Raw genomic sequence first — 55,217 nt, forward strand, 5'->3', positions numbered from 1 at the left:
GGTGGCCTGATGTCGCTGGCCCTGGTCGCCCGCGAGTACCTGTTGCTGATGTGGCCGCTGGCGCTGGCCGCCGGCGCCTGGCAGGGTCGTCGGGAGCACCGCTCGAACGTCGCCGAACTCTTCGGCACCACCGCCCGCCCGCCCGTCCAGCGGATGCTGCCGGTCCTCGGCGCGATGGCCCTCACCCTCGGCAGCGCCTACCTGCTGGTCACCGTGGCGGGCGTCGCCCGGATCGCCACCAGCGCCGGCTACCTGCCTCTGCTCGGTTTCACCGTCGTCACCGGCGTCGGCGCGCTGTCCCTGGTCGCCGCGGCCTGGCTCGGTCTGGGGATCGGGCGTCTGCTCCCCGTTCCGGCGACCGCACCCGCGTTGGGCGTGGCCGGCGTCCTGTTCGTCTCCTTCAGCATGTTCCTCCGCCCGGAGTGGCTGGCCGCGGCGCTGTCCCCGATCCACGGCACGAGCCAGTTCCACGCCTATCAGACGATCGACAACCGGGTCAGTGGTGCGCTGACGATCTGGCTCGCCCTGCTCGCCGTCGCCGGCCTGGTGCTGTTCGTCGCCGATAGCTGGCGGACCCGTACGGCGGCGTTGGTGCCGGTGCTGCTCGGGCTCGTCGGGGCGGTGGCGGTGGTGCCCCGGGACCCGGCCGTGCTCGACGCACCGGTCGACCCGGTCGCCCGGGAGATGGTCTGCACCGAGGACGCTCCGACGGTGTGCGTGAGCCGGGTCAACGCCAGGGTCCTCGACGATCTGGCCCCGTTGGCCCGTGACGGTCTGGTGGCGTTGGCGAAACTCCCGGACGCCCCGACCGCCGTGCACGAGGACACCTCCACGTACGGGCGCGACGGGGAGACGCCGTCCCGCGCCGACGTCGTCGAGGTGCCGGTCCGGATCGACAAGTACGGTGGGCTCGCGCACCCGGACGTCGTGGCCGTCGAGGTCGTCCGAGGTCTGGGCGTACCTGTCGACATCGAGTGCCGGCAACACCACGAGGCGGTCGACCGAGCGGCGGCGTACTGGCTGCTGGGCCGCGAGCCGCGATCCGACGTCGGGCTGATTCCGGGCATGATCCAGGAGGATTTCGAACTCAACGCCGAGGCGCTCGCCCTGTGGAACGGGCTGCGCGAGGTCTCCGCCGAGGAGGCGCTGGCCCGGGTGACGGCGGTCCGTGACGCCAAACGCGCCTGCGAGGACACCAGCGAACTGCTGTCCCGGAGTTCCCGGTGACCTGGACGCTGCTCTACCTGCGCTCCCGGCGCGTACCCCTGGCCCTGGCCGTCGCCGTCGGCGGGGCGGCGGTGATCTGGACGCTGTGGCGGACCATCGCCGACGAGCGCGACGTCGCCCCGACGATGGTGGTGCTGACCGTCCTGCTGATGGTCGCGGTGCTCTCGGCCACCCTGACCGCCCCGGACGAGAACCTGGACCGGACCGCCGCGCGGCGATGGCCGCCACGGCGTGCGGCGCACCTGTTGGCCGGCCTCCTGGTGGTTCTGCTGGCCCTGCTCGCCACGCGGTACACCGGGGCCCGCTTCGGGCCGGCCACGCTGGTGTTCCGCGACGCCGCCGGCCTGCTCGGGCTGACGGCGCTGTGTGCCACGGTGGTGGGCGCCGGTCGATCGTGGTTTCTGCCGCTGGGCTGGACCACCGTCGCGGTCATGTATCCCCAGCAGGGCACCGGGGGAGCGGTCCTGACCTGGCAGGCCCAACCGACCGACAGCACTGCGGCAACGGTGACGGCGGCGGTGTTCGCCCTCGGCGGGCTGATCGCCTACTCGCTGGCCGGCCCGGCCCGCAGGGAAGCCACCGAGTCGATCCCCTGAGGCGTCCCCCGGCTTGCGCGAAGGATTGATACTCTTCGAGGAAATCGAGCTCGTGCTGCTCGTCATGGAGGTCATCATGCGCCTGCGCCGCACGGTCGTGTCCCTCATCCTGCTGGCCGCCGCCGGGGTGGTCGCCGCCCTCGGTGTCGACCAGGCCCAGGAGATCTCGCACCTGGCGGGATTCACCTGGTCCAACTGACCCGACGACACCTGCTCGCGATCATGGAGTGCGAACGATCGCGAGCAGGTGCGGGATGACGCCGGAGCAGCATCTGCGGGTCAGCGGCGCGCAGTTGTACGAGTCCATCGGGTCCGCGTACCCGGCGACGCGCCGCACCGAGCCACGCATCGCCGCGCGGGTCTGGGAAGCGCTCGGTGACGCCCGCGCGGTGCTGAACGTCGGGGCGGGCACCGGCTCGTACGAGTACATCCTGTCCACCGAGGTACCTGCGGCGACCGCCGTGCTGGGCGTCTCGCTCCAGACCTCGTGACCGGGCGGCGGCGTGGCGGACGGGAGCGCCCGCCACGCCGGCGCACGCGAAGGACGGGAGATGAGAGTGGCAATCCGGATCGCCGTCATCGTCGGCGCTCTCGGCAACCTGTTGGCGGTCCTGGTGCTGCCGTGGGCGGGCTACGGCAGCATCGACATTCCGCTGCACCGATTCCCGGGCTGGTTCGTCCACCTCGCCGCCGTCATCGTCCTGTACGGCGCGGCGCTGGGGGCACTGCTTCGGCCCCCCGCACGCCGACCCCTCGCGGTCAGCGCGGCGGCTGGACTTGTCGCGGCCGGCTCTGCCGTCGCCATCGCCATCCGCTACGACGACGCGAGCAGCTTCTTCGACGGGACGGTTCCTGCGGTCATGCCCGCGCTCGGGTCGGGTGGTCCGGTCGCCGTCCTGGCCGTACTCGTCAGTGTCACCGCGCTCGCAGTCCTGGCGGCACGGACGAGGGGCACGCCGACTCGAACCATCGGTCGGCCCGGTGTCCCGACACCGTCGCACGACAGCTAGCCCGACGACACCGACCCGCCGACGTACTCGGTTGCCGTCACTCCGATCCCGCACAGCCGTTCGCCCGAGGCGAGGCGCTCGCGGCGGCCACCGACCCAGTAGCCCTTGCACCTCACGTGACGTCATGCCGCATCGTCGACGAGGTGACCGAGTACCTGACCGTGGGACGCGTGGCGAGTATGGCCGGCGTGAGCGTGCGGACGCTGCACCACTACGACGAGATCGGCCTGCTGCGACCGGTCGCCCGGACCGGCGCCGGCCATCGGGCCTACTCCGCGAGCGACGTGGAACGACTGCGGGAGGTGCTCGCCTACCGGCGGCTGGGCTTCGGCCTGCGGGAGATCGCCGCGCTGGTCGACGATCCGACCAGCGACGCGGTGGCCCATCTGCACCGACTGCGTGGCCTGCTGCTGGCACAACGGGACCGGGCCATCGCCACGGTCACCGCCATTGACAGGGAACTGGAGGCCCGGGCGATGGGCATCAGCATGACGCCGGAGCAGCATCTGCGGGTCAGCGGCGCGCAGTTGTACGAGTCCATCGGGTCCGCGTACCCGGCGACGCGCCGCACCGAGCCACGCATCGCCGCGCGGGTCTGGGAAGCGCTCGGTGACGCCCGTACGGTGCTGAACGTCGGGGCGGGCACCGGCTCGTACGAGCCCGCCGATCGTGAGGTCACCGCAGTGGAACCCGCGGCGACCATGAGGGCGCAACGTCCCGTGGACGCGGCACCGTGCGTGGCTGCCAGCGCGGAGAACCTGCCCTTCGAGGACGGGGCGTTCGACGCCGCGCTGGCCTTCAGCACCGTCCACCACTGGCACGACCCGATCGCCGGGCTACGCGAGATGCGGCGGGTGGCCCGTCGTGTCGTGGTGTTCACGCACGACGCCAGTGACACCGGCTGGCGTCAGCGGTTCTGGCTCAGCCGGGACTACCTCCCCGAGGTCGCCGGCCTGGTGGTCGGCCGCCCCTCGGTGGACGAGCTGGCCCGCGCGATCGGGGCCCGCATGGAGCCGGTGCTCGTCCCGTGGGACTGTGCCGACGGCTTCTTCGAGGCGTACTGGCGCCGGCCCGAGGCGTACCTGGAGGAGCAGGTCCGCCGCGCGGTGTCGGTGTGGGCCCGGGTCGGGCCGGCGGCCGAGCAGCGGGCCGTGCGCGCCCTCCGACAGGACCTCTCCTCCGGCCGGTGGGCCGACCGCAACCGGGAGCTCACCGACCTTGACGCGGCCGAACTGGGCCTGCGACTCCTCGTGGCCTGAAGCTCAGCATCGAACCTGGGATCAGCTCAGGCGAGAGTGGTCTAAAGCGTAACCTATGGGTTACGCTTTAGTCGTGGACGAGGTGGCGGCGGCGATCGCCGATCCGGTGCGTCGGGAGATCCTGCTGATGCTGCGCGACGAGTCGCTCTCGGCCGGGCAGATCGCCGACCGGTTCGTGATCAGCCGGCCGGCCGTCAGTCGGCACCTGCGTGTGCTGCGGGAAGCCGGCCTGGTGCGCGACACGGCCGACGGGCGGCGGCGGGTCTACACCCTGACCACCGCGCCCCTGGACGAACTGGTCGGGTGGTTGGGACGGCTGATGCGCCCGTCCCGGTGGCAGCAGCACCTCGACGCGTTGGAGACCGAGGTCTACCGCACCCGCCGCGAACGGCGCCCCGCCACCGAGCGGGGCACCATCACCACCGAACGGCATCCATCGACGAAGGAGACGGCGTGACACCGACACCGACCGGCCGACTGTTCGGCGACGACCTCGTGCTGACCCGCACGTTCCGCGCACCCGTCGCCGACGTCTGGGCGAGCCTCACCGAGTCACCACGGACGGCGCGCTGGTTCGGCCCGTGGCAGGGCGACGCGGCACCGGGGCGGACGATCAAGGTCCAGATGGCGTACGAGGAGGACGAGCCCTGGATGGACGTGACCATCGAGGCGTGCGAACCGCCGAGCCGGCTCACGGTCTCCGCGGTGGACGAGTACGGCAGTTGGCACCTGGACATGACGCTCGTCGAGAGCGCGGGCGTGACCGAGCTGCGGTTCACCCACCACCTGACCGGCACGGAGCACGCCGGCGAGGTCGGGCCGGGGTGGGAGTACTACCTCGACGCCCTGGTCGCCGCGCACACCGGTCAGCCGAGGCCGAACTTCGACGACTACTACCCGGCGATGAAGGAGCACTTCGAGGCGCAGTGACAGGCGTATCCAGCGCCCGCTGCCTCGCTCTGCCAGGACACGTTTTCCCGAGATGTCGCGACATCAGTGGATTCGCCGACCCGCGACGGGAGCGAGTGGGTCGACAATCCTCTATGGATTGGCGATCGCGTCCGGCTGGGGAGGGGTGCGGGATGAGCGGACCGGCTGGGGAGGCGCAGGCGGCTCTGGCCCGGTTCGTCGACGACCTCAGGCGCCTGCGGCAACACTGCGGGTCCCCGTCGCTGAACACCCTGGTGGCCGTGTCGACGGCGCTGGGATCAGCGCTGGCCCGCTCCACGCTCAGCGACAAGCTCAACGCGAAGTCGTTGCCCGAGTGGCCGTTCGTCGTCTCCTACGTGACCGCCTGCCTGGCCCACGCCGCGCAGACCGGCCGCCCGGTGCCGACGGAGATGGCGGAGCTGAGCCGCTGGGACGCGGCGCACTGGCGACTGTTGCGCGCCGTCGACGCCGGCCGTGCGGAGGACCGGCTCCGGGCCGCCGCCCACGCGCAGCTCGCCCGGCGTGCTGAGGACACCGCCCCGCACGTGACGCCGCCGGTGACACCCCGGCAGCTTCCGGCGGCCGTACCCGTGTTCGTGGGGCGGCGTACGGTGCTCGCCGGGCTGGCGATGTTGCTGGCACGTCAGCACGGCGCGCCGGGCACCGTTCCGGTCGCGCTGATCAGCGGTACGGCCGGCGTCGGCAAGACCGCGCTGGCACTGCACTGGGCACATCGGGTCGCCGACCGCTTTCCCGACGGGCAGCTCTACGTCGACCTGCGCGGGTTCGACCCGGACGGGCCGGTACCGGAACCGGCGGAGGTGCTGCGGGAGTTCCTGGAGGCGTGCGGCGTGTCCGCGCCGCGGATCCCGGCGGGACTGTCCGGCCGCTCCGGACTGTTCCGCAGCCTGCTGGCCGACCGGCAGGTGCTCGTGCTGCTCGACAACGCCCGGGACGCCGCGCAGGTGCGTCCACTGCTGCCCAACTCGCCCGGGTGCCTGGTGCTGGTGACCAGCCGCAACCAACTGCCGGGACTGGTGGGCATCGAGGCCGCCCAACCGTTCGTCCTCGCACCGCTGACGCCGCCGGAGGCGTACGAGCTGCTCGTCGCGCGGCTCGGTCCGCAGCGTGTGTCCGGCGAGCCGCAGGCGGCGGCGCGGATCGTCGGCGCGGCGTCCGGACTGCCGCTCGCGTTGGCCATCGTGGCGGGACGGGCCGCCACCCGGACCGGGCTCAGCCTCGGTCGCCTCGCCGACGAGCTGACCGAGCCGGGGCGCCTCGACGGATTCACCGGCGGCGACCGGACGCTCGACATCCGGGCGGTCTTCTCCTGGTCGTACCGGAGTCTCGACGCGACCACGGCGTGGGCGTTCCGCCTGCTGGGGCTGCACCCCGGGCCGGAGGCCACCGTCGCGGCGCTGGCCAGTCTCACCGGCGTGCCCGCCGCGCAGGCGGGACGGGCACTGACGGCCCTCGTCGAGGCGAACCTGGTCGCCGAAGCACGGCCCGGCCGGTACGTCCTGCACGACCTGTTGCGCGCCTACGCGGCCGAGCAGGCGGCCACACACGACCCCGATCCGGTACGCCGGGAGGCCCTCGGCCGTCTCCTCGACCACTACCTGCACACCGCGTACGCCGCCGCGCTGCTCCTGTACGACCATCGTGACCCGATCGACCTCGTCCCGGCACGCGTCGGGGCGGTGGTCGATCCGCCCGCCGACCGTGCCGGGGCGTGGCACTGGCTCGTCCGGGAACATCGGGTGCTGCTCACGCTCGTCGCTCTCGCCGCACAGGCCCGCTTCGACACGCACGCCTGGCAGCTCGCCTGGACCCTGAACACCTATCTCGACCGCATCGGCGCCTGGCCGGAGCAACTGGTCGTGCAGGAGGTGGCGTTGGCCGCCGCAGCACGGGTGGACGACCGGGACGGCCAGGCCCGCGCCCACCGTAACCGGGCCGTGGCCTGCCTACGGCGGGAGGACCACGAGCAGGCCCGGTCCCACCTGGACACCTCGTTGGCGCTCTACGCCGGTCTCGGTGACGCCGTCGGCAGCGCCCGGGTGCATCTGAACCTCGGCATCCTTGCTGAACGTCAGGGACGGTTGCGGGACGCCCTCGACCAGGCCCGGCGGGCGCTGGAACTGTTCATCGGGGCGGGAAACGTCGGCGGCCGGGCCAACGCGCTGAACAACATCGGCTGGTACCACAGCCAGCTCGGCGAATACCCGCAGGCGTTGGCGCACTGCCAGCAGGCGTTGGCGCTGCAACAGCGGGTCGGCAACCGGTACTGGCAGGCGCACACCTGGGACAGCCTCGGCTTCGTGCACTACCGGCTGGACCGGCAGCCGCAGGCGATCCGGTGCTATCACCAGGCGCTAGTGCTGTGGCGGGAGTCGGCGGAACGCTACTTCGAGGCGACCACGTTGACCCACCTGGGCGACAGTCACCGCGCGGCCGGCGAGCCGGACTTGGCCCGTACCGCCTGGTGTGGGGCGCTGGAGATCCTGGAGCAACTCGACCACGCGGACGCCGCGCAGGTCCGGGCGCGGTTGACCGCCGCGCCGGCCCGGTCGGCCTGACCGGGCCGGGGCGGACTCGGGAACGGCCGCCCCGGCCGGAGTGGGCAGGAGTCACCGCCACTGCGCGAGGTTGGCCACGGCCTGCTGGGTGAGCCGGGTGGCGACGCTGTAGGCCACGCCGGGGCCGACCCCGTCCGGGCCGCTGGTCAGGATCCCCAGCGCGGTGCGGGCGAGCGGGCACGGGCAGGGCGGCTTCGGCCAGGGGAAGTCCAGTCGCGGCGGCAGCGGGCACCAGTCCTCCGGGTCGGGGGTGTAGGCGACGGGGCTGCCGTCCTGCCCGCCGCCGAAGCTGTGCGACGTGTAGAGCTGCGTCGAGGTCTCGTAGCGGATGCGGTCGACGCTGGTCCACTGTCCGGGCCGGTCCGCCGGATACCCGTGCGTCGTGGTGCACGAGCCGGTCAGCGGCTGGGTGGTGTAACCGAGGTCGTACCAGCCGGTGACGTTGCCGATGCCGCAGTTGAGCTGCACCGCCCCGTAGTTGTAGGCCGGGTCGCTGCCGCCGGGGTGGGTGAACGAGCCGGTCCAGCCCTGTGGTGCGAAGAGCTGGGTCGCCGCGCAGGAGCCGAAGGGTGCGGTCGTCCCGTTGTGCCCCGGGTACGCGACGACGTTCGTCCGCCAACTGCCCCGGGAGCCTCCGGTGTGCACGCAGTGCCCGGCGGTCGCCACCGTTCGGGGGCTGATCATGAAGCCGCTGCACCGGCCGCCGGGGAACGTCAGCAGCACGGTGGCGCTGGCGGGATACGTCGTGGTCGACGTGACCGGCACCCGGATGTCCGGTCCGGAGCTCGTCGCGGCCGCCGCCGGTGCCGCCGCGAGGGCGGTGGACGCGAGCGCCACGGCGGCCAGGGCGACGAGCGCCCCACTTCTTCTCAGCATCGGTTCTCCTTCGTCGGGGGTGGTGTACGCCCACGGTGGCCCGACCGTCTGCTGTCCGGCCGGTTCCCGGACACCGGTGGCGGTCGGACGGTGGGGACCCGGCTGCGCGGCGGCGGCCGGTGCGGCAGACTCAACCGGATCGCGCCCCGCCGGTCTGACCGTGGCGGTGCGGCGGCACGGACGATCGCGGGGCGGGCGGAGGTGTGACGTGCGGATCGCGGTGTTCGTGACCTGCCTGGCGGACACGATGTTCCCCGAGGCGGCGAAGGCGACGGTGCGGTTGCTGGAGCGGCTCGGGCATGAGGTCGTCTTCCCCGAGGGGCAGACCTGCTGCGGGCAGATGCACGTCAACACCGGCTACCAGGGGCAGGCGTTGCCGTTGGTGCGCCGGTACGCGCGGGTGTTCGATCCGTACGACGTGATCGTGGCGCCGTCGGGGTCGTGTGTCGGGTCGGTACGCCACCAGCACGCGGTGGTGGCCCGGCGGGCCGGTGACGAGCGGCTGGCCTCGCGTGCCGAGTCAGTGGCCGGGCGCACGTACGAGCTGTCGGAGTTGCTGGTGGACGTGCTCGGGGTGACCGACGTCGGTGCGTACTATCCGCACCGGGTGACCTACCACCCGACGTGTCACTCGCTGCGGGTGCTGCGGGTGGGGGACCGGCCACTGCGGTTGCTGCGCGAGGTGCGGGGTCTGGACCTGGTCGAGTTGCCGGCGGCCGAGCAGTGCTGCGGGTTCGGCGGGACGTTCGCGGTGAAGAACGCGGACACGTCGACGGCCATGCTGGCGGACAAGATGCGGCACGTGCTCGCCACCGGCGCGGACGTCTGCACGGCGGGGGACGCGTCGTGCCTGATGCACATCGGCGGTGGGTTGTCCCGGCTGCGGACCGGGGTGCGCACCGTGCACCTGGCGGAGATCCTGGCCTCGACCGAGCCGGGCGGCGATACTCCTGACCAACGCGGCGAACTGGTGGTGAGGTCGTGAGCCGGACCATTCTCGGCATGCCGGCGACGGCACCGCAGGGTGTGGGGCAGTTGCGGGGTGCGGAACCCTTCCCGGACGGCGCGCGGAGGGCCCTGGCCGACCCGCAACTGCGCCGCAACCTCCGACACGCCACGGCGACGATCCGCGCGAAGTCCGCTGCGGTGATCGCCGAGGTGCCGGACTGGGAACAGTTGCGGGCGGCCGGTTCGGCGATCAAGGCCGACGTGTTGGCGCGGCTGCCGGAGTTGCTGGAGCAGGTGGAGGCACGGGTCACGGCGGCCGGGGGAGTGGTGCACTGGGCCGCCGACGCGACCGAGGCGAACAGCATCGTCACCGAGCTGGTCGCGGCCACCGGCAGCGACCGGGTGATCAAGGTCAAGTCGATGGCGACCCAGGAGATCGGCCTCAACGAGGCCCTGGAGTCCGCCGGGATCACCCCGGTGGAGACCGACCTGGCCGAGCTGATCGTGCAACTCGGCGACGACCGACCCAGCCACATCCTGGTGCCGGCGATCCACCGCAACCGGGCCGAGATCCGGGAGATCTTCCTGCGTGCCATGCCCGGGGTGGACCCGGCCCTGACCGACGAACCGGTGGTCCTGGCGGCGGCGGCCCGACGCTACCTGCGGCAGACGTTCCTCACCACGCCGGTGGCGGTGTCCGGGGCGAACTTCGCGGTGGCCGAGACCGGGACTCTGGCCGTGGTCGAGTCCGAGGGCAACGGGCGGATGTGTCTGACCCTGCCGGAGACGCTGATCACCGTGATGGGTGTGGAGAAGGTGGTGCCGACCTGGCGCGACCTGGAGGTGTTCCTGCAACTGTTGCCCCGGGCCTCGACCGGCGAGCGGATGAACCCCTACACCTCGATGTGGACGGGCGTGACCCCGGGCGACGGCCCGCAGGCGTTCCACCTGGTGCTGCTCGACAACGGGCGCAGCGCCGTCCTCGCCGACGAGGTGGGCCGGCAGGCGTTGCACTGCATCCGCTGCTCGGCCTGCCTGAACGTCTGCCCGGTGTACGAACGCACCGGCGGGCACGCCTACGGCTCGGTGTACCCGGGTCCGATCGGGGCGGTGCTCTCCCCGCAACTGACCGGGATCGCCGACAACGCCTCCCTGCCGTACGCCTCGACGCTCTGCGGCGCCTGCTACGACGCCTGTCCTGTGAAGATCAACATCCCGGATCTGCTGGTGCACCTCCGCGACCAGGCACCCCACCCGCGCGCCGAGGCGACCGCGATGGCCGCCGCCGCGTACACCATGGACCATCCCGCCCTGTACGCGGCCGCCCAGCGCGCCGCCCGGTCGAGCCGGGTGCTCGGTCGGCGCGGGCGGGGCCTGCCGCCGCCGCTGGACGGCTGGACCGCCAGCCGTGACCTGCCCGAGCCGCCCGCCGAGTCCTTCCGCGAATGGTGGTCGAAGCGGTGAGCGGCCGGGAGGTCGTCCTCGGTCGGCTGCGCGCCGCGATCGGCGAGAGCGGAGCCGGCATCCCGGTGCCGCGCGACTACCGGCGGGAGGGTGCAGTCGATCTGGACCTGCTGGTGGACCGGCTGACCGACTACCGGGCCCGGGTGCACCGGGTGCCCGAGACGACGGTCGCCGACACGATCGCCGACCTCCTGCCGGCCTCCGCGACGGTCGTCGTCCCACCGGGGCTGCCGTCGGCCTGGCTGCCCGCGACGGTGACCGTGCTGCCCGACGACGGGCTCGACAACGCCCGGATCGCCGCCGCGGACGGTGTCGTCACCGCCGCTGCCGTCGCCGTCGCCGAGACCGGCACCGTCGTCCTCGACGGCTCACCCGACCAGGGGCGACGTGTCCTCAGCCTCCTGCCGGACCTGCACATCTGCGTCGTCCGCGCCGCCCAGGTGGTCGCCGGGGTGCCGGCGGCGCTAGCCCGCCTCACCCCGCACCGCCCACTGACCTGGATCAGCGGACCCTCGGCCACCAGCGACATCGAACTCCACCGGGTCGAGGGCGTGCACGGCCCCCGGACGCTGCACGTCATCCTGCTGCCCTGAGGCGTGGCCCGGCCGCTGTCGCGGCGGGTCACAGCGGTGGCGCGGCCGGTACGGGGTTGCGGCGTCCGCCGAGTGCGACATCGAACAGGACGATCGCCAACAGGACCAGGTTGGCGCAGACCACCGCCAGCAGCGGGGTGAGTGCCAACGCGACCGGGGCGAGCACGCCGAGGAGCGCGATGCCGGCCAGCAACGGCCAGGCCACCCGGCCGAAGACCTCGTACTCGAAGCGGGTCCGACCGAGGAGGAAGACCGCCGGTCCGCCGACGACGACGGCGAGCAACTCCGGCCCGACCGTGCCGGCCGGCTCGGTGATGATCAGCTTCGCGCTGGCGGCGGCGGTCACCACCCCGCCGATCATCAGCAGGTGGGTGTAGGGCGCGGTCCGTGCGAACCGGCCCGGCTCCCGGGCCTTCTCGATGGCCTGGGTCAACTGTGCGGCGGCCCGGTGCACGTAGATCCGGAACAGCAGCGTGGCGCTGGCGAAGGCCACCACGATCGCCGCGGTCCGTTCGGCGGTGACCGGGTACGCGCTGTACGTCAGGCCGGCGACCAGGATGATGTCGCCCAGGGCGATGATGAAGAACTGGTGGTACCGCTCGGCCGTGTGTTCGGCGATCGGGTTGAACTGCGCCGCGCCGATCCGTCGTCGACCGGGGAACGGGTAACCGAACGCGAAGGCCAGGTAGTCGACGGCCGCCGCCCCACCCCACCACCACAGGCGCGCGTCGCTGTCGGCGAAGGCACCGGCGATCCACCCGACCGAGGAGATCCCGAACCACGCCCAGATCCGCACCGCCCGTCGGCGGGGCACCGGCTCGTGCAACGTCAGGAAGAAGAGGAATCCTCGTCCGAGGTGGCTGGCCACGTACGCCCCGGCGAAGATGCCCGCGCGGTCGCCGAACGCGGCCGGCAGGGCGGCGGCCATCATCAGCGCGCCGAACATGACGCCGACCGTCACCACCTGGATGACCCAGCTGTCCGGGTTGTAGAGGTCGGTGACCAGGGTGGTCAGCACCCACACCCACCAGACGGCGAGCAGCACGACGCCGGCCTCGGCGACGCCCCGCCAGGTCAGTTCGGCAACCAGGGTCTCGGACAGCAGCGCGAGCGCGACGACGAAGACGAGGTCGAAGAAGAGTTCCAGGAAGGTGGCCCGGCGCGGGGTGGCGGCACTGCGGAGCAGGCTGTTGACAGAGGTCATCGCGGTATCCGGCCGTCGGCCGGCACCGTCACCGCGGATTCCCCTTGCGTCTCCATATGGGCTATATCGTATGAATGTCCCGGCTGTCAGGTGCGCGGTCCGTCGAGTACGCGCCTCCTCCTCGCGCGAACCGTGCCGACTCGCGCCGACCGGGCCCAAAGGCCGGGCGCGGTCAGCAATGACATCCACCGTCTGCTATATATGGGAACGCTTCCACAGGCGGTCGACGGGCCCGTGTCCCACCGTCCCGCCTGGGCACCCGTGACGCACCGGAGGTCGGACGCCGGGTGCCCGGCGGCGGACCGCCGCAGTGGCGACCATCGGAGGACAGGCATGCGCACACTTCTCGCCGCGTTGACCGCCGCGCTGACGCTCGCCGTCACGGCCGGCAGCGTCCCGTCCGACGCCGCGAACGCCTCGCAACGCGGCTCCTGCACCCGGCACCTGCTGTTCTGCGAGGACTTCGAACGCCTGCCGCGCGGCGGTGCCAGCAGCCTGAACTGGGGCATCGACACCCGCAACGGCACGCTCACCGTGGAACGCACCCACCGGGGCAACCAGGTGCTGCACGTCCACACCGTCGACAACGGACGCGCCTTCCTGCGCGTCGACGACTTCGCCGCACCGGGCAACCGCTTCTACGGCCGGATGCGGCTGCGCGTGGACGCCTTCCCCACCGCCCCCGACTGGGCGCACTTCACCCTCGTGGAGGCCACCGGCAGCGGCAGCACCGAAGTCGTCCGGCCGGTCGGCGGCCAGTACGCCCCCACCGTCCCCGGCATCTTCTGGGGCGTCGGCGCCGACGGCGGTCCGACCGGCGACTGGACCAACTGGCGGGAGTCGGCTCCCGTGGTCGAGGACACCTGGCAGTGCTTCGAGTGGAAGATCGACCCGACCGACAACCGCGTCACGGTCTGGATCGACGGGGTGGCGAACCCGGAGCTGACCGCCTCCACCACCGAACACGGCGGCAACGACGTGCCGTTCATCCTGCCGACCGTCAACACCGTCAAGATCGGCTGGCAGCTCTACCAGGGCGGGACCACCCCGGGTGCGTTCGACCTCTGGATCGACGACATCGCCCTGGCCAGCCGCCGCCTCGGCTGCTGACCCACGCTGCCGGCCCCGGGGCTCCACCCGGCCCCGGGATCGGCTACCACTGCAACGTCTGGACCTCCGTGTACTCCAGCACCCCCTCCAGGCCGAACTCCCGGCCGATCCCGGAGCGCCCGAAACCGCCGAACGGCAACCGCACGTCCGGGGTCGCACCGTCGTTGACGCTCACCCGTCCGGCGCGCAGCCGCTCGGCCACCGCGACGGCCGCCACCCGGTCGGCGGACACCACCGCACCGGCCAACCCGTATGGTGAGTCGTTCGCCAGGGCCACCGCCTCCTCGTCGGTGTCGAACGGCATCACCACCGCGACCGGGCCGAAGATCTCCTGCCGGGCGACGGGGTCGTCGTTGCCGACACCGGTCAGGACCACGGGTTCGTGGAAGAAGCCACGGCCGTCGACGCCGACCGGTCCACCGTCGACGACCGCCCGGGCGCCCCGGGCGCGCGCCGCGCGGACCGCTGCGGACACCCGGTCCCGGTGCGCGGCACTGATCAACGGGCCCAGGGTCGTCCGCTCGTCGGCGGGGTCACCCGGTACGGCGGCGGAGAGCCGCTCCGCGAGCGCCGCCACGTAGTCGGCGACCACGGCGCGGTGCACCAGGTGACGGGTGAGCAACGCGCAGCCCTGACCGGCGAGCGTGGTCGTGTTCACGGCACCGATCCGGCTCGCCATCGCGAGGTCGGCGTCGGCCCTGACCACGAGCGCCGACTTGCCGCCGAGTTCCAGCACGACCCGGGTGACGTTGCGGGCGGCCTGGGCCATCACCTGCGCCCCCACCGTGTCCGAGCCGGTGAACGTCACCAGACCGACGCGGGGGTCACCGCTCAGCGCCGCGCCGACGTCGGCGCCACCGGTCACCACGTTCAGCACACCGGGCGGTATCCCGGCCTCGTCGGCGGCCTCGGCCAGGGCGAGGATCTCCAACGGCGTGTACGGCGACGGCTTCACCACCACCGTGTTGCCCATCGCCAGGGCTGCCGCGACCTTCGGCAGGGTCAGCAGCAACGGCGCGTTGTACGGGGTGAGCGCCGCGACCACCCCGACCGGCACCCGGCGCACCAGACTCGCCGTCGTCCGGGGTGGGCTACCGGCCGCACCGGGCGGCGGGGGCAGCATCCGGTCGTGTTCCCCGGTCGCGACCTCGATCGCGTACCCGAGGTGCGCCAGCGCGGCGGCCACGAACGCCGCCGACTGGCCCCGCGGCGCACCCGACTCGGCGACCGACAGTGCCACGTGGTGGTCGATCCGGTCGCTCAGCCTCCGCCGCAGTCGGCGCAGGGCGGCGGCACGGTCGGCCGCCAGCAGTCCGGACCAGCGACCGTCGTGGAACGCCCGGTGTGCGGCGGCCACCGCGTCGGCCGCGTCGGACACCGTGCCGACGGCCGTGGTGCCGATCACCGCCTCGGTCGCCGGGTTCACCACGTCCGCCGTGTCACCGTCGGAGGCCGCGCGCCAGCGGCCGTCGACGTACAGTCCCTGTCCCATCAGGCGACCATAGGGCCGGCCGGAGACCGTCGGCGGTCGCGCGGTGATGGGTAGTGCCTATCGAGCGATACGCGGTTCGTCTTTGTGCACCAGTGGTCCGGCCGGGTGGGATGGGGGAAGGGAGCCCTGCGGCCTGAGGAGCAGTCTTGCGTGATGCGGTGATCGTCGACGCCGTTCGTACCCCGATCGGCAAACGCAACGGGGGCCTCGCCGAGTGGCACCCGGTGGATCTCGCCGCCGAGGTGCTCACCACACTCGTCACGCGGACCGGGGTCGACCCGGCCGAGATCGACGACGTCATGTTCGGGTGCGTCAACCAGCTCGGTGACCAGTCCACCAACGTCGGCCGGATGTCCGCGCTCGCCGCCGGTTGGCCCGAGACGGTGCCGGGCGTCACGATCGACCGGGCCTGCGGGTCCAGCCAGCAGGCCCTGCACTTCGCGGTCGCGAGCGTGCTGTCCGGCATGGCCGACACGGTCGTCGCCGGCGGCGTGGAGATGATGTCGCGGGTGCCGCTGGGCGCGGCCCGCGCGACCGGCATGCCCTACGGCCCCAAGGTCCGCGCCCGTTACGCCCGCGACTCCTTCAGCCAGGGGGAGGGCGCGGAGATGATCGCCGAGCGGTACGGACTGTCCCGCACCGCTCTCGACGAGTTCTCGGTACGGTCGCACACGCTCGCCGCGCAGGCGACCGACGCGGGCGCCTTCGCCGGCCAACTCGTCACGTTGCCGGACACCAGGCTGACCGCCGACGAGGGTATCCGCCGGACCTCCACGGTGGAGACCCTGGCCGGTCTCACACCCGCGTTCCGCCCCGACGGCGTCATCCACGCGGGCAACTCGTCCCAGATCTCCGACGGCGCCGCCGCCCTTCTCGTGACGACCGGTGACCGGGCCCGCGCGCTCGGCCTGACACCGATGGCCCGCTTCCACAGCGGTACGGTCGTCGGCGACGACCCGGTCGTCATGCTGAGCGCGCCCTGGCCGGCGACGCAGAAGGTGCTCGCCCGGGCGGGCCTCGGCATCGACGACATCGGCGCGTTCGAGGTCAACGAGGCGTTCGCGCCGGTACCGCTCGGCTGGCTCGCCGAGACCGGCGCGAAACCGGAGCGGCTCAACCCGCTCGGTGGTGCGATCGCGGTCGGCCACCCGCTCGGCGCGTCCGGGGCGATCCTGATGACCCGGCTGCTGCACCACATGCGCGACCAGGGCATCCGGTACGGCCTGCAGGCGATGTGCGAGGCGGGCGGCCTGGCCAACGCCACGATCGTCGAGCTGGCCGAGTGACCTCCCTGGCCGGTCGGCGGGTGCTCGTCACCGGTGGTTCCCGGGGGATCGGCCGGTCGATCGTCGAGGCTGCGACAGTGGCGGGGGCCCGCTGCGCGGTGCTCTGCCGGGATCCCGCCGGTGCCGCCGCAGCGGTCACCGCGTGCACCGACGCCGGCCTGCCGGCACCGTCGGTGCACGCGGCGGACATCACCGATCCGGTCGGGTGCGGGCGCGCGGTGGCCGACGCGGCAGACGCGCTCGGTGGCGTCGACGTGGTGGTGAACAACGCCGCCCGGGTCTCCGGTGGAGTGCCCGACGGGCTGTTCTCGACGACGGACGCGTTGCTGCGGACCGACTTCGAGGAGAAGGTCGTCGGCTACCTGCGTGTCGTCCGTGCCGCCGTGGCACACCTGCGGGCCGGTGGCTCCGGCCGGGTGGTCAACATCGGCGGCGAGGCGGCACGGATCGCCCGGCACAACGTGAGCTCCGGGGTACGCAACGCCGCTCTCGTCCACCTGACCCACTCGATGGCCCGTGAACTGGGCCCGGACGGGATCACCGCGAACGTCGTCCAGCCCGGTGTGGTGCTCACCGGTGAGGTCCGGGCGATGCTGCTGGCCGCCGCTCCGTCCGGCACGGACCCGCAGGACCACCTGCGACGTCTGGCCGCCCGCCAGTCGCTGCGTCGCTTCGTCGAGCCCGCCGAGGTCGCCGCGGTGGTGGTGTTCCTCGCGTCCACGGCGTCCTCGGGGCTGACCGGGCAGGTGCTCACGGTCTCCGGCGGGACGTCAGCGGCGGTGCACTACTGAGATCCGCTTGGCGGCGAGGACCAGACCGCCGTGCGTGGCCCGGGTGACGAGGTCCTGGTACCGACCCCAGGTCTGCACGATCTGGCCGTCGGTGTCCTTCGACACCGCGTGGAACAGTGACCGGACCGCCACCGGATCGCCGTCGCCGAGCACCTCCACGTTGGACACCAGGTGCAGGCCCGGTGACGCGGCGGCCGTCCAGTACCGGGCGAACAGCCCGACGAACTCCTCCGCCCCCGTCCGCCGCACCCCGTCGGCGCCGACGAGCTCGACGTCGTCGGTGACGACCGCGCGCAGCAGGTCGGGGTCGCGGTCGTCGATGCCTCGGCAGTACGCCGCCTGCAACGCCGACACCTCCAGCAGCAGCGTCTGTGCGGCGGGAGTCACCGGACCACCCTGCGCGGGGCCGGAGCGGGGGCCGGGCGCCCGCCCGAGTCGACGAACGTGCTCCGCGACGCGAGCGCGGGGTGCTCGGGTGCCTCACCCGGCGTGAGCACCGGGGTCACGCAGGCGTCCACGTCGTCGAAGACCTCCGCCCACTCGGCCCGGGTCCGGGACGCGAAGATCCGGGCCAGTTCCCGCCGCTGGTCTGGCCAGCGGCTGCGGTCGTGCTGCGGCCAGCCGGCCGGGTCGATCCCGAGGACGGTGAGGAACGCCGCGTGGAACGCCGCCTCGATCGCGCCGACGGCCATGAACCCGCCGTCCGCCGTGCGGTACGTGCGGTAGAACGGTGCGCCACCGTCGAAGATGTTGGACTCCCGCTCGTCCGACCACAGTCCGGCCGCCCGCATGTCGTGCAGCAGCGTGGTCAGCGACGCCACCGCGTCGGTCATCGCGACGTCCAGCACCGCACCCCGTCCGGTACGGGTCCGCTCCAGCAACGCCGCGAGCACCCCCATCACGAGGTACGTGCCACCCGCGCCGAAATCAGCGAGCAGGTTCAACGGCGGCAGCGGCGGCCGGTCGGCCGGACCGGTCGGGTGCAGCGCCCCGGCCACGGCGAGATAGTTGATGTCGTGCCCGGCCCGCTGCGCCCAGGCCCCCTCGTGGCCCCAGCCGGTCATGTGGACGTAGACGAGCGCCGGACACGCGGCACACAGCGTGGCCGGACCGAGCCCGAGCCGCTCCGCGACGCCGGGACGGTACGGGTCGACGAACACGTCGGCGGTGGCCACCAGGCGGCGTACCGTCTCCCGACCCTCGTCGGTCTTCAGGTCCACGGTGACCGCCCGTACCCCCGACGACCGGGAGTCGTGGTGCGCCGGCAGCCCGGAGACCCCGACGCCGCCACCCGGGCGGTCCACCCGGATCACCTCCGCGCCCAGGTCCCGCAGGAGCATCCCGGCGAACGGCGCCGGGCCCGCACCGGCGAGCAGCACGACGCGAACCCCGGCGAGCGGCCCCCGACTCACGGCAGGCGCAGCGCGAGCAGTGGCACGAACTGCGCCGCGCTGTCCAGGTCGGTGTCGTCGGGGCCACCGGCGACCGTCCGGCGGGGCATCGTCACCTTGATGGCGTTGGCGGCCGGGTAGTCGATGACCTGGACGGTCGCGGGGTCGACGTGCAGCAGGTCGGCGACCGTCCCGGCGGTGACGGCCCCGGAGTCGCGCCACGTCAGGTACGCCTCCTCGGTGCGGAACACCATGTCCACCGAGACGAGGAACGCCCCGGCGTTGCGGGTGCGGAACGTGCTGCAGTCCGATCGGATGTCGCTCATGCGTTGACCGTCACCTTCTCCACGGCGGCCGTATCGGTGATCTCCAGGGTGAACGGTTCCATCGGGTGTTCCAGTGCCGCGCCGTGCCAGATGCTCCAGGTGAACACCGGGCCGACGTCGACGACCGACGGGGCGTAGGCGAGCGCGCCGTTGGCCGAGTTGGCGACGCCGGGCACCCGTACGCCGTGCATGAAGAACGGCATCGCCCCCGAGACGATCTCGTGCGCGATCTCCTGGTCGGCGGCGACCGCCTCGGCGACCAACCCGATCTCGTAGCAGCCGGCGTACCCGGTGGCCGCGTTCGGCTCGGCGGCGCCGAGGACGGCGTCGTATCCGTAACGGCGGAACCCGAACGTGTACGCCGACTCGTCCAGGCCGTACCGGTCCCGGGCGGTGCGGTGCACGAGGTCGGTGATCGCGGCGGTGTAGTCGGCGACGTTGGCCACCACGGCGGGGTCGCGGACCCCGAACAGGCACATGCTGCGGTAGCCGAGCTGCTCGACGCCCTCCAGCCGCACGCTGTACGGCTCGGGGGTGAACGTCGCCCCGACCACGCGGACGCTTTGGTCGTCGAGCTGGAGGTACCGGGCCGCCGACGTGTCCAGCGTCCCCGGCGGCTCCCGCAGCAGGTACGGCGTCGCGTTCTCGTAGAGCATCTGCGCGGCCACCGACCGGATGGTGCAGCGGGACCGGCCGCCGACCGGGCGTACCGTGAAGCCCTCGTCGTCGACCTCGCCGACGATGCACTCGCCGGCACCGATCGGCTCCTCGATGGCGTACCCGCACTCGACGGTCTTGCCCATGTGCCAGGCCGGGCCGGGCGCGATGCCGCGCAGCAGCGGGACGGCCGCATAGATCGCCGCGTCCGAGGAACGGCCGGCCAGCACGATCTGCGCACCGGCGTCGAGCGCCTCGGCGTAGGGCTCGGGGCCCATCATCGCCACGATCCGCGTCGCCCGCTCGACGTCGGCCTCGGTCAGCTCGGGGCGGCCGTCGAGTCCCCACGTCTGTCCACTCCGGACCTTGCCGAGCACCCAGTCCTTCGGCTGCTCGGTGCGGATCGTGGCAATCCGGGCGGTCCGGCCGTGGGCGGCGAGGATGTCCGTCACGATCCCACGGAACCAGGTGAGCCCGGCGTCGCTGCCGGTGAATCCGGCCGACCCGATGAGCAGTGGCACCCCGATGTCGAGCGCGCCGATCACCATGCGCTCCAGGTCCCGGCGGGTCTGCCGGTAACCGGCCCAGCTCGCCGCGGCGCCCAGGTAGTACGGACCCCAGTCGGTGCTGCCCGCGTCGCAGGCGATGAAGTCGGGCTTCGTCTGTAGCGCGGCGCGGAACGACTTCGTGGAGAAGCCACCGCCCATCACGGCGGCGGGCGCGACGAACCGCACCCGGGACCGGTCGTCAGTACTCATCGTTCACCTCTCGTCGACCAGTGCGAACAGTGCGCGCCGGTGCTGGTCCGGCGTTCCGGCGAGCACCGCGGCGGCGTGCGCCCGGCGCAGTAGGACGTGGGCGGGGTACTCCCAGGTGAAGCCGATCCCGCCGTGCAGTTGGATGGCCTCGGTGGTGACCGTCACGGCGGCCTCGGACGCCTTGACCGCGAGCGTGTGCGCGCTGCGCTCGTCCCCGCCGCACCGGGTGACGTACGCGGCGGCCGACCGCGCCACCTCGACCGTGACGGTGAGGTCGGCCAGCGTGTGCGCCAACGCCTGGAACGCGCCGATCGGCCGCCCGAACTGGTGGCGGGTCCTGGCGTGGTCGACGGTCAGCTCCAACGCGTGCCCGGCCACGCCCACGCACTCGGCGCCCAGCGCGATGCAGGTCGCGATCTCGGCCCGCCGGATCGCCCCGGCGGCGGTGGCACCGTCGGCGAGGACGGTGGCGGGGGTCTCGTCGAACCCCGCCCGCCAGGCCGGTCGGCTCAGGTCCAGCGACGGCAGGGCGGTCAGCGTCGCGCCGGGTGCGTCCGGCGCGACGAGGGCGAGCACCGGCGACCCCGCCACGTCGACCGGCACCAGCATCGGGCAGGGCGGCGGGACGGCCAGCACCGGCCCGACCGTGCCGGTCAGGGTCAGCGCGCCGTCCGCCGCCGTCGACGCGGCCACCCGACGGCCCGAGGCGAACGGCACGTGCACCAGCGTGGGCAGCGGGGACCCGGCGGCGATGCCCTCCAGCAGCTCACCCGAGCGGGCCGTGTCCACCGCCGACAGTGCCGTCGCCGCCGCGACCGCACCCGGCACGAACGGGCCGCCGACGACCGCGCGGCCCAACTCCGCCGCGACGGCGACCAGTTCGGCCGCGCCGAAGCCCAGCCCACCCCGCGACTCCGGGACGAGCAACCCGGCCAGACCCAGCTCGCCGCTGAGCCGCGACCACACGTGCCCGCCGTCCTCCACCGGCACGACGGGGTGGGCGTACGCGCCGAGGAAGTCCCGCAGCGCGGAGCCCAGCTCCGCGGCCACCTCCTCCGCAGCGGTCACGACACGGTTCCCGGCGTCGGATCGGCGGTCGGCTCCTCGATCCCGCACACCTTGCGGGCCAGGTGCTTCGCGTGCGTCATGTCGTAGTGCTTCTCGACGATGAGGCGTTGCGCGTGCAACCCTCCGCCGCCCTGCAGGATGGTCACGCTCTGCCAGCCGCCGAACGTGTCGGCGGTGAAGTCGCGGATGCCGTGGAAGAGCCGCATCCGGTGCTCGGCGTCGACGCCCTCCATCGTGCGCATGTACTTCGCGACGAACTCGCCCGTCTCCGGGTGACGCAGGTCGTCGAGCATCGGCGCGGTGAGGATGCTGCCGCCGGCCACGTCGTGCAGGTTGCGGACCATCTCGGCGTAGTTCAACGCGGCGAAGTACTTCGCCGCGTTGGTCATCAGCTCGTCGGGGGACGCCCAACCCTCCGCGGTGAACTGGGCGTTGTTGACGGCGGCCTCCAGCCCGGCCCGCACCATCGTCGCGTAGTTGATCAGCTCGGCGATCTTCTGGCGGATGTGCGGGATGCGCTGCAACCCGTTGGCCTCGGCGATGAGCTGGGCCATGCCGACGAGCGTGTCGGCCATCTCGACGTAGTGCGCGACGCTGCCGATGCGTTCCCACAGCCCGAGCGAGTGGGCGAACGTGGCGGAGTGCTCCACCTCGCCGTCGAGGAACACCCGCTCGTTGGGCACGTAGACGTCGTCGAAGATGACGAACCCCTCGGCCATGTTGCGCCGACCGCTGTAGGGGAAGTAGTCGGTCGGCAGGTCCGGACGCGGCGCGTACGTGGTGGCGACGATCTTCACGCCGGGCGAGTTGACCGGCACCGCGCAGGCGATCGACCAGTCTTCCTCACCCGGCTTCATCCGCTTGGTCGGCATCACGATGAGGTCGTGGTCGATCGGGGCACCGGTGATGTGCAGCTTCGCCCCCCGGATGACCACCCCGCCGGAGTCCCGGCTGACCACCCGGACGTACAGGTCCGGGTCGTCCTGCTTCATCGGCGACAGGGCCCGGTTGCCCTTGGCGTCGGTGATGGTCTGCACGCAGCGCAGGTCGACCTTCTTGGCGTGCTCGAAGTAGTCCATCACCCGGTCGGCGTACTCCGGCAACTGCGACCGGATCCGGCTGGCGGCGGTCATCAGCATCAGCAGGCTCACCGACGTGGTGCGGGTGGGATTGGCCCACTTGAGCTGCTCGACCTCCTGGTAACGCAGATCCTCCACGCTGCGCGGGATGAAGAACAGCGGCCCGTACGCGTCGTCGCCGGGCCGGTAGAACTCGTCGTAGTTCGCGGCGGTCATCGCGATGCTCTGCCGCAGCAGCGGCTCCTCGGTGACGTCCTCGATCCGCCGGCCCGCGAGGTAGACCTGACGGCCGTCACGGAGGCTCTGCCGGTACTGTTCCCCGGTCATCATGGCGCTGCGGGTCCTTTCGTTCGAGGGTGCCGGTCACGGGGCAGGCCGAGCACCCGCTCGGCGACGATGCCGCGCTGGATCTGGTCGGTGCCGCCGGCGATGCGTTGCGCGGGTGAGCTGAGCAGGAAGTCCGACCAGGCGGAGCCGCCCGAGCCGCCGTCGTCGGCGACCAGGTCGGGTCCGAGCAGCCGCGCGGCGGCGCGGCCGTAGAAGCCGAGGTCGTCGACGAGGGCGAGTTTGCCCACCGACGGCGAGAGCCCCGCGGTGGCGACCCGGTCCGCCGTCACACCGGCGAGCTGCTCGCGGATCCACGCCTCGGCCAGCAGCTCCCGGTCGGCCTCGCCGAGTGGGTTCCGGTCGCCGACCAGGGCACGCAGCCGCCGGAACGGCTGGCTCAGGTACGTCTTGTCCCGGCTGCCCATCGCCGCGCGCTCACTGGTCAGCGTGGACATCGCGACGGCCCAACCGTCGTCGACGGCACCGAGCCGGGCACTGTCGGGGATCCGGACGTCGTCGAAGAAGACCTCGTTGAAGTGGCTGTCGCCGTTGATCTGACGGATCGGCCGGACGGTGATGCCGGGACGGTCCATCTCGACCAGGAAGGCGGTGATGGACCGGTGACGGTCGGCGGGCGCCCCGGTGCGGGCGAGCAACTCGCCGACGTCGGAGAGATGTGCCCACGAGGACCACACCTTCTGGCCGTTGAGCACCCAGTCGTCACCGTCGCGTACCGCCGTGCAGCGAAGCGCGGCGAGGTCGGAACCGGCTTCCGGCTCCGAGAAGAGCTGGCAGGCGAGGGCGTCCCCCCGCCACAGGGCCCGGACCCAGCGGTCCCGCTGCGGCGCGGTGCCGTGGGCCAGGATCGTCGGCGCGACGATGCGCCGGCTGACCGTGAAGTACGCCTGGTCGGGCAGCGCGTACCCGCACAGGACGTCACGCAGCGCGGCGGCGACGTCCGGGTCCAGGCCCCGGCCGCCGTGCTCGACGGGTCCGTCGAACCAGGCGAGGCCGGCGTCGAAGAGCCGTCGCTGGAACGCCGAGGAGACGGCCAGCCCGCTGTCACCGCCGCCGGGCTCGTCCACCACGGCCTCCGGGTCGTGACGGACCAGCCCTTCGGCGGCGGCGAACGCGTGGATCTCGGTGACCAGCGCGTCGAAAGTCGGGTCCGGCATGGTCACCGCCCCGCCCAGACCGGCGCGCGCCGCTCGGCGAACGCGCGCGCGCCCTCGGCCGCGTCCGCCGAGGCGAACACCGGGTCGAACCACTCGTCCTGCCGGGCGAACGCCTCGTCGTCGGACCAGTCCGGGCTGCGCCGCAGCACCTGCAGACTGGCGGCGACCGCGAGCGGTGCGTTCGCGGCGATGGTCTGCGCCAACCGGAGTGCCCCGTCGAGCGCCCCACCGGCCGGCGTGAGCTGGTTGACCAGCCCGCACCCGGCGGCGCGCGGGGCGTCGATCGGTGCGCCGGTGAGGACGAGCTCCATCGCGAGGGCGTAGGGCAGCCGGCGGGGGAGCCGGAACGTGCCGCCGCCCCGGGCGGCCAACCCGCGAGTGACCTCCGGCAGCCCGAACCGGGCGTCCTCGGCGGCCACGACCAGGTCACAGGCGAGCACCATCTCGAAGCCGCCACCCAGGGCCCAGCCCTCGACGGCGGCGACGAGCGGCACCTGCGGCGGAGACTGCACGAACCCGGCGAACCCCCGGCCGGGCACACTCGGCCGGCCCTGGACCGGGAAGTCCCGCAGGTCCATCCCGGCGCTGAACGTGCCACCGGCGCCGGTGAGCACGACGGCCCGGACGCTCGCGTCGGAGTCGAGCGAGATGAACGTCTCGGCCAGCGCCTCCGCCGTGACCCGGTTGATCGCGTTGCGTCGGTGCGGCCGGCTCACCGTCACGACCGCGACGTGACCGTGGCGGTGCAGGAGGACGGCGGGCGCGTCGGCTGGTGCGTGCGGAGCGCCGGCCATCAGCGTGGCGCCATCCGGATCGCGCCGTCGAGGCGAACGGTCTCACCGTTGAGGTAGCCGTTGGAGAGCATGTGCACCGCGAGTGCCGCGTACTCGTCGGGCGCGCCGAGCCGCTTCGGGCTCGGGACGCTCGCGGCCAGCCCGGCGCGCAGGTCGTCGCGCAGCCGCCCCAGCATCGGGGTGTCGAACACCCCGGGCGCGATCGTGTTGACCCGGATCTGCCGACTCGCCAGGTCCCGCGCGGTGACCAACGTGATCCCGTGCACCCCGGCCTTCGCGGCGGTGTAGGACGCCTGGCCGATCTGACCTTCGAAAGCGGCGACCGACGCGGTGAGCACACACGCGCCGCGTTCCCCGTCGACCGGCTCGGCCTCCGCGATCGCCGCGGCGACCAGACGCAGCACGTTGTACGTGCCGACGAGGTTGACCCGGACCACCTCGGCGAAGCCCTCGATCGGCGCGGGTCGACCCTCCTTGTCCAGGATGCGCAGGCGGTCGCTGCCCCGGCCGGCGCAGTGCACCAACCCCCGTACCGGCCCGCGCTCCCGCGCGACGTCCACGGCTGCGGACATCTCCTCGGTGCTGGTGATGTCGGCGGCGACGAACGTCGCGGCCGGGCCGAGCGCCTTCGCCTCGGCGGTGCCGGCCTCGGTCGCGGTGGGCAGGTCGACCATCACCACGGTCGCGCCTCCGGCGACGAGTCGGCGTGTGGTGGCCAGGCCGAGCCCGGAGGCCCCACCGGTCACCACGACGGTGGCCTTGTCCAGATTCACGTTCAGTTCTCCTGCCGCCATTGCACCACTGACGCCATTGACGATTACGGTAAAACGCGGCCACGTCCAATACACCTCTGCGCCGAACAGATAGGGGATGCCTATCGGACGGTTCGGCGCCTTCGTCTTGACACGGATTGTGTGCCGACTAACGTCGTCCGTGGCAGTGGCGCGGGCATATTCGGAAGCACATTCTGCGGGAGTGAGCCGGTGAGATCCTTGGCCTCGGTCGGACCGGGTGACTGGCCCACCATGAGTGCGCACGCCTACCCGGACGCACCGGCGTTGCGGACCCCCGACGGGGTCGCGCTGACGTTCGCCGGCCTGGAGGCCCGCGCGTCGCGGCTGGCGAGCGCGTTACGGGCGGCCGGCATCGCACCGGGCGAACGGATAGCGATCCTGGGCACCGACAGCGTCGGCTACGCGGTGACGCTCTTCGCCTCGCTCAAGCTGGGCACGATCGGCGCGCCGCTGAACTACCGGCTCGCCGCTGCCGAGCTCTCCGCGTTGACGGCGCTGGCCGACCCGGCCGTGCTGGTGCTGGAGTCGCGCTACGCACACCTGCTCGACGACCTGCGGGCTGCGGCACCGGGGCTGCGCCTGGTGTTGACCCTGGACGGACCGTCGGCCGGGATCGCCTCGATCGAGGAGTTCGGCGACGCGCACGACCCGCCCGGCCCGGCCAGCCTGCCGGCCGCGACCAGCGACGACGACGTGTTGCTGTGGATGTTGACCAGCGGGACCACCGGCACCCCTCGGGTGGTCGCGCAGACCCAGCGGATGCTCAAGGCGAACACCGCCAAGGGCGTGCTCGAACAGGGATTCCAGCCGGGGGAGTGCCTGTACGCGGGCACCCCGCTGTTCCACGTCTCCGGGATGGGCTGGCTCTACTACGCGATCTCCCGGGGCGCGGCGCTCATGCTGCTCCCGCAGTTCGACGCGGCGGCGGTGCTGGGCTGCCTGCGTAGCGGCGTGGTGACCCGGTGCCTGCTGGTGCCGAGCATGGTCGTCGCACTGCTCGACCATCCGGACGCGGGTGCGGTCCCCGCCCTGCGCAGCATCGCCTACGGCGGCTCCGCGATGCCTCCCGAGCTCGTCCGTCGGCTGCACGAGACGTTCGGCTGCGACCTGTACAACACCTTCGGCGCCGGCACCGAGGGAGGTGGCCAGACGATCCTGCGTCCGGCCGACCACCGTGCCGCGTTCGCCGGGCAGCCGCACCTGCTCGGCTCGATCGGCCGTCCGATGTTCGGCGTCGACCTGCGGTTGTGCGACGCGGACGGCAACGAGGTCGGCGTCGGCACGGTCGGCGAGATCCGTACGCGCAGCGACACGGTGATGAGCGGCTACGTCGGGAACCCCGAGCTCACCGCCACCAAGGTGGTCGACGGCTGGATCCGCAGCGGAGACATGGCCTGGCGGGACGACGAGGGTTACCTCTATCTCGCCGGCCGCGTCGACGACATGATCCTGCGCGGCGGCGAGAACATCTTCCCGGCCGAGATCGAGAACGTGCTGGTGGACCACCCGACGGTCGCCGAGGCGGCGGTGGTCGGCCTGCCGGACCAGCGGTGGGGGCAGATCGTCGTGGCGGCTGTCGTCGCCGCGCCCGGTGCCGTGCCTGACCCCGACGAGCTGCGGGCCCACTGCCGGTCCCGGCTGGCCGGCTACAAGACACCGGCGCGGGTCGTGGTCGTCGCCGCGCTGCCGAAGAACGCGTCCGGAAAGACGGTCCGTGCCGCACTCGCCGCCGACCTGGCGGTGACCACGTGAGCGCCCCGGAGCACGGCGTCCCGCCGGCCCGACCGGCCGACCCGGGGGCCGCGTCCGGCGACACCGATGCGCAGGCGGTGCGGGTGACCCGCGACGGACCGGTGCTGACCGTCACGATCGACCGTCCGGCACGACGCAACGCGATGACCTATGCGGCCTGGGACGAGCTGGGCGCGGCCCTGAGCGAGGCGGCGGCCGGCGACGCCCGGGTGGTGGTGGTGACCGGCACCGCCGGGGCGTTCTGCAGCGGTGGCGACCTCGACGGCGGCGACCGGGCGCCGCATCCGCACGCGCAGCTCGCGGCCGTCGCCCGCACCTGTCAGACCCTGGTGTCGCTCCCGCAGCCGACGATCGCACAGGTCGACGGGCTCGCCGCCGGCGCCGGCTTCGGCCTGGCGTTGGCCTGCGACTTCGTGGTGGCCAGCAGGCGGGCACGATTCGGCACCATGTTCCTGGCCCGTGGTCTGTCGCCGGACTTCGCCACATCGTGGCTGTTGCCCCGGCTGGTCGGGCCACGCCTGGCCACCCGGCTGTGCCTGCTGCCGGAGATCGTCGACGCCGACCGCGCCCACGCGTGGGGTCTGCTGGAGGACGTCGTGGAGCCGGACGAACTGCCCGGACGGGTCGAGGCCCTCGCCGCGCGACTGGCGGCGGGCCCACCGATCGCGACCCGGCTCACCAAGCAACTGCTTCGCGACTCGTTCGCCCGTGGCGTCGAGGAGTCCCTCGCCGCGGAGACGATGGCCCAGTCGATCAACCGGCTCTCGGCGGACGCGCAGGAGGGGATCGCGGCGTTCCGTGAACGCCGCCCCGCCCGGTTCGAGGGGCGATGACGGACAAGTCCGGTGCTGCGGAGTGGACGGCGGGCCGTTCCGTCGCCACGATGTCCGACGTGACGGTGAAAGCCTCCGCGGTGAAGGTAGCCGCGTCGCGCGTGGTCGCAGCTCCGGCTCAGCCCCGCACCCCGGCCCAGCACGACCGGCGTAGTCGCGTCCTGGCCAGCGCCTCGGCGATGCTGGCCACGGGTGGCGAGGACGCGTTGCAGATGAAGCGGGTCGCCGAGGACGCGCGGGTGTCGCTGGCGACGGTGTACCGCTACTTCCCGTCCAAGGACCATCTTCTCCTGGCGATGGCCCGGGCCCGGTTCGAGCGGGCGCTGGTCCGGGTCCAGCAGGCCGACATCGACCTGGCCGGCTCGACCGCGGGCGAGCGGGTCAGCGCGTACCTGTTGCGGGAGTTCGCCGCGCAGCAGCGTCAACCGCACGTCACCTCGGCGTTGGCGCGGGTGCTGATCGGCACGAACCCGGACTACCGCGAGACCCACGACGAGGTCCAGCAGATGCACCTACGGCTGCTCTCGGTGATCGCGCACGGCCACGACAGCACCCCCGGGTACGAGGCGTGGATGGTGCTGCGGGTGGTGGCCGGTTGCTTCGGCTCGGCCACCCGCAACTGGATCGCCGGTCTGCTCTCGGCGGACGAGGCGCGGTTCGAGATCGCGCTGGCGTGCCGGTTGCTGGACCTGCCGCCGGAGTCGGTCGGCAGCAGAACCGGTTCTGTCTCTCCGTGACGTTGATCGCTGCGGCTGTCTCTGACCAGGCACTATCGGCGATATCGCGCGCTAACGCAACCGTTGAAAACCAGACTTGATTCTGGAACACTCGCCGGCTAGAACCCCCGGCGATGATGCGTGAGGTGCGGGATGACCAGCATCGAGGTTCGTCAGCTCGAGTACTTCCTGGCCGTTCACGACTACGGCGGGGTGACCCGCGCGGCCAAGGCCCTGCACCTGTCCCAGCCGTCGCTGTCCCAGGCGATCCGCAGCCTGGAACGGCAACTGCGCACCGACCTGTTCCTCCGCGTCGGCCGTGGGCTGGTGCTCTCCCCGGCCGGGCAGGCCCTGGTCGGCCCCGCCCGCCAGGTCGTCCGCTCGGTGGAGCGGGCGCAGGTCGCCGTGCAGCGGGTCCGTGAACTGCACGCGGGGCAGATCTCCGTCGCCGCCGGGGCGGGACTCGTCGCCGACCCCCTCGCCCCCTGGCTCGGCCGCTTCCGTCGCAAGTATCCCGACACCGTGGTGCGGGTCGAGGAGAGCGAGAGTGACGACGGCGTCGCCGAACTCGTCCGCTCCGGCGACTGCGAGCTGGGCCTGACCGCCGGCCTGATCGTCTGCGACGAACTGGAGCAGTTGCTGGTCAGCGAACAACACGTCGTGCTGGTCTCGCCGCCCGGCACGCCCTGCTCGGGTGGGCCGGTGCCGCTGGAACAACTCGCCGGTGTGCCGATGGTCGTCGGTGACCGTCGGGGCCAGGCCTGGACGGACGTGGAACGGGCGATGGCGGCGCGGGGCGTCGCCGCCACGGTCGTCGTGGAGGTCGCCCGCACCTCCTCCACCATCCCGCTCGTGCTGGCCGGGGTCGGCTCGACGTTCCTGACCCTGCGCTTGGCGATCGAGGCTCGGGCACGAGGCGCGGTGGTCCAGGAGATCACGCCCGCGCAGGTCCGCCGGCTGCGGCTGCTCCGCCGTCCGGGGGACCGGTCGGTCGGCGTCAACGCCCTCACCGGCGTGATCCACACCGACGCGAAACGATGGGTCACCGCGCTACAGGAGCAACAGGACCTCGGCCTCGGTCTGGTCGCCGCCGGTGCCGCCGTCGACGCGCGGATCCGCGACGCCCGCGCGGCCGCGGCGAGTCGCCAGGTCCGCCTCGCAAGCTGACGCATGCGCGTCGCCGAATGCGACCGATACTTCCCCGCTATGGGTGCAGTCGAACTAGGTATGCGGTAGACCGAATCGTACGTTGACCACCGCTCCCCAGGCCGTGACGATGATTTCGAGCACATTTCCTGTGACCCTCACGCATCTGCATTCGCAGGATTTATTCCAGGCTTTGGAGGAATTCGGTGGCTTCGACGATGAAAAGGCGCAGGGCGCTGGCGATGGTGGCCGCGCTCGCTCTCCTACCTCTTACCGCGTGTGGCGACGACGATTCCGGCACCACGGGTGCCGACGGCGAGATGACGCTCCGCCTCGGATTCGCCGGAGCGGTGTTGTCGCCCGGTGCCGCCATGTACACCTCGCTGCCCGACCTGCTCGGCTTCTGGGGCGAGGACAAGCTCACGGTCGAGATCACCCGGATCGAGGGCACCGCCGTGGCGCTGTCGGCGATGGTCGGTGACCAGATCGACGTCGCCGTCGTCTCCGGCGAGGCGGTCGTCCCGCCGATCTCCGAGGGACAGCCCTTCGTGATCCCGTACTCGCTGAGCCAGCGCGGCATCGTCGTCACCGCCGTGCCCGCGAACAGCGCGATCAACGGTCTCGGCGACCTGGGCGGCAAGACCGTCGGCGTGCCGAACCTCGCCAGCGGTGCGGTCACCTTCACCAAGGCCGGTGCGGCCGAGGCCGGCGTCGACCCGAACAGCATCACGTTCGTCGCGATCGGCACCGGCGCCCAGGCCGCCAACGCCATCAGGAGCGGTCAGGTCGACGCGGTCAGCGACACCGACACCTCGGTCGTCGGCTTCCAGCAGGCAGGGACCGAGCTGAAGCTGCTCGACAGCGCGATCAACGACAAGCTCGTCATCGGCGTCGTCGCGGCGACCACCACGTCCAACATGAGCGGAAAGAAGGACGCGCTGGAGGCGTGGGCCAGGGGCGTCGCCAAGGCCACCGAGTGGATGCAGGCCAACCCCGAGGAAGCGGTCAAGCTGCACTACCGCAAGTTCCCGGAGACCAAGCCCGCCGGTGACGACGCGGCGGTGATCGCCTCCGGCGTGGCCCAGGTGACGGCCCGACTACAGGCGATCAAGGCGGCGGACAACGGCGAGTACGGCTCGATCCGCCCCGACCAACTGGAGTACATCGTCGGCTACCTCACCGAGAACGGGCAGCTCACCAAGCCGGTCGAGGTCGGCGCGATCTACGACGGGTCCCTGATCGCCGGCGTCAACACCTTCGACAAGGCGGCCGTACGTGCCGTGACAGCACCCAGCTGATGGAGGTCAGCGTGACCATGCAATCCACAAGCGGACCGGGTGCCGTCGGCGTGGCCCCCGGGATCGAGGTCAGCGGGGTGTCGAAGACCTTCCGCACCAACGCCGGTGACGTGGTCGCGCTGACCGACATCGACCTGGAGGTCCGGCAGGGCTCGTTCGTGTCGCTGGTCGGCCCGAGCGGCTGCGGCAAGTCCACCCTGCTCCGGATCGTCGCCGGGCTGGAGACCAGCAGCGGTGGCACGACCAAGGTGGCCGGCACACCGGTCGACGGGCCGCGACGGGACTTCGGCATGGTGTTCCAGCAGCCGGTGCTGCTGCCCTGGCTGACCATCTTCCGCAACGTCATGCTGCCGGCCGACGTCGCCCGGGACCGCTCGCCCCAGGCCCGCCAACGGGCTGCCGACCTGCTGGAACTGGTCGGTCTCGACGGCTTCCAGCATCGTTACCCCCGTGAGCTGTCCGGCGGCATGCAGCAGCGTGCCGCGCTCGTCCGGGCCCTGATGAGCCGACCCAGCCTGCTGCTGATGGACGAGCCGTTCGGTGCCCTCGACGCCCTCACCCGCGAGACGATGAACTCCGAACTACTGCGGATCTGGTCGGAGACCGGCGCCACCACGCTGTTCGTGACGCACTCGATCGCCGAGGCGGTGTTCCTCAGCGACGTCGTGGTGGTGCTCTCCGGCCGTCCCGGCACGATCCTCGACCAGGTCCGGATCGACCTGCCCCGTCCCCGCACGTTCGACGTCATGGACTCGCCGGAGGCGTCGAGGCTGACCAGCCACATCCGTGGACACCTGCATGCACGAGGAGCGGTGGGATGACCGTGACCAGGAGCGAGCCCGTCCAGGGCGAGGCCGGGGCGACCGGTCCCGAGCAGCCGGCCGCGCGCAGGCGTCGGTCCCGGTCACTCGTGCGCCGGTACCCCACGCTCATCGTCAGTCCGTTGATCGCGCTCGTCGCGCTCACCGCCTGGGTGTCGGCCATCGAGATCTTCGGTGTGGAGCCACTGATCCTGCCGCCGCCGCTGGACGTGCTCGACGAACTGTGGATCATGCTCACCGGCACGGAGTTGTACCGGAACCTGCTGGTGACGGTCTCCGAGTTCGGTATCGGGTTCGTGCTGGGTTCGGTCTCGGCGATCATCGTCGCGGCGGTCCTGGTGCGCATCCCGCCTCTGGAGAAGGGCTTCTCCCCGTACATCATCGCCTTCCAGAACTTCCCCAAGATCGCCATCGCGCCCATGCTGGTCACCTGGTTCGGCTTCGGCATGGCACCCAAGATCGCGCTGGCCACCGTGCTGGCCTTCTTCCCGGTGTTCGTCAACGTCATCGTGGGACTCAAGTCCTCCACCCGCGAACAACGCGACCTGATGCGGATGCTGCAGGCATCGGAGTGGCAGACGTTCCGGATGCTGCGGGTCAAGGTGGCGTTGCCGTACATCTTCGCCGGTCTGCGGGTCGCCGCCGTGTTCAGCCTGCTGGGCGCGATCACCGGGGAGTTCATCAGCTCCTCCCAGGGGCTGGGCTACATGCTGTTGCAGCGCAACGCCCAACTGCACGTCGACGGGGTCTTCGCGCTGCTGGTGGTGATGGCGGCGATCGGCCTGGCGGTGCACGGCATCCTCGCGCTGCTCAACCGGAAGATCATCTTCTGGGAGGACCACGACCAGGCCAAACGGCCGGCACAGGAAGAGAGCGTCTGACCGATGCGGCGCACGTTGTTCGCACCGGAACACGAGGAGTTCCGGCACCTGGTCCGCAAGGTGATCGAACGGGAGGTGTCGCCGTACCACCAGCAGTGGTGCGAGGACGGCATCGTGCCCCGCGACCTGTTCCGCACCCTGGGCGCGGTGGGGGTGATGGGATTCTCCGTCCCGGAGGAGTACGGCGGAGCGGGCACCGTCGACTACCGCTACAACGTGGTGATCCAGGAGGAGACCGCCCGCGCCGTGGTCACCCTCGGCGGTCTGCGTACCCACCTGGACATCGTGCTGCCGTACCTGCTCGCCTTCGCCGACGAGGGCCAGCGGGAGCGGTGGTTCCCCGGGTTGGCCTCCGGTGACCTGTACACCGCGATCGCGATGAGCGAACCCGGCGTCGGCTCCGACCTCGCCGGCATCAGCACGGTCGCGGTCCGCGACGGCGACCACTACGTGGTCGACGGTGCGAAGACGTTCATCACCGGCGGGGAACTGGCCGATCTCGTGGTCGTGGTGGTCCGCACCGGACGGGAACCGGACGACCGCCGGGCCGGGCTCTCCCTGCTCGTCGTGGAGAAGGGCACGCCGGGCTTCACCGTCGGGCGTCGACTGCACAAGATCGGACTCGCCACCCAGGACACCGTGGAGCTGGCCTTCGACGGGGCGCGCGTCCCCGTCGCCAACCGGCTCGGGCCGGAGGGCGCCGGCTTCACCGCGCTCACGCACAACCTCGCCCAGGAACGCCTCGCGATCGCCGTCGGTGCCGTCGCGCAGGCCACCACCGCTCACGAACACACCATCCGGTACGTCCGCGAGCGGACGGTCTTCGGCCGCCCGCTCGGGCACTTCCAGAACACCAAGTTCGAGCTGGCCGCGATGGCGGCCGAACTGGAGGCCGGGCAGGCCCTGCTCGACACGGCGGTGCGGGCGCACCTGGACGGGGAACTGACCCCGGCCGACGCGGCCAAGACGAAGCTGTTCTGCACCGAGATGCAGGGCCGCGTCGTCGACCGGTGCCTGCAACTGCACGGCGGGTACGGCTACGTCACCGAGTACCCGATCGCCCGGATGTACGCCGACGCGCGGGTCACCCGCATCTACGGCGGCACCAGCGAGGTCCTCAAGAGCATCATCAGCAAGTCCCTGGAGCTGTGACCCGTGCCGATCTACGCCCTCGGGGACCTGGTCCCCGACATCGACCCCTCCGCGTACGTCCACCCGGACGCGGTCGTGATCGGCCGTGTCCGCCTCGGAGCCGACACCTCGGTGTGGCCCGGCGCGGTGCTGCGCGGTGACGGCAACGAGATCGTCATCGGCGCGGGCACGAACGTCCAGGACGGCACTGTCGTCCACGCCAGCGAGCGCCACGCCACCCGGGTCGGCGAGCGCTGCGTCATCGGGCACCTCGCCCACCTGGAAGGCTGCGTCGTCGAGGACGACGCGCTCGTCGGTTCGCAGGCCGTCGTGCTCGCCGATGCCGTGGTCGGTGCCGGCGCGCTGGTCGGCGCGGCGGCGCTGGTGCCACCCCGCTTCGTCGTCCCGCCCCGCACCATGGCACTCGGCGTGCCGGTGTCGATCCGCGACACCCCGCCCGATGCCGACGTCCTGCGGATCAACGCCGCGCGCTACGTCGAGTCGGCACGCCGGTACCGCACCTCACTCCGCCGGATCGACTGAAGGGCAACATCGATGCAGCAGCAGATACCGGCGCTGGACGGGGTCCGGGTCGTCGAACTCGGCCAGCTCATCGCCGGACCGTTCTGCGGCCAGTTGATGGCCGACTTCGGCGCCGACGTCGTCAAGGTCGAACAGCCCGACCAGGGCGACCCGATGCGTCACTGGGGCCACAGCAAGAACGGCAGGTCGCTGTCGTGGAGCGTGATCGCGCGCGGGAAGCGCAGCGTGACCGCCGACCTGAAGTCCGCCGACGGCAGGGCCTTCGTCCTCGCGCTCGTCGCACAGGCCGACGTCCTGGTGGAGAACTTCCGACCGGGCACCCTGGAGCGCTACGGGCTCGGCTGGGACGAGCTGTCCGCCGCCAACCCGCGACTGATCCTCATCCGGGTCAGCGGCTTCGGCCAGACCGGGCCGTACGCCACCCGGGCCGGATACGGCTCGATCGGTGAGGCGATGGGCGGCCTGCGGCACCTCGTCGGCGACCCGGACCGGCCACCCAGCCGTACCGGACTGTCGATCGGGGACATGCTCGCCGGGATGCACGCCGCGTACGGCGCCCTCCTCGCGCTCTACGCCCGCCAGCGCACCGGCGCCGGCCAGGTCGTGGACGTCTCCATCTACGAGTCCGTGCTGGCCATGACCGAGGCGCTGGTGGCCGACTACGCCATCGCGGGTGTCACGCGGCAGCGTTCCGGTGCCGTGCTCCCCGGCATCGCACCGTCCAACGTGTACCCGACCTCCGACGGCGACTTCGTGCTCGTCGCGGCGAACCAGGACACCGTGTTCCGCCGCCTCGCCGCCGCCATGGGACGACCCGACCTGGCCACCTCGCCGGAGTACGCCACCCATGCCGCCCGTGGCGTACGCCAGCGTGAGCTCGACGACCTGATCGCCGGTTGGACCGCGCACCACCGGGCCGACGAGATCCTGGCGGTCCTGGAGCAGCACGGGGTGCCGGCCGGCCGGGTGTACACCGCCCGCGACATGCTCGACGACCCGCAGTTCCAGGCGCGGGAGAGCATCGTGCGGGTGCCCGATCCCGACCTCGGTCCCATCCCGATGCAGAACGTGGCACCACGCCTGTCGGCCACCCCCGGCACGATCCGCTGGCCCGGCCCGGCGCTCGGCGCCCACGACGCGGAGGTGCGGGCGGCCCTCCTGCCAGGTGAGTAGGGGTGTCGGTGGCGTACCGTCACCGTTTCACGACGGCCGATTCGCCGCGCTACACCTTTCTGGCCCGGACGGCGTCGTAGGCGATCCGTTGCTCGCTGCGGCGGCAGCCGCTGGATTCGCCGAACGAGGCGTGCGGCTGGCTCTGGGTGACGCCGATCTCGCGGTTGTCGTCGGTCACCTTCTGCCGGCCCAGCGAGACCCAGGAACCCCGGTTGGCGGCCTGGTCGACGATGGTCTCCCCGTACTCCACCTGGTCGGCCAGGTTCGGCACGTCCGGCACGTGGACGCTGACCTCGTAGGTGCCCTTGGGCAGGCCCGTCAACGAGAACATCACGTAGGGAACCGTGCAATCCCTGCCGACCGCCACCGGGACCCAGCCCCATCGTCCGGTCGCGCCGCCCGAGGGCTCGTACCGGATTTCGCCGATCACGTCGTTGGCCGACTTGTAGTACCAGTAGCGGTACGTCGGGCTGCTCGGGTGCTCCGGCATCGTGCCGGTGGTGGAGGAGTTGACGCTGACGACGTACTCGGTGCGCGTGTGGCCCGGCGTCGCGGACGCCGAGCCGTCCGGCCGGTTCGGCGTCCCGGACGACGGCCGAGGTGCCGCCGACGAACTCTGCGGGGCGGCCGGGTCCGCCGTGGTGGGGGTCGCATCGACGTCGGCGGCGTCCGGACCTGCGGAACGAACGGCCTGGTACGCGGCGAACGCCACACTGGCGGCGACGAACCCGACCGCGCACAGCGCCACCGTGCGGACGTGGAGGCTGGGGATCTTCTGGTTGATCAGGCCCGCGACGATGTTGCCCGCGAGACCGAAGAGTGCGAGCACGCCCGCGACGAGGAGGAACTCCGGCCAGGAGGTGGGCATGCACGCATCGTATTCGAGGATCAGAAGTGATCGATTCCCGTCCGGTGGCGTCGCCGTTATGTGCAGGTCCGGCGGGAGTCCGGGTACCCTCGGGCGGGTGCGGATCATCGCGTTCATGGCTGTCCTCCTCGTCGTGCTGGCCGCCGTTGCGCTCATCGGAGGGGTGCTGACGGCGGGCACCCGACGTCGCCGTCACGCGGCGCAGGTGTCGGCGCGGTGGACGGTGCGCCACTACGCCATCCCGGGGCGTGGGCACACCGTGGTCGGTGTGAGCCTCACCGACGCCGACGGCCGGATCCACGGTGAGAACGTGGTCGCCCGCATCCCGGACGGCGCTCCCGACTGGCAACGCGACTTCGTCGCGGCCCGCCAGGAGGCCGAGGAGCGCGCCTTCCACCTGAACAGCGACCGCCCGCCGATGCTCGGGAGCTGACGCCGCCGGGTCGTGCGGCCCCGGCCCCGGCGGGTCGACTAGCCTGCCTGCTCATGGAGGCCACCGACGACCGGCTGGAGCTGGTCGTCGACCCGACCCGGCCCACCGGGCGCACGCTTCTGGCCGGTGGCGTCGAGCAGTCGTACGTGGATCTCGCCGACCCCACCTACCTGCACTTCGAGTACGTGCGTCGGATGGCCGCCGTGGCCGATCTCGCCGCGCCGGCCGGTGATCCGCTCGACGTGCTGCACCTGGGCGGCGGCGCGCTGACCCTGCCGCGCTACGTCGGTGCGACCCGGCCCGGCTCGGCACAGGTGGTCGTCGAGCGGGACCCTGCCGTGGTCGACCTGGTGACCCGGGACCTGCCGCTGCGGCAGCCCGGGGTCGAGATCCGGGTGGACGACGCGCGCGAGGCCGTCGCCGAAGCCCCCGCCGACGCGTACGACCTGGTGTTCGCGGACATCTACCGGGCGGCCCGGATGCCGCCGCACGTGGCCACCGTGGCGTTCGCCGTCGAGGTCGCCCGGGTGCTGCGGCCGGCCGGCGTCTACCTGGTCAACGTCACCGACCTGCCGCCGCTGGTCCTCGCCCGGGTGCAGGCGGCCACCCTGCGCGCGGTCTTCGCCGACGTCTGCGTCGTCGCCGACCGGCGGATGCTGCGCGGCCGGCGGTACGGCAACCTGGTGCTCGCGGCGGCCAGGAGCCCGGGTCGGCTGCCGGTGGCGCGCCTGACGCAGCGGGCACGCCGTGACCCGGTACCCGGCGACGTGCTGCACGGACCGACGCTCGACGTCTTCGTCGCCGGTGCCCGACCGCGCACCGACGACGCCGGGCACTGACACCCGGCCTTCTCCGCCAGAGTGACGCCTGCCCGTCGACGGCGTATTGGCAAGCAAGTGCTTGTGCAAACAGTGGCTTGTATTAGGGTTGGTGTCATGCCAGCCTCGCTCGTCGCACCCGGGCCTGACCTCGACTCGGCCTTCGCCGCACTCGGTGATCCCGTCCGCCGTGCCCTGGTGGCTCGCCTCGCACAGGGTGATGCCACGGTGGGTGAACTCGCCGCGCCGTTCGCCATGACCCCGCAGGCGATCTCGCACCACGTCGGTGTCCTGCGGCGGTGCGGTCTCGTGGAGCAGCGGCGCGAGGGCACCAAGCGTCCGTGTCGGCTCCGGGTCGACCACCTGTCGCAGCTCAGCACGTGGATCGACGATCAGCGCCGCATCTGGGACGACCGGCTCGACGTCCTGGCGCAGCACCTCGCCGACGACGGAGCGCCACGATGACCGCCCGCGCGGAACTGCACGGCGACGAACTGATCGCACGGCGGCGTCTCCCGGCGGCACCGGAGCGGGTCTGGGTCGCCTTCACCTCGCCGTCCGGCATCGCGGCGTTCTGGGGCGGTACGCACGCCACCGTGCCGCCCGAGTCGGTGACCGTCGACCTGCGTCCCGGTGGAGAGTTCGCGCTCGACACCCGTGGGCCGAACGGCGCGACCCGGCGGCTCCGGTTCGTCTATGTGAGCGTCGACGCACCGCACCGGCTCGTGTTCGACGAGTCCACCACGGGCCTGCGGACCACCGTCACCGTTCACCCTGCCGACGGCGGCGCGGATCTCACGGTTCACCAGCGCCGACTGCCGCCCGAACTGCGGACGGCCCAGGCAGCCGACGGGCTGGCCTCGATTCTCGACGCACTAGCCACTCACTTGCACCATTCCGATGTCATGCCAGGACGGAGCACCCGATGACCCAGCAGACCCAACGCCACCTCGTCGCGGAGTACTTCGAGGGATTCCGGACGAGCGACCACCGGCGAATCCTCGCGACCCTCAGCGACGACGTCGAATGGGTCATCCACGGCCACCGCACCACCCACGGCAAGACGGCGTTCGACGGCGAGATCGAGAACCCGGGTTTCACCGGCAGCCCCGAACTCGACGTGCAGCGTGTCTACGAGGACGGCCCGGTCGTCGTCGCCACCGGCGAGGGACGTGGCACCAGCGTCGATCACGGGCCGTTCCGCTTCGCCTTCAACGATCTGTTCACGTTCCACGACGGGTTCATCGCCCGCGTCGACTCCTACGTCGTTCCGCTGTCCTGAGGCACGCGGTGCCGGGTCGATCACTCGGCTTGGTGCCGGGCAGCGCTGTGGAAGGTGGTAGTGGGCGAGTGTGGTGACCGATTGTCACCACACTCGTATGCTCAGGCGTCGAAACGGCCGGCCTTGATGCCCCGGACGAAGCCGGTCCACTGGTCGGCGGTGAAGGACAGCGGCGACCCCTGCCGATCCTTGCTGTCGCGGACCATGACGATCTGGGACGGGGTGGCAACCTCGACGCAGTTGCCGCCCCCGTTGCTGCGCGTGCTCTTCTTCCACCTCAGTGCCGTCATGTCTGTTCCTCCGCGATCGATGCGATGAGCTTGCGGGACTGCGCTTCGGTGGACTCGTCGAGCACAGTACGTCGAACTGTGGAGCGCGTGGCGTGAGACGTGTCAGGAGAGCTTGTCGACCAAGGCGTACGGCCACGCCTCGCTGTATCTCCTCGCGGGTCATCTCGGACGCCCGGGGTGAGGCGGTCGAGCGTCGCGCCGTCTTCGTCCAGCCGGCCGGACTGCGGGCCGCCCCGGTGCCCGTGGCGGTCGGGGCAGGCGCGTCGCCGGGGCTTGCGGCGGTCACCTCGCTGAGTAGGTTCGTCGATGTGGACCTGGAGGACATCGCCGCCCGGCTCGGCGTACCCGTCGAGGACGTCACGCGTGTCGATCGGCTCGCCGGTGACCGGCCGTCGGCCCCGTTGCCCGCGAAGGCCGACGCGCCCGAGATCCTGGACCGGCTCGCCGTACGCCCGGACGACGCCGCCGAGATCCTGGCCGGCTGGCCCGATCCCGACTCGGCGCTGTGGACCCCGGAGCTGCGGTGGCTGCTCGACCGCTCGATCGCCCTGGTCCGCGCCGACCTCGGCGGCCACGAGTGGCTGCCGCCCGGCCCGGAGGTGCCCCGCGATCGCGGACCGGCCTGGCGGCACCTGTACGTGTACGCGTACCTGGCCCTGCTCGACGTGGTGCGCGCCTTCCACCGCGACCACGGCGTCCCCGACGCGGTGTCCTGGACGACCCTGGCGGACCTGGGCCGCAACCTCGCGATCGACCGGCGGATGCACCGCGAGGGCTGGCCGGTCATGCAGAGCTGGTTGACCCTGCACGCGCGCGGCAGCGTCTACGAGCTGGGCCGGTTGCAGCACCAACGCGGCGACACCATCGGCCTGCACGTCCCCGAGTCGGGGCCGCTGAGCCCGCAGGCGGTCGACGACTCGCTCGACCGGGCCCGCGTCTTCTTCCCGCGCCACTTCCCCGACGAGGAGTACACGGCGTTCTCCTGCGGCTCGTGGCTGCTCGACCCGCAACTGCGGGAGTACCTGCCGGAGGACTCCCACATCGTCCAGTTCCAGCGCCGGTTCACGCTGGAGCCCTACGAGGAGCCGGAGGGACTGGACGCAGATGTCGAGGTGCGGCGGTTCGTGTTCCGCAGCCTGAGCACGCCCCTGGACGACCTGCCGCGCCGCACCGTGCTGCACCGCGCGGTCGTCGACCACCTGCGCGCGGGTAGCCACTGGCACTGGCGTCGGGGGCACTTCCCGATCTGACCATCCGCGTCGGTGCCGGAGTCAGCCGGTCGGCTGCTCCGGCGCGCCGTGCCGCGCGGCCTCCGGTCCCGGCACGGCCGCCCGTTGCCCGGGTACGTCGGTACCCGTCGACCCGTCCGACCCGGTGGCGGCCGCGGTCACCGCGGGCGTGGCGGACTCGGTGGCCTCCCGCAACGCGGTACGCGCCAGCACCTGCTGCAACGTCACGGTCCGCTCGGAGCGGCCCCGACCGATGAAGCTGACGAACCAGTGCAGTACGGCGGTGACCCGGTTCTTGAAGCCGACCAGGTACAACAGGTGCACGGCGAGCCAGAGCAGCCACCCGGTCAGTCCGGCCAACCGCAGCCGACCGACGGTGGCCACCGCCGAGAAGCGCGAGATGGTCGCCATGCTGCCCTTGTCGCGGTACCGGAAGGGCTGATCCGCCGGCTCGCCCCGCAGCCGGCGCAGGATCTGCCGGGCCGCGTACCGCCCGCCCTGGATGGCCACCTGCGCCACACCCGGCAGCCGGTCCAGCGACATCAGGTCGCCGACGACGAACACCTCGGGACGCCCGGGCAGGGTCAGGTCCGGCTCGACCTTGACCCGACCGGCCCGGTCGGTCTCGGCGCCGGCCCGGGAGGCCAGGTGCGCGCCCAGCGGTGACCCCGACACCCCGGCCGCCCAGATCTTCGTCCGGCACTCGATGCGCCGTCGCCGGCCGTCCCGGTCGGCCACCTCGATGCCGTCGTCGTCCACGCCCACCACCGTGGCGCCCAGCTCCACGTCGACACCGAGGCGGTGCAACTGCTGCAACGCTTTGCCGGAGAGCCGGTCCCCGAACGTGCCGAGGACCGAGTCACCGGCGTCCAGCAGGATGATCCTGGCCTTGCGGGGGTCGATGCGGCGGAACTCGCCCGGCAGGGTCCGGTGCGCCAGCTCGGCGATCTGCCCGGCCATCTCCACGCCGGTGGGTCCGGCGCCGACCACCACGAACGTCATCCACCGGGCGATGGTCGCCGGGTCGGTCTCCAGCTCGGCCAGCTCGAACGCCCCGAAGATCCGTCCGCGCAGTTCGAGCGCGTCGTCGATGCTCTTCATGCCGGGCGCGTGCTCGGCGAACTCGTCGTGGCCGAAGTACGACTGCGTCGCCCCGGCGGCGACGATCAGGCTGTCGTACTCGACGCGGAACGTGGTCAGCGGCGCGTTCGCGGTGACCGTCCGGGTCTCCAGGTCGATGTCGGTGACCTCGCCGAGCAGGACCTCGGCGTTGCGCTGCCGACGCAGGATCTCGCGGGTGGCGGGCGCCACCTCGCCGGGGGAGAGGATGCCGGTCGCCACCTGGTAGAGCAGCGGCTGGAACAGATGGTGGGTGGTCCGCGCGACCATCGTCACGTCCACCGGTGCGCGGCGGAGCGCCTTGGCCGCGAAGAGGCCGCCGAAGCCGGATCCGACGATCACCACCCGGTGCCGCCGGTCACCGGTGCCCGTGCCGTCGGCGGTCCTGTCTCGGTTCATCTGCGCTCTCCGTCCCGGTGTGAGCCACGCCCTCGGGCGTCTGCACGTCATCCTCAGGCGCGCTCCCGGCCTGGCGGAACCGGCGGCTCGACCAATCTGTTCTGATTTCCGGTGCGTCGGCGGCGAAACCCGCACCATGGTGGCTCCGGCCACGCCCGGAGCAGGGCGCCGTGTCCGGCACCGTGCGCCGTCCGTTGCCTCTGTGACGGTGCTCACCGGCGTCGCCCGTCGCCCACGCGAGGGCCGACGCGAACAGACCGTGACACGGGCGTGCGGAGCGTCAGCAAACTTGATTGATTCCAAAAGAGTGGAGTAGGTTGGCCGGCATGACGTCCGACTTCGAGGCCCAGCTCCGCGCGGTCTCGTTGCGCGTGACCCGGCCCCGACTGGCGGTGCTCGCGGCGCTGCGGGACCACCCGCACGTCGACACCGATGCGGTGACCCGGCTGGTCCGGGCCGACCACCCCACCGTGTCCCACCAGGCCATCTACGACGTGCTGCGGGCGCTGACCGACGCCGGTCTGGTGCGGCGCATCCAGCCCGCCGGAGCCGTCGCCCGATACGAGTCCCGGGTCGGGGACAACCACCACCATGTCGTCTGCCGCTCCTGCGGCGCGATCGCCGACGTGGACTGCGCCGTCGGCGACGCACCCTGTCTCACCGCCTCCGACGACCACGGCTTCGTGGTCGACGAGGCGGAGGTCGTCTACTGGGGCACCTGCCCCGACTGCGACCGCACGCACCACCAGTGACACGCACCACCAGTGATCCGCCAGGTCGGAAGGAAGCACATTGAGTAACCCACAGCACGACGGTCCGTCGAGTGCCCAGGGCGTGGACAAGAAGGCCGAGTCCGGCTGCCCGGTCGCGCACGACTCGGTGACCGCGCACGGCAGCGAGAGCGAGAACCCGGCGATCGACTCGCCCACCCCGAAGACCGGCGGTCGCCCGCACACCAACCGGGACTGGTGGCCCAACCAGCTCGACCTCTCGGTGCTGCACGCCCACTCGTCGAAGGGCAACCCGCTCGGCGCCGACTTCAGCTACGCGCAGGCGTTCGCCAAGCTCGACGTCGAGGCGCTCAAGCGGGACATCACCCAGGTCCTCACCACCTCGCAGGACTGGTGGCCGGCCGACTTCGGCCACTACGGCGGTCTGATGATCCGGATGAGCTGGCACGCCGCCGGCACGTACCGCATCGAGGACGGCCGTGGCGGCGCGGGTGACGGCGGGCAGCGGTTCGCTCCGCTCAACAGCTGGCCGGACAACGCCAACCTGGACAAGGCCCGCCGCCTGCTGTGGCCGGTCAAGCAGAAGTACGGCCAGCAGATCTCCTGGGCCGACCTGCTCGTGCTCGCCGGCAACGTGGCGCTGGAGTCGATGGGCTTCAAGACCTTCGGCTTCGCCTTCGGCCGCCCCGACGTGTGGGAGCCCGAGGAGATCTTCTGGGGGCCGGAGGACACCTGGCTCGGTGACGAGCGCTACGTCTCCGAGCAGGAGATGTCCCAGGGCGTCGGCGCGACCGAGATGGGCCTCATCTACGTCAACCCCGAGGGCCCCCGGGGCAACGCGGACCCGCTGGCGGCGGCGCACTTCATCCGGGAGACCTTCGCCCGGATGGCGATGAACGACGAGGAGACCGTCGCGCTCATCGCCGGTGGCCACACGTTCGGCAAGACCCACGGTGCCGGCGTCGCCGACGACCACGTCGGCCCCGAGCCCGAGGGCGCCCCGCTGGAGTCGCAGGGCCTGGGCTGGCTGAGCACGCACGGCAGCGGCAAGGGCGCCGACACGATCACCAGCGGCCTCGAGGTCACCTGGACCGACCGGCCGACCGAGTGGAGCAACCGCTTCTTCGAGATCCTCTTCGGCTACGAGTGGGAGCTGACCACCAGCCCGGGTGGTGCCAAGCAGTGGGTCGCCAAGGACGCCGAGGCGATCATCCCGGACGCCCACGACCCGTCGAAGAAGCACAAGCCCACCATGCTGACGACGGACCTGTCGCTGCGCGTGGACCCGGCGTACGAGCGGATCTCCCGCCGGTTCCTGGAGAACCCCGACGAGTTCGCGCTCGCCTTCGCCAAGGCGTGGTACAAGCTGCTGCACCGCGACATGGGTCCGGTCAGCCGCTTCCTCGGCCCGTGGGTCCCCGAGGCCCAGCTCTGGCAGGACCCGGTCCCGGCCGTCGACCACGAGCTGGTCGGTGACGCCGACGTCGCCGCACTCAAGGCCAAGGTCCTGGAGTCCGGGCTGAGCACCGCCCAGCTCGTCTCCACCGCGTGGGCCTCGGCCGCCAGCTTCCGCTACACCGACAAGCGGGGCGGCGCCAACGGTGCCCGGATCCGTCTCGAGCCGCAGCGCAGCTGGGAGGTCAACCAGCCGGAGCAGCTCGCCGCGGTGCTGAAGACCCTGGAGGACATCCAGCGGGAGTTCAACTCCGCCGGTGGCGCGAAGATCTCCCTGGCGGACCTGATCGTGCTGGCCGGCTCGGCCGCCGTCGAGAAGGCGGCGCGTGACGCCGGGGTCGAGATCACCGTCCCGTTCCACCCGGGTCGCACCGACGCCAGCCAGGAGCAGACCGACGTCGAGTCGTTCCGGGTCCTGGAGCCGCGTGCCGACGGGTTCCGCAACTACCTGCGTCCGGGTGAGAAGACCCAGCCGGAGGTCCTGCTCGTCGACCGGGCCTACATGCTCAACCTGACCGCGCCCGAGATGACCGCCCTGATCGGTGGCCTGCGCTCCCTCGGGAACAACGTCGGCGACAGCCGCCACGGCGTCCTCACCGACCGGCCCGGCGTGCTCACCAACGACTTCTTCGCCAACCTGCTCTCCCCGGGCACCCGGTGGAAGGCGTCGGAGTCCGAGGAGAACGTGTACGAGATCCGCGACCTGGCCACCGACGAGGTGAAGTGGACCGCCACCGCGGTCGACCTCGTCTTCGGCTCCAACTCGCAGCTCCGGGCGCTCGCCGAGGTCTACGCCAGCGACGACGCCCACGGCAAGTTCGTGGCCGACTTCGTCGCGGCCTGGACCAAGGTGATGGAACTCGACCGGTTCGACCTGGCCTGATCCACGTCGCACCGCAGGGGCCCCGGCCGATCGTCGACGATCGACCGGGGCCCCTCCCGTTTCGAAAGACCGTACGGGCACGCAGAACCCGCCGACGCCCTACGCGGGACGACGGGCGACCAGGAGACCCGCCCCGGCGGCGAGCACGACGAACACGACCACCACGGTCAACGCCTGGCCCAGCGTCGCGCCCCCGCCCTCCGACGGTGTCCCGCCGCCAGCGGCGGCCGGCGGCGCGACGGTCGCCTCCGGCGGGGTCTCGAGCACGGCGTTGGTCGTGATCAACCGTGGCGCCGGGTAGTCGCTGTCGGCGGTGCGGTCGATCCAGTCGAGCGAGTTGCCGTCGGCACACCGTTGCAGCACCGGGAAGTGCAACGTGTCGCCCGCCTGGGCCACGATCCGCGTGGTCACGCCCACCTCGGCGGTCTCCCGCCCCGGCCCGGTGAAGGTGACTCGATTCCCGGAGAGCGCGGCGGACCACCCCTCCGGTTCCACCGTGCCGGTCGCGGTCACCCCCTCGGGCAGCGCGACGACCAGCTCGGTGGTGGGGGAGTCGTCACAACTGTGGTCGAAGGCGAACGTCAGGGTCGTGGTGCCGTCGCCGTTCGGCTTCGCCTCCGCGACCTCGACGTGCGCCGCTGCGGGCGCCGCCCCCCACGCCAGGTACGCGACGACACCGGTCGCCACGGCAGCCGCCCGGATCCACCGTCGCGACCTCATCCGACGTCCACCGTGACGCGGGCGACCGGACTCTCGTACTTGGAGGTCCGCACGCTGACCTGAACCACCCAGGAACCGGCGAGCGGCAGGTCGACGACCGCCTCGTACCGGCCCGGCCCGGTCGGCGAGAGCGTCCGCTCCAGCGGACCGACGTCCATCGCGGGCAACTGGACCGTCAACCTCGGGTCGTCGACCGGTGCGATCGGCTGGCCCGCCGCATCGAGGATATTCAGTTCCATCGAGTTCACTCCTACCACCCCGGGGGTCAGCCGGACGACGGCCCGACCCGACCCCAGCGGCGCCTCCGCCACGATCGGACGGTCCCCGGCGTCGGCCGGCGGACGCGTGCCGGTGTCGGTGACCGGGCTCTGCGTGACCAGGAACCCGGTCGCGGCGACCACACCGACCAGCAGCGCCGCCTCCCACCGGACCGAGCGGCGCAGCAGCCGCCACGCCGCCGGAGGTCCCTCGTCACGGTCGGTGGCCACCACCCGGGGCACCAGCCGGAAACGGTTGTGTGCGGCCACCGCCAGCACCACGACGGTCAGCCCGACCTTCGTCAGCAGGGCCAGACCGTAGGCCGTGCCCCACAGCGCCTCCCAGGACCCCAGGATGCGCCACCCGAGCAGCACCCCGGCGACGCCGAGCAGGCCGACGAGGACGGCGGCGGTGCGCGAGAACGCGGACACCGTACGCGCCGCCGCTCCCGGCGGCAGGTCGGCCGACCGGGCCAGCGTCCAGGCCAGGGCCACCAGCCCGCCCAGCCACACACCGGCGGTGACCACGTGCAGCACGTCGGCCGGGACGACCAACCAGGCCGGACCATAGGTGCGGGTGTGCCCGACCAGGGCGACCGCCCCCCAGGCGAGGACGACACCGGCGAACGCCACGGCCGTCAGCGCCGCCCGCCGGCCACCGGTGGCGTCGGCCGTCGGTGTGCCTGCGGCTGTCGGTGAGCCCTCAGCCGTCGGTGTGCCCTCGGCCGCTGCGGTGGTGGGCAGCGGCCCGGCGGCAGCGGTGGTGGGCAGCGGCCCGGCGGCAGCGGTCGCCCACCAGGCGGCAGCCAGACCCAGCAGCACCAACAGGGAGCTGAGGGACTCCTCCGCACCGAGCCCGGCGGTCCAGAGGTCGGGGTCGACCAGTCCGTCCAGGTTCCGGCCGTCCTGCCAGGCGGGGACGGCCGGCACCAGGACCAGCCGCGCCAGCAGGGTCAGCCCCACCGACCAGGCGGCCAGCCGCCGCAGCCGCCGCCGCAGCACCGGCGCGTCGGCGCGCAGCAGGACCAGCAGGAAGACGAGTACGCCCGCACCGACCAACAGGCCGAGGTAGGCGAGCGCCTCGAAGACCTGACGCAGCACGTCCAGCCCGCGTCCCGGACTGCTCTCCGGCACCGCCACGGCGGAACTGCTCGGCGCGCCCACCGCGAAGCTGAACCCACCCGATACGGGATGGCTGTCGGCGGAGATCACCCGGAACGTGACGATGTAGGTGCCGCCGGGCAGCTCCGGCGGCACGGTCAGGACCACCGTGGTGTCCACCGACCGGCTGTCGCCGGACAGCTCCTCGCCGGCCGCGTCGAGCAGCCGCACGCCACCCGGGCGGACCGCGACCGGTTCGTTGAAGGTCAACGTGATCTGGCCCGGCGTGGTCGCCAGCACGGCACCGTCGGCCGGGTCGGTGCCCAGCAGGACGGCGTGGGCGGCGGCCGGGGTCGCCGGCACGACGGCCGCCAGCAGGCCGAGCAGGACGGCGAGCACGGCGGACCACGCCCACCGCGCCCGCCTGCCGGCTGCCGCCCGCCGTGCCGTCAGGCCGCTCGGGGACGTCACCTGCGTCTCCGCCCGTCAGGCCGTCCTGCGGGTACGCACCAGCGCCAGCCCGCCGGCCAGCAGACCCAGCGCGCCGAGGACCAGGGCGATCCACCCGACCGCGCCGGTGCCACCGTCGCTGGACTCCGTGCTCGTCTGCGCGACCGGCTGCACCGAGGCGTCGTCGGCGTCGCCGTCGGCCTGCGCGGTCAGCACGAACTTCGGTGCCGGGTACTCCAGCTCGTCGGCGTTCTGGCCCTCGGCGGGCAGCTGCACCCAGGGCGTCTCGCCCTGCTCGCAGGTCTGCACCGAGGGGAACGCCAGCGTCTCACCGGCGGCGTCAGGCAGCTTCACCGACAGCTCGAAGGTGTCCCGCAGGTCGTCCGGCAGCGGCGTCCTGGCGGTGTAGACCACCTCGGCGACCCGCTGGGTGACCTCGTTGCCGTGGCTGTCCTTGACCGGCGGGTTCAGGTCCGCCATCACCTTCTCCACCGTCCAGTTCGGATTCACCGTCGGCGTGACCGTGACGATCTGCTCGGGAATCTGGATGGACACCTTGGTCGTCGCCGAACCGTCGCAGCCGTGCGGCACACCCAGCGTCAGCACCGCGTACGAGCCGGCGGTCGTCACCGACGGGCTGATGGTGACGTGCGCGGCGGCCGGTGAGCCGGTCAGCGCCACCGTCGCGGCGGTGAAGAGCCCGAGAGCACCGAGCTGTGCGACCCGACGACGTGTGAAGAACATGTCTGGACGACCTTCCGGGAGGGGGTGCGGCGACCGGTGCGTACGCACCTCGGTTACCTGGTCGGGCACGCCCCGCCCGGAGTTCCCGGCATTGTCGGAAATTCTGCCCCGATCAGGAATCGGCGCGGGTGCCGAGGGCGAACCGGATGGTGGTGGTCAGCCGGAGGCTTCCGCCGCCGGGGGACAGCACGTCTGCCACGTCGGCGAGGGCAGCGGGCAGCCGCTCGGGCGGGATGCTCTCCAGGATCGCGCGGGATCCGTGTGACCAGACCCAGGCGACGAAGTGGTCGCTGTCGCGGAACCGGCTCTCGAACGGTACGTCCTCGACGGTGACCTGGTGGTAGCCGGCACGCCGCAGCAGGTCGCCGGTCGACTCGCGGGTGGCGAAGTCGTCCTCCCGGCCGGTGGCCGGTGGTTGGCGGCGCTCCGGCGGCACGTGTCGGGCCAGCGTCCCGAGTGCCTCGCTGAAGCGCGGGTCGTAGGCGGCGAAGGTGGTGACGCCGAGCCGCCCGCCGGGGCGCAGGAGCCGGTGGTAGGCGCGCAGTGCGGGCAGCGGCGCCGGCAGCATGAACACGACGAGTCCGGCGAGCACCGTGTCGAAGGTGGCCTCCGGCAGCGGGGGGTCCTCGGCGTCGGCGACCTCGACCCGGACGTTCGGCAGGCCGGCGGTGGCCACGTCGGCGCGGGTCAGGTCGACCATGGTCGGAGCCAGGTCGATGCCGACGACATCGCCGTCGGGCCCCACCGCCTGTGCGGCGGGCATCAGGACGGCGCCTCGTCCGCATCCGACGTCGAGGACCTGTTGTCCCGGGCGGACCCCGGCCCGGCGTACCAGTTCCCGCCCCATCGGGCCGAAGAACTCCACACCGACGCGGTCGTAGGTGGCGGCGCTGCGGTCGAACACCGCCGCCGTGTCGTGGCTGGCGCGGCTCACGCTGATTCGGTTACTCACGGGCTTCCCCCTGCGTCTCTGCTGGTGCCGTCGAATCATCGATCGTCGTGCCTCTATACCCCGCTCGCCCGGACCTTAACGATCACGGTATTCGTTCCAGCCTTCGCGCGTCGTTCGACTCGGGTCGGCGAGGTCGTTGGATCAAGATCGCATTAACTATCCTGAGTTTTAGACGTTGCACGATTAAGAAAATCAAGGTACAAATAAATCGCACGCGGGTTGACGGCGACAGGGGGCACAGGTGGACTGGCAGGAACTGACGGATCTGACCCGCGGGCAACCGTTCGTGGTCGAACGGGTCCGCCTGACCGACAGCGGCGTCGCGGTCGAAGGACAGTTCGAGCCGCCGCAACTGGCGCAACTCGGTGTCGACGACCAGGTGTTCGTGGCCGCCTTCGTGCGGTCGCACGGGTCGATCAAGGAGATGGAGCGGATCTTCGGGGTGAGCTACCCGACGATCAAGTCCCGCCTGAACCGGATCGCCGCGCAGCTCGACTTCGTCGACACCGACCCGGCGCCCACCGGCGCCGACGTCGTCGACCGACTGCGGCGAGGGGAGATCGACGTCGCGCAGGCGCTGGCGGAGCTGGAGAGATCGCGGTGATCCCGCAGCTGGTGACGATCCGTCACCGCCGCTCCGACGGCCGCTGGCGGCGACGGTTCGTGCCGGTGCTGCCGGTCCTTCTGCTGATCAGCCCACTACTGCTGCTCGCCGTGCCGGTCGCACTGGTCGCCTGCCTGGTCACCCGGGTGAACCCGGTGGCCGCGTTCCGGGGCGTGGGACAGGTGCTGGGGGCACTGCCCGGCACCCGGATCGAGATCGCGCAGGGCGACAAGACCCTGCTGGTAAGCGTCAGATGAGTCGAGGAAGAGGGACCGACATGAACGAGCAGCGACGCCAGATCCTGCAGATGCTGGCCGACGGGAAGATCACCGCAGACGAGGCGGAACAGCTCATCGGCGCCCTGGAGCGTGAGCAGCCGGAATCCCCGACGGCGACGACCCTGACCCGCCCGAAGGCCCGCCCCAAGTACCTGCGCGTGATGGTGACCACGCAGGACGAGGACGGTCCGGGCCGGGTCAACATCCGGGTCCCGCTGCAACTGCTGCGCGCCGGGGTACGCCTCACCAGCCTGGTCCCCCCGCAGGCACTCAGCAAGGTCAACGTCGAACTGGCCAAGTCGGGCGTACCCATCGACCTGACCCAGCTCAAGCCCCAGCACATCGAGGACCTCGTCGAACAGCTCGACGACATGACCATCGACGTGGACCAGTCCGAGGCCAAGGTGCAGGTCTTCTGCGAGTGACCCTCGCCCCGGAGGTCACTCCGCATCGTGGCCCTGGAGGTCTCAGCCGGCCTCCGCCCGTTCGGTCATCCCATGGACGATGTCCCGGGTCGCCGGATACAGGGAACGGTATGCCGTGTAGCCACGGTGGTAAGCGGCGGCCGTCGACGGATCCGGTTCCACCCGGGCAGCCCACCGTGTCCAGTCGTCGTCGCTGTCGACCAGCCCGACCGCGAGGCCGGCAAGGTACGCGTCGCCGTAGCTGGCCCCGATCGTCTGCTCGGGGACCAGCTGCGGCTGACCGGTGACGTCCGAGATGATTCGGGTCCACAGCGGACGGGCGCCCCCGCCCACCGCGATGACCCGCTCGGGTGGCGTCAGCAGACCGGCCATCTCGTCGAGGTGGTGCCGGACCGCGTACCCGATTCCTTCCAGCACCGCCCGATAGAGATGTCCACGCCCGTGGTCGAGGGTCAGGCCGGCGACGACACCACGCGCCTTCTCGTCGAACAACGGAGTTCGCTCGCCCGCGAAGTACGGCAGCACCACCAGGTCGTCGGCGCCGGCGGGCACCACGGCGGCCTCGGTGGCCAGCCGCTCGTAGTCGGTCCCGCCGACGAGATCGCGCAGCCACTCGACCACCGCACCCGAGGTGGCGGTGCCACCCGCGACGCAGAAGCTGCCGGGAAAGAGGCCGGTGGTCGCCCACAACCTCGGATGGACGACCGGTGCGGTCACCGTGCGGGTGAGGAACATGGTGGTGCCGTACATCAGCATCAGGTCGCCGGCTCTGGTGGCACCCACGCTGGCGGCCTCAGCCCAGGCGTCGATCGTGCCGGCGGTGACCGGGACGCCCTCGGGCAGGCCGGTGAGCCGTGCGGCGTCACGCGTGACCCGGCCGGCGATCTCGGTGGGCCACAGCAGTCTCGGCAACTCCAGTCCCGGGGCGATCTGCGTGGCCAGGTCGTCGATCCAGGACTGCCCGTGTAGGTCATAGAGCGGGTCGCTCTGGCTGGCCGAGTGGTGGTCGAGGACGTACTCGCCGGTGAGCCGGAACACCAGGAACGAGCTGGCCATGAAGAACCGACAGGTGTCCGCCCAGACCTTTGGCTCGTGCCGTCGGACCCACCGCAGCTTCGGGCCAACAGCCTGACTGGTCAACCGGTTGCCGCCGCGCCGGACGATCTCGTCGGCACCGATGGCGTCGGTCAGTTCGGCGATCTCCGCTGTCGCCCGGGTGTCGACGCCGTACAGGATCGCGGGTCGCAGCGGCCGTCCCTCCACGCTGGCCGGCAGGACGCACGGACCGATGCCGCTGACCGCGACGGCGGCGACCGGCCCGGGAGCCGCCGCGAGCAGGTCCCGCACGATGGCGACGAACTCTGCCCACCAGATCGCCTCGGCGTCGTGCTCCACGTGGCCCGGCCGGGGCCGCGACACCCGGTGCGGGCGGGTCGCGACGGCCAGTACGGCCCCGGCCGGATCGGTGAGGACGCCCTTGCTGCTCGACGTGCCGATATCGACGCCGAGCAGGCAGGGGTCACCGGCCATCGGCAGGTCCCGCGTCGCACCCGTGCAGGCGGATCTGCGGCAGACCGGTGACCTCCCGGTCGTACTCGCGGTCGATGCGGATGTCGGTCAGCTCCTGGAGGAAGACCTCACCCTGGCTCCAGACGGTGGCCCGGAAGACGTGTCCGCCACGGACGTTGCCACCCGCCTCGGAGAACAGGGCGTGGCAGTGCGCCCACAGCTTGCCGTCGAGGGTGGTGACGTTGCCCTGGATGGAGAGGATCTCCATCGGGCGTTGCAACACGACGGTGTCGATCTCGTCGGCGAACTCGTGCTCGCGGTGGATCGGCAGCGTGGTGATGTCTCGGGGGTTGCGCAGGTAGACCTCCTGGATGGTGCCGATCACCGAGAGGATGACGGCGGTGTGTACGCCGTGGTCACGGCACACCTGCTCGATCGAGTCGGTCAACTGGGCGCCGGGCTTGATGCTCGCGGCGATCACACGGCCGTTGCCGGCGGCGCGACTGACGACGGCGGGTACGGTGCTGGTCATGGTGCCTCCCGAGGTGCTGGTTACTTGACGCTGCCCATCGTCATTCCGGTCACGATGTGCCGCTGCGCGGCGAGGGTGAGGACGAAGACGGGCAGCATGATGATCGAGGCGTAGGCCATCATCGGCCCCCAGTCCAGGGACGCCTCGTGGACGAAGTTGAAGACGGCCACCGGCAGGGTGCGGCTGTCGCCGTCGGAGAGGATCAGCGCCATCTTGAAGTCGTTCCAGCTGAAGATGAACGCGAGGATGCCGGCGGTGAGCATGCCGGGTCGGGTCAGCGGCACGGCGATCCGCCAGAACGTCTCCAGCTTCCCGCACCCGTCGACCTGCGCCGCGTCGTGGACCTCGTCGGGCAGGGCGGCGAAGAAGTTCACCATGATGAAGACGGTGAGCGGGAACGTGATGATGACGTGCGACAGGATCAGTGCCGGGTAGGTACCGACCATCCGCAACGCGGTGAACGCGACGAAGAACGGCACCAGATAGGCCACCCCGGGTAGCAGACGGGCGGTCAACAGTGACAGCGACAGTTTGGTCTGCCGGTAGCGGGCGATGCTGTAGGCCGCAGGCACACCGATGAGCAGCCCGAGCAGGCTGGAGCAGGTGGCGACGACCAGGCTGTTGGTCATGTAGCGCGCGAACGGGGTGCGGGTCAGCGCCGCCTGGTAGTTGTCCAGCGTGGGCGTGAAGTCGAACCACTTCGGCGGGATCGTGTAGATGTCGACCTGTTGCTTGAACGACGACGTCAGCATCCAGAAGAACACGAACAGCGCCGGAGCGAGCGCGACGGTGACGGTGACGGCGAGCGCGATCCGACCGAGGATCGATCCACGCCGTCGGCGAGGTCTGGCCACCGGTCGGGTCGGCGGTGGCGCGGTGGCTCGGGTGGCGGTCAGGATCTCGGACATCGGTTCACCCCTGGTCGGTCCGCGCCCGGAGGCGGGTGAAGACGATCGCCACGACGAAGACCAGCAGGGTCAGCCAGACCAGCAGCATCGACCCGTACCCGAAGTGCAGGTACGACAGGCCCTGCTTGAAGGCGTACAGGTTGAGGGTCTCCGAGGCGGTGCCGGGACCGCCGTCCGTGATGACTTTGATGATGTCGAACGTCTTGATGGCGTCGATGAGTCGGAACAGCGCGGCGACGAGGATGACGGGGCTCAACAGCGGCAACGTGACGCTGACGAAGGTACGCACCGGCCCGGCACCGTCGACCTTGGCCGCCTCGAACGGTTCCTGCGGAAGTGCGGCCAGCCCGGCCAGCACGATGAGCATCACCAACGGTGTCCACATCCAGGTGTCCACGATCGCCAGCGCCGGGATGACGAGGTTGGCGTCACTGATCCAGAGCAGGGTCGGTCCACCGACGGACTGCACGAGGTAGTTGAGGATGCCGATGGTCGGGTCGAACATCATCTTCCAGACCAGGGCGACAGCGGCCGGCGTCGCGATCATCGGGAACATGAACAGGGTGCGGGCCACCCCTCGACCAGGGAAGCGCTGGTGGAACAGCAGGGCCGCGCCGACGCCGAGGACGACCTGCAGCCCCACCGACAGGGTGACGAAGTAGACGGTGCGCCAGATGCTGCCCCAGAACTGGCTGTCGCCCAGTGAGCGGGTCAGGTTGTCCAGGCCGACGAACTCCGGTGGTCGCAGCCCGCCGGACCACTCGTGGAAACTGAGATAGACGGTGTAGCCGATCGGGAACGCCAGCATCGCGACGACGACGATCAGTGCCGGGGCCGGCAGGATGTACCGGTCGTAGCGGTCCAGGACGTCGAGCAACGTGCGGCGGGGTACGGGCTGCGGGGGCTTGCGCGCAGACCGTGGGGGGCTTTCGGTGAGCGGAGCCATCGGACCAGGTCCTCCCTTGCGAGGTCCGCGGCCGGAGGCTGGGCCTCCGGCCGCGACCGATCACTAGCGCATCGCGTCGAGCAGGCCCTGCAGCTTGTCGTTCTGCTGGTCGGCCGTCCGCTTGAGGGCGTCGCCGGTCTGGCCTTCCAGGCCCTTGTTGGCGACCAGTCCCGCGATCTCGCGGGCCTCGACGCCCGGGGTCACCGGCGGGTTCATCCGGGCCCGTGCCGTCTCGGTGCTGCTCAGCACCACCTGG

59 protein-coding genes and 1 pseudogene (2 of these 60 cut by a window edge) are annotated in these 55,217 nt (G+C 71.8%); 36 read left to right on the forward strand and 24 right to left on the reverse strand.

What is annotated here, in order from left to right; genetic code table 11:
• From ABZ738_RS19690 to ABZ738_RS19730, 9 genes and pseudogenes are all read left to right on the forward strand, one after another.
• Positions 1–1,227, forward strand: partial view of a hypothetical protein gene (locus ABZ738_RS19690; RefSeq protein ID WP_357215044.1) — the 3' portion only. Its footprint begins 108 nt before the window's first position; the window shows 1,227 of its 1,335 coding nt (coding positions 109–1,335); its start codon lies beyond the left edge, outside the window; the stop codon is at positions 1,225–1,227.
• Complete coding sequence (locus tag ABZ738_RS19695; protein WP_357215047.1) at positions 1,224–1,823, forward strand: hypothetical protein; 600 nt, start codon at positions 1,224–1,226, stop codon at positions 1,821–1,823. Before ABZ738_RS19690 ends, ABZ738_RS19695 begins: the two co-directional genes overlap by 4 nt.
• Positions 1,824–1,875: 52 nt before the next feature.
• Positions 1,876–2,022 (forward strand): hypothetical protein, encoded by a 147-nt coding sequence (locus tag ABZ738_RS19700; RefSeq protein ID WP_357215050.1) that lies wholly within the window; start codon positions 1,876–1,878, stop codon positions 2,020–2,022.
• Positions 2,023–2,080: 58 nt separating this feature from the next.
• Positions 2,081–2,248: pseudogene (locus ABZ738_RS19705) on the forward strand (MerR family transcriptional regulator); the annotation flags it as partial.
• A 126-nt stretch (positions 2,249–2,374) separates the two neighbouring features.
• Positions 2,375–2,833 carry a hypothetical protein gene (locus tag ABZ738_RS19710; RefSeq protein WP_357215053.1) on the forward strand — a complete coding sequence of 153 codons (459 nt, stop codon included), beginning with the start codon at positions 2,375–2,377 and terminating at the stop codon, positions 2,831–2,833.
• A gap of 143 nt (positions 2,834–2,976) precedes the next feature.
• The gene (locus tag ABZ738_RS19715) at positions 2,977–4,092 is read left to right on the forward strand and encodes a MerR family transcriptional regulator (RefSeq protein ID WP_357215055.1); all 1,116 of its coding nucleotides are present in this window, start codon (positions 2,977–2,979) and stop codon (positions 4,090–4,092) included.
• 73 nt (positions 4,093–4,165) lie between these two features.
• A complete protein-coding gene (locus ABZ738_RS19720) occupies positions 4,166–4,549 on the forward strand; it encodes a metalloregulator ArsR/SmtB family transcription factor (RefSeq protein ID WP_357215058.1) in 384 nt (127 codons plus the stop codon).
• Positions 4,546–5,022: an SRPBCC family protein gene (locus ABZ738_RS19725; protein WP_176093657.1), complete on the forward strand. Its 477-nt coding sequence runs from the start codon at positions 4,546–4,548 to the stop codon at positions 5,020–5,022. Before ABZ738_RS19720 ends, ABZ738_RS19725 begins: the two co-directional genes overlap by 4 nt.
• Before the next feature lie 152 nt (positions 5,023–5,174).
• Positions 5,175–7,601, forward strand: coding sequence for a tetratricopeptide repeat protein (locus ABZ738_RS19730; protein WP_357215060.1), 2,427 nt, complete (start codon positions 5,175–5,177; stop codon positions 7,599–7,601).
• 51 nt (positions 7,602–7,652) lie between these two features.
• On the opposite strand, the gene ABZ738_RS19735 is transcribed toward ABZ738_RS19730, so the two are convergent.
• Complete coding sequence (locus tag ABZ738_RS19735; RefSeq protein WP_357215063.1) at positions 7,653–8,477, reverse strand: trypsin-like serine protease; 825 nt, start codon at positions 8,475–8,477, stop codon at positions 7,653–7,655.
• Between the two features lie 208 nt (positions 8,478–8,685).
• On the opposite strand from ABZ738_RS19735, the gene ABZ738_RS19740 reads away from it, so the two are divergent.
• Genes ABZ738_RS19740 through ABZ738_RS19750 form a run of 3 tightly spaced genes read left to right on the forward strand, consistent with a single transcriptional unit; the run spans position 8,686 to position 11,482 of the window.
• Entirely contained in the window at positions 8,686–9,462 is a 777-nt protein-coding gene (locus ABZ738_RS19740; RefSeq protein WP_357215066.1) for a (Fe-S)-binding protein, read from the forward strand.
• 17 nt (positions 9,463–9,479) lie between these two features.
• The gene (locus ABZ738_RS19745) at positions 9,480–10,889 is read left to right on the forward strand and encodes a lactate utilization protein B (protein ID WP_357215239.1); all 1,410 of its coding nucleotides are present in this window, start codon (positions 9,480–9,482) and stop codon (positions 10,887–10,889) included.
• Positions 10,871–11,482: an LUD domain-containing protein gene (locus tag ABZ738_RS19750; RefSeq protein WP_357215069.1), complete on the forward strand. Its 612-nt coding sequence runs from the start codon at positions 10,871–10,873 to the stop codon at positions 11,480–11,482. Before ABZ738_RS19745 ends, ABZ738_RS19750 begins: the two co-directional genes overlap by 19 nt.
• Before the next feature lie 28 nt (positions 11,483–11,510).
• Here the strand turns inward: ABZ738_RS19750 and ABZ738_RS19755 are convergent, their stop codons facing one another.
• The gene (locus tag ABZ738_RS19755) at positions 11,511–12,686 is read right to left on the reverse strand and encodes a low temperature requirement protein A (protein ID WP_357215072.1); all 1,176 of its coding nucleotides are present in this window, start codon (positions 12,684–12,686) and stop codon (positions 11,511–11,513) included.
• Positions 12,687–13,019: 333 nt separating this feature from the next.
• Between ABZ738_RS19755 and ABZ738_RS19760 the strand changes: the two genes are divergently transcribed.
• Positions 13,020–13,796, forward strand: a complete 777-nt coding sequence (locus tag ABZ738_RS19760) for a hypothetical protein (protein ID WP_176093663.1) — start codon at positions 13,020–13,022, stop codon at positions 13,794–13,796.
• A gap of 43 nt (positions 13,797–13,839) precedes the next feature.
• Here ABZ738_RS19760 and ABZ738_RS19765 read toward each other — a convergent pair whose 3' ends face one another.
• Complete coding sequence (locus ABZ738_RS19765) at positions 13,840–15,288, reverse strand: aldehyde dehydrogenase family protein (RefSeq protein ID WP_176093664.1); 1,449 nt, start codon at positions 15,286–15,288, stop codon at positions 13,840–13,842.
• Positions 15,289–15,434: 146 nt separating this feature from the next.
• Here ABZ738_RS19765 and ABZ738_RS19770 point away from each other — a divergent pair, with 146 nt between their 5' ends.
• Positions 15,435–16,574, forward strand: coding sequence for a thiolase family protein (locus tag ABZ738_RS19770; protein WP_176093665.1), 1,140 nt, complete (start codon positions 15,435–15,437; stop codon positions 16,572–16,574).
• Positions 16,571–17,365 (forward strand): SDR family oxidoreductase, encoded by a 795-nt coding sequence (locus ABZ738_RS19775; protein WP_176093666.1) that lies wholly within the window; start codon positions 16,571–16,573, stop codon positions 17,363–17,365. Before ABZ738_RS19770 ends, ABZ738_RS19775 begins: the two co-directional genes overlap by 4 nt.
• Here the strand turns inward: ABZ738_RS19775 and ABZ738_RS19780 are convergent.
• The 9 genes from ABZ738_RS19780 to ABZ738_RS19820 are packed head-to-tail and all read right to left on the reverse strand — an operon-like array spanning position 17,345 to position 25,713.
• Complete coding sequence (locus ABZ738_RS19780; RefSeq protein WP_357215077.1) at positions 17,345–17,752, reverse strand: nuclear transport factor 2 family protein; 408 nt, start codon at positions 17,750–17,752, stop codon at positions 17,345–17,347. The genes ABZ738_RS19775 and ABZ738_RS19780 overlap by 21 nt on opposite strands.
• The gene (locus tag ABZ738_RS19785; RefSeq protein WP_357215080.1) at positions 17,749–18,777 is read right to left on the reverse strand and encodes a CaiB/BaiF CoA-transferase family protein; all 1,029 of its coding nucleotides are present in this window, start codon (positions 18,775–18,777) and stop codon (positions 17,749–17,751) included. Before ABZ738_RS19785 ends, ABZ738_RS19780 begins: the two co-directional genes overlap by 4 nt.
• On the reverse strand, positions 18,774–19,082 hold the full coding sequence (locus ABZ738_RS19790) for a DUF4387 family protein (RefSeq protein WP_131055210.1): 309 nt from the start codon (positions 19,080–19,082) through the stop codon (positions 18,774–18,776). The genes ABZ738_RS19785 and ABZ738_RS19790 overlap by 4 nt, the downstream gene beginning before the upstream one ends.
• On the reverse strand, positions 19,079–20,497 hold the full coding sequence (locus tag ABZ738_RS19795; RefSeq protein ID WP_357215084.1) for an acyclic terpene utilization AtuA family protein: 1,419 nt from the start codon (positions 20,495–20,497) through the stop codon (positions 19,079–19,081). The genes ABZ738_RS19790 and ABZ738_RS19795 overlap by 4 nt, the downstream gene beginning before the upstream one ends.
• 3 nt (positions 20,498–20,500) lie before the next feature.
• Positions 20,501–21,565, reverse strand: a complete 1,065-nt coding sequence (locus ABZ738_RS19800; RefSeq protein WP_357215088.1) for an acyl-CoA dehydrogenase family protein — start codon at positions 21,563–21,565, stop codon at positions 20,501–20,503.
• Positions 21,562–22,974: a 4-hydroxyphenylacetate 3-hydroxylase N-terminal domain-containing protein gene (locus tag ABZ738_RS19805; RefSeq protein ID WP_131056652.1), complete on the reverse strand. Its 1,413-nt coding sequence runs from the start codon at positions 22,972–22,974 to the stop codon at positions 21,562–21,564. Before ABZ738_RS19805 ends, ABZ738_RS19800 begins: the two co-directional genes overlap by 4 nt.
• Entirely contained in the window at positions 22,971–24,146 is a 1,176-nt protein-coding gene (locus tag ABZ738_RS19810) for an acyl-CoA dehydrogenase family protein (RefSeq protein ID WP_176093671.1), read from the reverse strand. Before ABZ738_RS19810 ends, ABZ738_RS19805 begins: the two co-directional genes overlap by 4 nt.
• Before the next feature lie 2 nt (positions 24,147–24,148).
• Entirely contained in the window at positions 24,149–24,940 is a 792-nt protein-coding gene (locus tag ABZ738_RS19815; RefSeq protein ID WP_176093672.1) for a crotonase/enoyl-CoA hydratase family protein, read from the reverse strand.
• On the reverse strand, positions 24,940–25,713 hold the full coding sequence (locus ABZ738_RS19820; protein ID WP_131052315.1) for an SDR family NAD(P)-dependent oxidoreductase: 774 nt from the start codon (positions 25,711–25,713) through the stop codon (positions 24,940–24,942). The genes ABZ738_RS19815 and ABZ738_RS19820 overlap by 1 nt, the downstream gene beginning before the upstream one ends.
• 252 nt (positions 25,714–25,965) lie before the next feature.
• Here ABZ738_RS19820 and ABZ738_RS19825 point away from each other — a divergent pair, with 252 nt between their 5' ends.
• The 10 genes from ABZ738_RS19825 to ABZ738_RS19870 all read left to right on the forward strand — a co-directional run bounded on the left by ABZ738_RS19825 (position 25,966) and on the right by ABZ738_RS19870 (position 36,028).
• Positions 25,966–27,486: an AMP-binding protein gene (locus ABZ738_RS19825; RefSeq protein ID WP_357215093.1), complete on the forward strand. Its 1,521-nt coding sequence runs from the start codon at positions 25,966–25,968 to the stop codon at positions 27,484–27,486.
• Positions 27,483–28,319, forward strand: coding sequence for an enoyl-CoA hydratase-related protein (locus tag ABZ738_RS19830; protein WP_357215096.1), 837 nt, complete (start codon positions 27,483–27,485; stop codon positions 28,317–28,319). Before ABZ738_RS19825 ends, ABZ738_RS19830 begins: the two co-directional genes overlap by 4 nt.
• 59 nt (positions 28,320–28,378) lie before the next feature.
• Positions 28,379–29,056: a TetR/AcrR family transcriptional regulator gene (locus ABZ738_RS19835; protein WP_161594924.1), complete on the forward strand. Its 678-nt coding sequence runs from the start codon at positions 28,379–28,381 to the stop codon at positions 29,054–29,056.
• A gap of 132 nt (positions 29,057–29,188) precedes the next feature.
• Positions 29,189–30,202: a LysR family transcriptional regulator gene (locus tag ABZ738_RS19840; protein ID WP_131052311.1), complete on the forward strand. Its 1,014-nt coding sequence runs from the start codon at positions 29,189–29,191 to the stop codon at positions 30,200–30,202.
• 197 nt (positions 30,203–30,399) lie between these two features.
• Complete coding sequence (locus tag ABZ738_RS19845; protein ID WP_131052310.1) at positions 30,400–31,479, forward strand: ABC transporter substrate-binding protein; 1,080 nt, start codon at positions 30,400–30,402, stop codon at positions 31,477–31,479.
• A 17-nt stretch (positions 31,480–31,496) separates the two neighbouring features.
• Positions 31,497–32,300, forward strand: coding sequence for an ABC transporter ATP-binding protein (locus ABZ738_RS19850; protein WP_131052317.1), 804 nt, complete (start codon positions 31,497–31,499; stop codon positions 32,298–32,300).
• Complete coding sequence (locus ABZ738_RS19855; protein WP_131052309.1) at positions 32,297–33,181, forward strand: ABC transporter permease; 885 nt, start codon at positions 32,297–32,299, stop codon at positions 33,179–33,181. Before ABZ738_RS19850 ends, ABZ738_RS19855 begins: the two co-directional genes overlap by 4 nt.
• A 3-nt stretch (positions 33,182–33,184) precedes the next feature.
• Entirely contained in the window at positions 33,185–34,333 is a 1,149-nt protein-coding gene (locus tag ABZ738_RS19860) for an acyl-CoA dehydrogenase family protein (protein WP_131052308.1), read from the forward strand.
• 3 nt (positions 34,334–34,336) lie between these two features.
• Positions 34,337–34,855 carry a gamma carbonic anhydrase family protein gene (locus tag ABZ738_RS19865; protein WP_131052307.1) on the forward strand — a complete coding sequence of 173 codons (519 nt, stop codon included), beginning with the start codon at positions 34,337–34,339 and terminating at the stop codon, positions 34,853–34,855.
• Between the two features lie 12 nt (positions 34,856–34,867).
• On the forward strand, positions 34,868–36,028 hold the full coding sequence (locus ABZ738_RS19870; RefSeq protein ID WP_131052306.1) for a CoA transferase: 1,161 nt from the start codon (positions 34,868–34,870) through the stop codon (positions 36,026–36,028).
• A gap of 49 nt (positions 36,029–36,077) precedes the next feature.
• Here ABZ738_RS19870 and ABZ738_RS19875 read toward each other — a convergent pair whose 3' ends face one another.
• Positions 36,078–36,896, reverse strand: a complete 819-nt coding sequence (locus tag ABZ738_RS19875) for a hypothetical protein (protein WP_357215104.1) — start codon at positions 36,894–36,896, stop codon at positions 36,078–36,080.
• A gap of 97 nt (positions 36,897–36,993) precedes the next feature.
• Between ABZ738_RS19875 and ABZ738_RS19880 the strand changes: the two genes are divergently transcribed.
• The 5 genes from ABZ738_RS19880 to ABZ738_RS19900 all read left to right on the forward strand — a co-directional run bounded on the left by ABZ738_RS19880 (position 36,994) and on the right by ABZ738_RS19900 (position 39,429).
• The gene (locus ABZ738_RS19880) at positions 36,994–37,329 is read left to right on the forward strand and encodes a hypothetical protein (protein WP_131052305.1); all 336 of its coding nucleotides are present in this window, start codon (positions 36,994–36,996) and stop codon (positions 37,327–37,329) included.
• A gap of 53 nt (positions 37,330–37,382) precedes the next feature.
• Positions 37,383–38,168 (forward strand): fused MFS/spermidine synthase, encoded by a 786-nt coding sequence (locus tag ABZ738_RS19885; protein ID WP_357215108.1) that lies wholly within the window; start codon positions 37,383–37,385, stop codon positions 38,166–38,168.
• Between the two features lie 96 nt (positions 38,169–38,264).
• Complete coding sequence (locus ABZ738_RS19890) at positions 38,265–38,612, forward strand: metalloregulator ArsR/SmtB family transcription factor (protein ID WP_131052303.1); 348 nt, start codon at positions 38,265–38,267, stop codon at positions 38,610–38,612.
• On the forward strand, positions 38,609–39,076 hold the full coding sequence (locus tag ABZ738_RS19895) for an SRPBCC domain-containing protein (RefSeq protein WP_131052302.1): 468 nt from the start codon (positions 38,609–38,611) through the stop codon (positions 39,074–39,076). Before ABZ738_RS19890 ends, ABZ738_RS19895 begins: the two co-directional genes overlap by 4 nt.
• Entirely contained in the window at positions 39,073–39,429 is a 357-nt protein-coding gene (locus tag ABZ738_RS19900) for a nuclear transport factor 2 family protein (protein ID WP_131052301.1), read from the forward strand. The genes ABZ738_RS19895 and ABZ738_RS19900 overlap by 4 nt, the downstream gene beginning before the upstream one ends.
• A gap of 101 nt (positions 39,430–39,530) precedes the next feature.
• On the opposite strand, the gene ABZ738_RS19905 is transcribed toward ABZ738_RS19900, so the two are convergent.
• The gene (locus ABZ738_RS19905) at positions 39,531–39,719 is read right to left on the reverse strand and encodes a DUF397 domain-containing protein (RefSeq protein ID WP_131052300.1); all 189 of its coding nucleotides are present in this window, start codon (positions 39,717–39,719) and stop codon (positions 39,531–39,533) included.
• A gap of 308 nt (positions 39,720–40,027) precedes the next feature.
• On the opposite strand from ABZ738_RS19905, the gene ABZ738_RS19910 reads away from it, so the two are divergent.
• Positions 40,028–40,969: an acyltransferase domain-containing protein gene (locus tag ABZ738_RS19910; protein WP_357215114.1), complete on the forward strand. Its 942-nt coding sequence runs from the start codon at positions 40,028–40,030 to the stop codon at positions 40,967–40,969.
• A gap of 21 nt (positions 40,970–40,990) precedes the next feature.
• Here ABZ738_RS19910 and ABZ738_RS19915 read toward each other — a convergent pair whose 3' ends face one another.
• On the reverse strand, positions 40,991–42,466 hold the full coding sequence (locus ABZ738_RS19915) for an NAD(P)/FAD-dependent oxidoreductase (protein WP_357215117.1): 1,476 nt from the start codon (positions 42,464–42,466) through the stop codon (positions 40,991–40,993).
• A 326-nt stretch (positions 42,467–42,792) separates the two neighbouring features.
• On the opposite strand from ABZ738_RS19915, the gene ABZ738_RS19920 reads away from it, so the two are divergent.
• Together ABZ738_RS19920 and katG are read left to right on the forward strand one after the other, a co-directional pair.
• Entirely contained in the window at positions 42,793–43,218 is a 426-nt protein-coding gene (locus ABZ738_RS19920; RefSeq protein WP_131052297.1) for a Fur family transcriptional regulator, read from the forward strand.
• A 40-nt stretch (positions 43,219–43,258) separates the two neighbouring features.
• A complete protein-coding gene (katG, locus tag ABZ738_RS19925) occupies positions 43,259–45,535 on the forward strand; it encodes a catalase/peroxidase HPI (protein ID WP_357215121.1) in 2,277 nt (758 codons plus the stop codon).
• Positions 45,536–45,634: 99 nt separating this feature from the next.
• Here the strand turns inward: katG and ABZ738_RS19930 are convergent, their stop codons facing one another.
• The 4 genes from ABZ738_RS19930 to ABZ738_RS19945 all read right to left on the reverse strand — a co-directional run bounded on the left by ABZ738_RS19930 (position 45,635) and on the right by ABZ738_RS19945 (position 49,759).
• Complete coding sequence (locus ABZ738_RS19930) at positions 45,635–46,255, reverse strand: DUF1775 domain-containing protein (RefSeq protein ID WP_357215124.1); 621 nt, start codon at positions 46,253–46,255, stop codon at positions 45,635–45,637.
• Entirely contained in the window at positions 46,252–48,084 is a 1,833-nt protein-coding gene (locus ABZ738_RS19935; RefSeq protein ID WP_357215127.1) for a FixH family protein, read from the reverse strand. Before ABZ738_RS19935 ends, ABZ738_RS19930 begins: the two co-directional genes overlap by 4 nt.
• 15 nt (positions 48,085–48,099) lie before the next feature.
• Positions 48,100–48,807 carry a YcnI family protein gene (locus ABZ738_RS19940; RefSeq protein WP_131053014.1) on the reverse strand — a complete coding sequence of 236 codons (708 nt, stop codon included), beginning with the start codon at positions 48,805–48,807 and terminating at the stop codon, positions 48,100–48,102.
• A 112-nt stretch (positions 48,808–48,919) separates the two neighbouring features.
• Complete coding sequence (locus tag ABZ738_RS19945) at positions 48,920–49,759, reverse strand: methyltransferase domain-containing protein (RefSeq protein WP_357215131.1); 840 nt, start codon at positions 49,757–49,759, stop codon at positions 48,920–48,922.
• Positions 49,760–50,000: 241 nt separating this feature from the next.
• Between ABZ738_RS19945 and ABZ738_RS19950 the strand changes: the two genes are divergently transcribed.
• The 3 genes from ABZ738_RS19950 to ABZ738_RS19960 are packed head-to-tail and all read left to right on the forward strand — an operon-like array spanning position 50,001 to position 51,066.
• Positions 50,001–50,363 (forward strand): DUF2089 domain-containing protein, encoded by a 363-nt coding sequence (locus tag ABZ738_RS19950; protein ID WP_357215134.1) that lies wholly within the window; start codon positions 50,001–50,003, stop codon positions 50,361–50,363.
• The gene (locus tag ABZ738_RS19955) at positions 50,360–50,620 is read left to right on the forward strand and encodes a hypothetical protein (protein ID WP_357215137.1); all 261 of its coding nucleotides are present in this window, start codon (positions 50,360–50,362) and stop codon (positions 50,618–50,620) included. Before ABZ738_RS19950 ends, ABZ738_RS19955 begins: the two co-directional genes overlap by 4 nt.
• 20 nt (positions 50,621–50,640) lie before the next feature.
• Positions 50,641–51,066: a hypothetical protein gene (locus ABZ738_RS19960; protein WP_131053017.1), complete on the forward strand. Its 426-nt coding sequence runs from the start codon at positions 50,641–50,643 to the stop codon at positions 51,064–51,066.
• Between the two features lie 42 nt (positions 51,067–51,108).
• On the opposite strand, the gene ABZ738_RS19965 is transcribed toward ABZ738_RS19960, so the two are convergent.
• The 5 genes from ABZ738_RS19965 to ABZ738_RS19985 all read right to left on the reverse strand — a co-directional run.
• Positions 51,109–52,596 (reverse strand): FGGY-family carbohydrate kinase, encoded by a 1,488-nt coding sequence (locus ABZ738_RS19965; protein WP_357215142.1) that lies wholly within the window; start codon positions 52,594–52,596, stop codon positions 51,109–51,111.
• Positions 52,586–53,107 (reverse strand): PPC domain-containing DNA-binding protein, encoded by a 522-nt coding sequence (locus ABZ738_RS19970; protein ID WP_131053019.1) that lies wholly within the window; start codon positions 53,105–53,107, stop codon positions 52,586–52,588. The genes ABZ738_RS19965 and ABZ738_RS19970 overlap by 11 nt, the downstream gene beginning before the upstream one ends.
• Before the next feature lie 20 nt (positions 53,108–53,127).
• Positions 53,128–54,015 (reverse strand): carbohydrate ABC transporter permease, encoded by an 888-nt coding sequence (locus ABZ738_RS19975; RefSeq protein ID WP_131053020.1) that lies wholly within the window; start codon positions 54,013–54,015, stop codon positions 53,128–53,130.
• Between the two features lie 4 nt (positions 54,016–54,019).
• On the reverse strand, positions 54,020–54,961 hold the full coding sequence (locus tag ABZ738_RS19980; protein WP_176093694.1) for a sugar ABC transporter permease: 942 nt from the start codon (positions 54,959–54,961) through the stop codon (positions 54,020–54,022).
• Between the two features lie 63 nt (positions 54,962–55,024).
• A protein-coding gene (locus tag ABZ738_RS19985; RefSeq protein ID WP_161594951.1) for a sugar ABC transporter substrate-binding protein crosses the window boundary here: on the reverse strand, positions 55,025–55,217 show its end. Its footprint extends 1,157 nt past the window's final position; only the last 193 of its 1,350 coding nucleotides appear in the window; the start codon falls outside the window, past its right edge; its stop codon occupies positions 55,025–55,027.

The organism is Micromonospora sp. NPDC047793 (assembly GCF_040642635.1).
In the GTDB taxonomy this organism is placed as follows: Bacteria; Actinomycetota; Actinomycetes; order Mycobacteriales; family Micromonosporaceae; genus Micromonospora.

Excerpts from the sequence above, each read along its gene's own strand:
- ABZ738_RS19710 (WP_357215053.1), top strand. The coding sequence starts at position 2,375 with ATGAGAGTGGCAATCCGGATCGCCGTCATCGTCGGCGCTCTCGGCAAC.
- ABZ738_RS19730 (WP_357215060.1), top strand. The coding sequence starts at position 5,175 with ATGAGCGGACCGGCTGGGGAGGCGCAGGCGGCTCTGGCCCGGTTCGTC.
- ABZ738_RS19735 (WP_357215063.1), bottom strand. The coding sequence starts at position 8,477 with ATGCTGAGAAGAAGTGGGGCGCTCGTCGCCCTGGCCGCCGTGGCGCTC.
- ABZ738_RS19745 (WP_357215239.1), top strand. The coding sequence starts at position 9,480 with ATGCCGGCGACGGCACCGCAGGGTGTGGGGCAGTTGCGGGGTGCGGAA.
- ABZ738_RS19750 (WP_357215069.1), top strand. The coding sequence starts at position 10,871 with ATGGTGGTCGAAGCGGTGAGCGGCCGGGAGGTCGTCCTCGGTCGGCTG.
- ABZ738_RS19755 (WP_357215072.1), bottom strand. The coding sequence starts at position 12,686 with ATGACCTCTGTCAACAGCCTGCTCCGCAGTGCCGCCACCCCGCGCCGG.
- ABZ738_RS19760 (WP_176093663.1), top strand. The coding sequence starts at position 13,020 with ATGCGCACACTTCTCGCCGCGTTGACCGCCGCGCTGACGCTCGCCGTC.
- ABZ738_RS19765 (WP_176093664.1), bottom strand. The coding sequence starts at position 15,288 with ATGGGACAGGGACTGTACGTCGACGGCCGCTGGCGCGCGGCCTCCGAC.
- ABZ738_RS19790 (WP_131055210.1), bottom strand. The coding sequence starts at position 19,082 with ATGAGCGACATCCGATCGGACTGCAGCACGTTCCGCACCCGCAACGCC.
- ABZ738_RS19795 (WP_357215084.1), bottom strand. The coding sequence starts at position 20,497 with ATGAGTACTGACGACCGGTCCCGGGTGCGGTTCGTCGCGCCCGCCGCC.
- ABZ738_RS19805 (WP_131056652.1), bottom strand. The coding sequence starts at position 22,974 with ATGATGACCGGGGAACAGTACCGGCAGAGCCTCCGTGACGGCCGTCAG.
- ABZ738_RS19810 (WP_176093671.1), bottom strand. The coding sequence starts at position 24,146 with ATGCCGGACCCGACTTTCGACGCGCTGGTCACCGAGATCCACGCGTTC.
- ABZ738_RS19815 (WP_176093672.1), bottom strand. The coding sequence starts at position 24,940 with ATGGCCGGCGCTCCGCACGCACCAGCCGACGCGCCCGCCGTCCTCCTG.
- ABZ738_RS19825 (WP_357215093.1), top strand. The coding sequence starts at position 25,966 with ATGAGTGCGCACGCCTACCCGGACGCACCGGCGTTGCGGACCCCCGAC.
- ABZ738_RS19840 (WP_131052311.1), top strand. The coding sequence starts at position 29,189 with ATGACCAGCATCGAGGTTCGTCAGCTCGAGTACTTCCTGGCCGTTCAC.
- ABZ738_RS19845 (WP_131052310.1), top strand. The coding sequence starts at position 30,400 with ATGAAAAGGCGCAGGGCGCTGGCGATGGTGGCCGCGCTCGCTCTCCTA.
- ABZ738_RS19850 (WP_131052317.1), top strand. The coding sequence starts at position 31,497 with ATGCAATCCACAAGCGGACCGGGTGCCGTCGGCGTGGCCCCCGGGATC.
- ABZ738_RS19855 (WP_131052309.1), top strand. The coding sequence starts at position 32,297 with ATGACCGTGACCAGGAGCGAGCCCGTCCAGGGCGAGGCCGGGGCGACC.
- ABZ738_RS19860 (WP_131052308.1), top strand. The coding sequence starts at position 33,185 with ATGCGGCGCACGTTGTTCGCACCGGAACACGAGGAGTTCCGGCACCTG.
- ABZ738_RS19870 (WP_131052306.1), top strand. The coding sequence starts at position 34,868 with ATGCAGCAGCAGATACCGGCGCTGGACGGGGTCCGGGTCGTCGAACTC.
- ABZ738_RS19875 (WP_357215104.1), bottom strand. The coding sequence starts at position 36,896 with ATGCCCACCTCCTGGCCGGAGTTCCTCCTCGTCGCGGGCGTGCTCGCA.
- ABZ738_RS19885 (WP_357215108.1), top strand. The coding sequence starts at position 37,383 with ATGGAGGCCACCGACGACCGGCTGGAGCTGGTCGTCGACCCGACCCGG.
- ABZ738_RS19890 (WP_131052303.1), top strand. The coding sequence starts at position 38,265 with ATGCCAGCCTCGCTCGTCGCACCCGGGCCTGACCTCGACTCGGCCTTC.
- ABZ738_RS19895 (WP_131052302.1), top strand. The coding sequence starts at position 38,609 with ATGACCGCCCGCGCGGAACTGCACGGCGACGAACTGATCGCACGGCGG.
- ABZ738_RS19900 (WP_131052301.1), top strand. The coding sequence starts at position 39,073 with ATGACCCAGCAGACCCAACGCCACCTCGTCGCGGAGTACTTCGAGGGA.
- ABZ738_RS19905 (WP_131052300.1), bottom strand. The coding sequence starts at position 39,719 with ATGACGGCACTGAGGTGGAAGAAGAGCACGCGCAGCAACGGGGGCGGC.
- ABZ738_RS19915 (WP_357215117.1), bottom strand. The coding sequence starts at position 42,466 with ATGAACCGAGACAGGACCGCCGACGGCACGGGCACCGGTGACCGGCGG.
- ABZ738_RS19920 (WP_131052297.1), top strand. The coding sequence starts at position 42,793 with ATGACGTCCGACTTCGAGGCCCAGCTCCGCGCGGTCTCGTTGCGCGTG.
- ABZ738_RS19930 (WP_357215124.1), bottom strand. The coding sequence starts at position 46,255 with ATGAGGTCGCGACGGTGGATCCGGGCGGCTGCCGTGGCGACCGGTGTC.
- ABZ738_RS19940 (WP_131053014.1), bottom strand. The coding sequence starts at position 48,807 with ATGTTCTTCACACGTCGTCGGGTCGCACAGCTCGGTGCTCTCGGGCTC.
- ABZ738_RS19960 (WP_131053017.1), top strand. The coding sequence starts at position 50,641 with ATGAACGAGCAGCGACGCCAGATCCTGCAGATGCTGGCCGACGGGAAG.
- ABZ738_RS19965 (WP_357215142.1), bottom strand. The coding sequence starts at position 52,596 with ATGGCCGGTGACCCCTGCCTGCTCGGCGTCGATATCGGCACGTCGAGC.
- ABZ738_RS19970 (WP_131053019.1), bottom strand. The coding sequence starts at position 53,107 with ATGACCAGCACCGTACCCGCCGTCGTCAGTCGCGCCGCCGGCAACGGC.
- ABZ738_RS19975 (WP_131053020.1), bottom strand. The coding sequence starts at position 54,015 with ATGTCCGAGATCCTGACCGCCACCCGAGCCACCGCGCCACCGCCGACC.
- ABZ738_RS19980 (WP_176093694.1), bottom strand. The coding sequence starts at position 54,961 with ATGGCTCCGCTCACCGAAAGCCCCCCACGGTCTGCGCGCAAGCCCCCG.